This window comes from bacterium (assembly GCA_021372515.1).
Classification (GTDB): domain Bacteria; phylum Gemmatimonadota; class Glassbacteria; order GWA2-58-10; family GWA2-58-10; genus JAJFUG01.
In genome coordinates, this window is record JAJFUG010000180.1 from 1 (window position 1) to 57,671 (window position 57,671).

General features: G+C 61.4%; 39 protein-coding genes (1 of these 39 running past the window's edge). 19 read left to right on the top strand and 20 right to left on the bottom strand.

The window, feature by feature from the left end; all coding sequences use genetic code 11:
• A partial coding sequence (locus tag LLH00_16460) for a hypothetical protein (protein MCE5272873.1) occupies positions 1-553 on the top strand: 553 nt, incomplete at its 5' end.
• A gap of 250 nt (positions 554-803) precedes the next feature.
• On the opposite strand, the gene LLH00_16465 is transcribed toward LLH00_16460, so the two are convergent.
• The 5 genes from LLH00_16465 to LLH00_16485 form a co-directional block, all read right to left on the bottom strand.
• Positions 804-2,237, bottom strand: a complete 1,434-nt coding sequence (locus LLH00_16465; GenBank protein ID MCE5272874.1) for an efflux transporter outer membrane subunit — start codon at positions 2,235-2,237, stop codon at positions 804-806.
• Positions 2,238-2,239: 2 nt separating this feature from the next.
• Positions 2,240-5,413: an efflux RND transporter permease subunit gene (locus tag LLH00_16470; GenBank protein MCE5272875.1), complete on the bottom strand. Its 3,174-nt coding sequence runs from the start codon at positions 5,411-5,413 to the stop codon at positions 2,240-2,242.
• Positions 5,414-5,425: 12 nt separating this feature from the next.
• On the bottom strand, positions 5,426-6,616 hold the full coding sequence (locus LLH00_16475) for an efflux RND transporter periplasmic adaptor subunit (GenBank protein ID MCE5272876.1): 1,191 nt from the start codon (positions 6,614-6,616) through the stop codon (positions 5,426-5,428).
• Positions 6,617-6,970: 354 nt separating this feature from the next.
• Positions 6,971-7,594: a TetR/AcrR family transcriptional regulator gene (locus LLH00_16480; protein ID MCE5272877.1), complete on the bottom strand. Its 624-nt coding sequence runs from the start codon at positions 7,592-7,594 to the stop codon at positions 6,971-6,973.
• A gap of 317 nt (positions 7,595-7,911) precedes the next feature.
• A complete protein-coding gene (locus LLH00_16485) occupies positions 7,912-9,582 on the bottom strand; it encodes a Gfo/Idh/MocA family oxidoreductase (protein ID MCE5272878.1) in 1,671 nt (556 codons plus the stop codon).
• Positions 9,583-10,066: 484 nt separating this feature from the next.
• Between LLH00_16485 and LLH00_16490 the strand changes: the two genes are divergently transcribed.
• From LLH00_16490 to LLH00_16525, 8 genes are all read left to right on the top strand, one after another.
• Entirely contained in the window at positions 10,067-13,729 is a 3,663-nt protein-coding gene (locus tag LLH00_16490; GenBank protein ID MCE5272879.1) for a GHKL domain-containing protein, read from the top strand.
• 12 nt (positions 13,730-13,741) lie between these two features.
• On the top strand, positions 13,742-15,193 hold the full coding sequence (locus LLH00_16495) for a sigma-54 dependent transcriptional regulator (GenBank protein MCE5272880.1): 1,452 nt from the start codon (positions 13,742-13,744) through the stop codon (positions 15,191-15,193).
• 317 nt (positions 15,194-15,510) lie between these two features.
• Entirely contained in the window at positions 15,511-15,939 is a 429-nt protein-coding gene (locus tag LLH00_16500) for a response regulator (GenBank protein MCE5272881.1), read from the top strand.
• 83 nt (positions 15,940-16,022) lie between these two features.
• Positions 16,023-19,217 carry a carboxypeptidase regulatory-like domain-containing protein gene (locus LLH00_16505; protein ID MCE5272882.1) on the top strand — a complete coding sequence of 1,065 codons (3,195 nt, stop codon included), beginning with the start codon at positions 16,023-16,025 and terminating at the stop codon, positions 19,215-19,217.
• A gap of 57 nt (positions 19,218-19,274) precedes the next feature.
• Positions 19,275-22,538, top strand: a complete 3,264-nt coding sequence (locus LLH00_16510) for a hypothetical protein (GenBank protein MCE5272883.1) — start codon at positions 19,275-19,277, stop codon at positions 22,536-22,538.
• Between the two features lie 71 nt (positions 22,539-22,609).
• Entirely contained in the window at positions 22,610-23,821 is a 1,212-nt protein-coding gene (locus LLH00_16515) for a PorV/PorQ family protein (GenBank protein ID MCE5272884.1), read from the top strand.
• Between the two features lie 380 nt (positions 23,822-24,201).
• A complete protein-coding gene (locus LLH00_16520) occupies positions 24,202-24,504 on the top strand; it encodes a glycosyltransferase family 2 protein (GenBank protein ID MCE5272885.1) in 303 nt (100 codons plus the stop codon).
• A gap of 479 nt (positions 24,505-24,983) precedes the next feature.
• Positions 24,984-25,286: a hypothetical protein gene (locus tag LLH00_16525; GenBank protein MCE5272886.1), complete on the top strand. Its 303-nt coding sequence runs from the start codon at positions 24,984-24,986 to the stop codon at positions 25,284-25,286.
• A 96-nt stretch (positions 25,287-25,382) separates the two neighbouring features.
• On the opposite strand, the gene LLH00_16530 is transcribed toward LLH00_16525, so the two are convergent.
• Complete coding sequence (locus tag LLH00_16530; protein ID MCE5272887.1) at positions 25,383-25,994, bottom strand: hypothetical protein; 612 nt, start codon at positions 25,992-25,994, stop codon at positions 25,383-25,385.
• A gap of 545 nt (positions 25,995-26,539) precedes the next feature.
• Here LLH00_16530 and LLH00_16535 point away from each other — a divergent pair.
• From LLH00_16535 to LLH00_16555, 5 genes are all read left to right on the top strand, one after another.
• Entirely contained in the window at positions 26,540-27,943 is a 1,404-nt protein-coding gene (locus LLH00_16535) for a sigma-54 dependent transcriptional regulator (protein ID MCE5272888.1), read from the top strand.
• 431 nt (positions 27,944-28,374) lie between these two features.
• Positions 28,375-28,644: a hypothetical protein gene (locus LLH00_16540; GenBank protein ID MCE5272889.1), complete on the top strand. Its 270-nt coding sequence runs from the start codon at positions 28,375-28,377 to the stop codon at positions 28,642-28,644.
• Between the two features lie 142 nt (positions 28,645-28,786).
• Positions 28,787-29,308: a chemotaxis protein CheW gene (locus LLH00_16545; GenBank protein MCE5272890.1), complete on the top strand. Its 522-nt coding sequence runs from the start codon at positions 28,787-28,789 to the stop codon at positions 29,306-29,308.
• Between the two features lie 57 nt (positions 29,309-29,365).
• Complete coding sequence (locus tag LLH00_16550; GenBank protein MCE5272891.1) at positions 29,366-31,459, top strand: methyl-accepting chemotaxis protein; 2,094 nt, start codon at positions 29,366-29,368, stop codon at positions 31,457-31,459.
• A gap of 491 nt (positions 31,460-31,950) precedes the next feature.
• Positions 31,951-34,575 carry a PAS domain S-box protein gene (locus tag LLH00_16555; GenBank protein MCE5272892.1) on the top strand — a complete coding sequence of 875 codons (2,625 nt, stop codon included), beginning with the start codon at positions 31,951-31,953 and terminating at the stop codon, positions 34,573-34,575.
• A gap of 145 nt (positions 34,576-34,720) precedes the next feature.
• Here the strand turns inward: LLH00_16555 and LLH00_16560 are convergent, their stop codons facing one another.
• The 5 genes from LLH00_16560 to uvrA all read right to left on the bottom strand — a co-directional run bounded on the left by LLH00_16560 (position 34,721) and on the right by uvrA (position 41,857).
• Positions 34,721-36,256, bottom strand: coding sequence for a YifB family Mg chelatase-like AAA ATPase (locus tag LLH00_16560; GenBank protein ID MCE5272893.1), 1,536 nt, complete (start codon positions 36,254-36,256; stop codon positions 34,721-34,723).
• A gap of 88 nt (positions 36,257-36,344) precedes the next feature.
• Positions 36,345-37,424: a ParM/StbA family protein gene (locus tag LLH00_16565; GenBank protein ID MCE5272894.1), complete on the bottom strand. Its 1,080-nt coding sequence runs from the start codon at positions 37,422-37,424 to the stop codon at positions 36,345-36,347.
• Between the two features lie 37 nt (positions 37,425-37,461).
• Positions 37,462-37,833 (bottom strand): YraN family protein, encoded by a 372-nt coding sequence (locus LLH00_16570; GenBank protein MCE5272895.1) that lies wholly within the window; start codon positions 37,831-37,833, stop codon positions 37,462-37,464.
• A gap of 119 nt (positions 37,834-37,952) precedes the next feature.
• Positions 37,953-38,954 carry a hypothetical protein gene (locus LLH00_16575; GenBank protein MCE5272896.1) on the bottom strand — a complete coding sequence of 334 codons (1,002 nt, stop codon included), beginning with the start codon at positions 38,952-38,954 and terminating at the stop codon, positions 37,953-37,955.
• Between the two features lie 35 nt (positions 38,955-38,989).
• Positions 38,990-41,857 carry an excinuclease ABC subunit UvrA gene (uvrA, locus tag LLH00_16580; protein MCE5272897.1) on the bottom strand — a complete coding sequence of 956 codons (2,868 nt, stop codon included), beginning with the start codon at positions 41,855-41,857 and terminating at the stop codon, positions 38,990-38,992.
• A gap of 193 nt (positions 41,858-42,050) precedes the next feature.
• Between uvrA and LLH00_16585 the strand changes: the two genes are divergently transcribed.
• Positions 42,051-44,987 (top strand): hypothetical protein, encoded by a 2,937-nt coding sequence (locus LLH00_16585; GenBank protein ID MCE5272898.1) that lies wholly within the window; start codon positions 42,051-42,053, stop codon positions 44,985-44,987.
• 76 nt (positions 44,988-45,063) lie between these two features.
• On the opposite strand, the gene LLH00_16590 is transcribed toward LLH00_16585, so the two are convergent.
• On the bottom strand, positions 45,064-46,059 hold the full coding sequence (locus LLH00_16590; protein ID MCE5272899.1) for an inorganic phosphate transporter: 996 nt from the start codon (positions 46,057-46,059) through the stop codon (positions 45,064-45,066).
• 3 nt (positions 46,060-46,062) lie between these two features.
• A complete protein-coding gene (locus LLH00_16595) occupies positions 46,063-46,707 on the bottom strand; it encodes a DUF47 family protein (GenBank protein MCE5272900.1) in 645 nt (214 codons plus the stop codon).
• Between the two features lie 546 nt (positions 46,708-47,253).
• Here LLH00_16595 and LLH00_16600 point away from each other — a divergent pair.
• Together LLH00_16600 and LLH00_16605 are read left to right on the top strand one after the other, a co-directional pair.
• A complete protein-coding gene (locus LLH00_16600) occupies positions 47,254-47,940 on the top strand; it encodes a PhoU domain-containing protein (protein MCE5272901.1) in 687 nt (228 codons plus the stop codon).
• A gap of 125 nt (positions 47,941-48,065) precedes the next feature.
• Positions 48,066-49,166 (top strand): Na/Pi symporter, encoded by a 1,101-nt coding sequence (locus tag LLH00_16605; protein MCE5272902.1) that lies wholly within the window; start codon positions 48,066-48,068, stop codon positions 49,164-49,166.
• A gap of 145 nt (positions 49,167-49,311) precedes the next feature.
• On the opposite strand, the gene LLH00_16610 is transcribed toward LLH00_16605, so the two are convergent.
• From LLH00_16610 to LLH00_16640, 7 genes are all read right to left on the bottom strand, one after another.
• On the bottom strand, positions 49,312-50,703 hold the full coding sequence (locus LLH00_16610; protein ID MCE5272903.1) for a HAMP domain-containing histidine kinase: 1,392 nt from the start codon (positions 50,701-50,703) through the stop codon (positions 49,312-49,314).
• 100 nt (positions 50,704-50,803) lie between these two features.
• Positions 50,804-51,187 carry a response regulator gene (locus LLH00_16615; GenBank protein ID MCE5272904.1) on the bottom strand — a complete coding sequence of 128 codons (384 nt, stop codon included), beginning with the start codon at positions 51,185-51,187 and terminating at the stop codon, positions 50,804-50,806.
• A 147-nt stretch (positions 51,188-51,334) separates the two neighbouring features.
• A complete protein-coding gene (locus LLH00_16620; GenBank protein ID MCE5272905.1) occupies positions 51,335-51,799 on the bottom strand; it encodes a hydrogenase maturation protease in 465 nt (154 codons plus the stop codon).
• A gap of 13 nt (positions 51,800-51,812) precedes the next feature.
• Complete coding sequence (locus tag LLH00_16625; protein ID MCE5272906.1) at positions 51,813-53,249, bottom strand: Ni/Fe hydrogenase subunit alpha; 1,437 nt, start codon at positions 53,247-53,249, stop codon at positions 51,813-51,815.
• Between the two features lie 49 nt (positions 53,250-53,298).
• Entirely contained in the window at positions 53,299-53,838 is a 540-nt protein-coding gene (locus tag LLH00_16630) for an NADP oxidoreductase (GenBank protein MCE5272907.1), read from the bottom strand.
• Between the two features lie 57 nt (positions 53,839-53,895).
• Complete coding sequence (locus LLH00_16635; GenBank protein ID MCE5272908.1) at positions 53,896-54,603, bottom strand: 2Fe-2S iron-sulfur cluster-binding protein; 708 nt, start codon at positions 54,601-54,603, stop codon at positions 53,896-53,898.
• A gap of 8 nt (positions 54,604-54,611) precedes the next feature.
• The gene (locus tag LLH00_16640) at positions 54,612-56,435 is read right to left on the bottom strand and encodes an NAD(P)H-dependent oxidoreductase subunit E (GenBank protein ID MCE5272909.1); all 1,824 of its coding nucleotides are present in this window, start codon (positions 56,433-56,435) and stop codon (positions 54,612-54,614) included.
• 492 nt (positions 56,436-56,927) lie between these two features.
• On the opposite strand from LLH00_16640, the gene LLH00_16645 reads away from it, so the two are divergent.
• Together LLH00_16645 and LLH00_16650 are read left to right on the top strand one after the other, a co-directional pair.
• Complete coding sequence (locus LLH00_16645; protein MCE5272910.1) at positions 56,928-57,389, top strand: hypothetical protein; 462 nt, start codon at positions 56,928-56,930, stop codon at positions 57,387-57,389.
• Positions 57,390-57,400: 11 nt separating this feature from the next.
• Positions 57,401-57,671 carry the 5' end (the start) of a hypothetical protein gene (locus tag LLH00_16650; protein ID MCE5272911.1) on the top strand. 1,601 nt of this gene lie beyond the right edge of the window, so only the first 271 of its 1,872 coding nucleotides appear in the window; the start codon lies at positions 57,401-57,403; its stop codon lies off the right edge, out of view.

A 57,671-nucleotide genomic window follows, 5' to 3' on the forward strand; every position in this document is an offset into this window, starting at 1 on the left:
CTGGGCCTCGGACCACGAGTCGATCATGGCCAAGTCTCTTTTCTGCGCCGGGACCACCTGGCCGGGGGTGTATTTCGCCGAGGACCGTGTGGCGCTGGACATCCTGTGCGCCCGTCCGGAGGTGGACCCGGAGCGTGTCGGCTGCGGCGGGCTGTCGGGCGGCGGGATGCGCACGGTGTTCCTGGGCGGGCTGGAGCCACGGATCAAGTGCGCGTTCTGCGCCGGGTTCATGACCACGTGGCGGGATTTTCTGCTGAACAAGTCGTTCACGCACACCTGGATGACCTACGTGCCGCTTCTGCCGCACGAGCTGGATTTTCCGGAGATACTGGGGCTGCGGGTCCCGCTGCCCACCCTGGTGCTGGATGACCTGGATGACGAGCTGTACACCGTGCCCGAGATGAAGCGCGCCGAGAGCATCCTGGCCGAGGTTTACGCCAAGGCGGGAGCGGCCGGGAATTTCAAGTGCTCCTACTATCCCGGGCCGCACAAGCTGGACGTGCCGATGCAGGAGGAGGCGTTCGACTGGTTCGACCGCTGGCTCAAAGCCTGAGCGGTGTTCTTGCTTGGGTTGCGTGTTTTGGCCGGGGCAGACTTTGAGAGGCCTGTTGAAGCTTCGGTCCTCTGTAGGGCCCGGCGCGCCGTGCCCCTGCGTCAGGCGCAACCGAAGGCACACCGGAAATAGTAAAAACTCTGCATCCCTGTAAGTTCTCAGTGTATGCACCCAGAAACAAAAAGGCCGGGAACCGGCTTTCCCCTCAATCCAGTGGGAGAGCCAGGTTCCCGGCTTCTTTTGTTCAGGTCTATTGTTTCTGCGCCGTCTCGGCCTGGTCGCCGCCGCCGCCCAGCACTGCATAGAGCCGCACGTTGCTGCCAACCTTGGCCAGCTGAAGGGAGACCAGCCCCTGCTGCGCGGCGAACAGCGAACGCTGGGCATCCAGCACGCTCAGGTAGCTGTCGATCCCCTTTTCGTAGCGGACGCTCGCCAGGCGGTAGGTCTCCTGCAAGGCCTCGACCAGCGCCTGCTGGGCTGTCACCTGGCTGTCCACTGTGCCGCGCAGGGCCAGGGCATCCGCCACGTCCCGGAATGCACTCTGGATCGTTTTCTCGTACTGGGTCAGCACGATCTTGCGCTGCACGTTGCTGGCCTTGAGCGCGCTCCAGATACGGGGGTCGAACACCGGCAGCGTCGCCGCCCCGCTGTAGTTCCAGGTGTCGTTCCCGGACTTGAACAGGTTCGACAGCTCGTTGCTGGCCGTGCCCAGGGCCGTGGTCAGGGAGATGCGCGGGAACAGCGCCGCGCGCGCCGCCCCGACATCGGCGTAGGCCGCCTTGAGCATGTCCTCGGCCTGCATGACATCCGGACGGCTGAGCAGGACCTCCGAGCCCAGCCCGGCCGAGATATCCTGGGGCGGGCTTATCCGGCTCAGCCCGGCGGGGAGCAGCCCCTCCGGCACCTCGGCGCCAGCCAGCAGGTTCAGGGCGTTGAGGTCCTGCGCCACCAGTTGCGTGTAGTGGGCGATGTCGCGCCGCGCCGACTCCACCGGGGTCTGGGCCTGACGGAGGGTGAGGCGGTTCGCCAGGCCGACCTCGTAGCGTTTCTGCACCAGTTCGTAAGCCTTGCTCTGGGCTTCGAGCGTACTCTGCGCCAGGGCCAGGTTCTCACGGTCGGCGGCCAGGGCCAGATAGGTGTTGGCCACGGACGAGACCAGCAGGGTCTGGGAACTGCGGCGGGCCTGCTCCGAGGCCATGTACTCCTGCAGGGCGCGGTTCTTCAGGCTGCGGATGCGGCCGAAGAAATCGAGCTCCCAGGAGGTGATGCCCAGGTTGACATCGTAGCGCTCGGTGGTCCGCGGCTGGCCGGGCTGGGTCAGGTCGGCGGAGGCGTTCTGCTTGCCGGCTCCGGCCGAGGCGTTGAGCGACGGGAACAGCTCGTTGCGCTGGATGCCATACAGCGAGCGCGCCAGCTCCACGTTGAGCGCCGCCAGGCGCAGGTCGCGGTTGTTGTCCAGGGCCAGACTGATCACCTGCTGCAGGCTCTGGTCGGTGAAAAATTCCCGCCAGCGCAGGTCCTGGGCCGAGGGCGCACCCGCGGCTGCCCCGACCGCCCCGTAGGCGTCGCCGCTGGGCCATTCGGCCGGCACGGGCGCCGCGGGGCGGGAGTACTTGGGGGCCAGCGTGCAGCCGACTGCACCGAACGCCAGCCCGATTGCCAGAAGAAGCACCTTCTTATTCATGATCACTCAGCTCCCGGATGAAAGGAACCAGCGTTCTCATCCGCTGGGTGTGAATTGCCTTTGCCGAAGACTTTCTCGATCAGCACGTAGAACAGCGGCGCGAACAGGATGACCAGGACCGTGCCGGTGATCATCCCTCCCAGCACCGAGGTGCCGATGGCGTTCATCGCGCCGGCGCCCGCGCCGCTGGTGATGGTCAGGGGCAGCACGCCGAAGCCGAAGGCGAGCGAGGTCATCACGATGGGCCGCAGCCGCAGCTTGGTGGCTTCCAGGGTCGCCTCGATCAGGCCGAGGCCCTGCTCCCGCCGCGCCTTGGCGAACTGGACGATCAGGATCGCGTTCTTGGTGGTCAGCCCCAGCGTGGTCAACAGCCCGATCTGGAAATATACATCATTGGGCATCCCCCGCAGCATCGAGAAGACCACCCCACCCAGGGCCCCCAGTGGCAGGGCCAGCAGGATCGCGATCGGGATGGGCCAGCTTTCGTACAGCGCCGCCAGGCAGAGGAATATCACCAGGATCGAAAAGGCGTAGAGCATGCCGGTCTGGGACGAGGCCTGGCGTTCCTGGTAGGAAAGCCCGTTCCAGTCGTAGCCGATCCCCTGGGGGAGCTTGGAGGCTATCTCCTCCATGGCCTGCATCGCCTCGCCGGAGCTGCGTCCGGGCGCCGGCTCAGCCCAGATGTTCAGCGAGGGGAAGCCGTTGAACCGCTCCAGGCGCGGCGAGCCGGAACTCCAGTGCGTGGTGGCGAAAGAGTTGAAAGGCACCATCGCCCCGGCGGTGTTGCGCACGTATAGTTTCTCCAGGTCGGAGGGCAGACGGCGGTACTGCGAGTCCGCCTGGACGTACACGCGCTTGACCCGCCCGGCCTGGATGAAGTTGTTCACATAGGCGCTGCCGAAAGCCGCGGACAGCGTGTTGTGGATCGAGCTGACCGGCAGGCCAAGGGCTCCGGCCCGGTCCCAGTCCACATCCACCCGGAACTGCGGCACGTCCTCCAGACCGTTGGGCCGGATACTCGCCAGCCGCGGGTCCTGCATCGCCATGCCCAGGAGCTGGTTACGCGCGCCCATCAGGGCGGCGTGACCCAGTCCGCTGCGGTCCACGAGCTGGAAATCCACGCCCCGCGCGTTACCCATCTCGACCACGGCCGGGGGTGGGAAAGTGAAGACCATGGCCTCGCGCATACCGGATAGGGCGATCATGGCCCGCTGGGCCACAGCCGAGGCGCGCAGGTTCTTGTGACGGCGCTCGTGCCAGTCCCTCAGCTTGACGAAAACCATGGCGTTGTTCTGGCCGCGGCCGGAATAGCCGTAACCCACGATATTCATGCAGGAGGTCACGGCCTCTTTTTCGTTCTGCTCGAAATAACGTTGGACCTTGTCCGCCACATTCTTGGTCTGCTCCAGGGTCGAACCGGTGGGCATGATGATCTGTGTCAGCAGCATCCCCTGGTCCTCATCCGGCAGGAAGCCGGTGGGCATTCGCATGAACAGGAAGCCCAGTCCCACCACCAGCACCACGAACGCCAGCAGGTAGCGCAGTTTCCTGGAGAGGGCATGCCCCACCAGACGGATGTAGCTGTCCCGGAAGCGGAAGAAGCCCCGGTCGAACCAGAGGAAGAACGGCCGCAGGAACGATATGGCGCCCTCGGCGGCCTCGTGTCCCTTGGCCACCGGCTTGAGCAGCGTGGCGCACAGCACCGGGGTCAGGATCAGGGCCACCAGCACGGACAGCAGCATCGAGGCGGCGATGGTCACCGAGAACTGGCGGTAGATCACGCCGGTGGAGCCGGAGAAGAAAGCCATCGGGCCGAACACCGCGGCCAGCACCAGACCGATGCCGATCAGGGCGCCGGTGATCTGCTCCATGGACTTGGCCGTGGCCTCCCGCGGCGAAAGGCCTTCCTCGCCCATTATTCGCTCCACGTTCTCCACCACTACAATCGCGTCATCGACCAGTAATCCGATTGCCAATACCATGGCGAACATGGTCAGCATGTTGATCGAAAATCCGAACAGCCCGAGCACGGCGAAAGTTCCCAGTAGCACCACCGGCACGGCAATGGTGGGGATCAGGGTCGCCCGGATGTTGCCCATGAACAGCCACATCACCAGGAACACCAGGATGATGGCTTCGATCAGGGTCTTGACCACCTCGTCGATCGCCACCCGCACGAACGGGGTGGTATCGTAGGGGTAAACCACTTTCATGCCCTGCGGGAAGTAGCGGCTCATCTCCACCATCTTGGCTTTGACCGCGTCCGCCGTTTCCAGTGCGTTGGCGCCGGGCGCCTGACGGATGGCCAGGCCGGAGGAGGGTTTCCCGTTGTAGAACGACTTGACGTCGGCGGACTCGCTGCCCAGCTCGGTGCGCCCCACATCCTTGACCCGCACCACCGAGCCGTCCGGATTGTTGCGCACTGGGATATCGGCGAACTCCTCCGGGGTCTGGAGCAGGTTCTGTATGATGATCGAAGCGTTCAGCCGTTGGCCGGTCACCGAGGGCTGGCCGCCGAACTGGCCCGCCGAGACCTCGACATTGTAGGTCTTGAGCGCCGCGACCACATCCTCCACGGTCAGGTGGTAGTCGGTCAGCTTGTCGGGATCGAGCCAGACACGCATCGAGTACTGCGAGCCGAATATCATCACCTCGCCCACACCCGGCACGCGGGAGAGGACCTTTTCCAGGTTCGACTGGGCGTAGTCCTGAAGGTCGGCGCTCTGCATGCTCCCGTCCTCGGAGACCAGGCCGACGATGATCAGGAAGTTGCGGGTGGATTTGCTCACCGACACGCCGGTGCGCTGGACCACCTCGGGCAGGCTGGACATGGCCAGTTGCAGCTTGTTCTGCACCTTGGCCCAGGCCAGGTCGGGATCGGTGCCGGGCTTGAAAGTCAGCTCGACGCGGGCTGATCCGGCGGCATCGCTCGACCCGGACAGGTAGAGCATGTCATCGAACCCGGTCATTTTCTGTTCGATGATCTGGGTGACACTGTTTTCCACGGTCTGAGCCGAGGCCCCGGGGTAGAACGCGTCGATGGCGATCGACGGCGGAGCGATCGGCGGGTACTGCGAGATAGGCAGATTGTGGATGGCCAGCGCGCCCGCCACCATCATCACGATGGCGACGACCCAGGCGAAGACCGGCCGCTCCAGGAAGAATTTCGATAACATCGCACGCCTCCGTCAGTGAGCTTGAGGCGCGCTCTGGGCGCCGGTTTCGTTATTGGCCGCGTACGGCGTCGCGGTGACTTTCATCCCCGGCCGCACGCGCTGGAGACCATCGACCACCAGGCGTTCCCCCGGGGCCAGCCCGTCTATCAGCAGCCACTTGTCGCCGATGGCGCGGTCCAGGGTGAGGGGATGGATCTGGATCTGGTCCTGCTCGTCCAGCACGTAGGCGAACGGGTTGCCTTTCGCGTCACGCATCACCGCGGGTTGCGGGGCCAGCACCGCGGCCGGGTTGTCGCCCTCCTTGATCAACGCCCGTACGAACATGCCCGGCAGCAGGATGCCGTCCGGGTTGGAGAACACCGCCCGCAGGGTGACCGAGCCGGTGCTGGGTTCCACGCTGATATCGCGGAACTGGAGCGTCCCGTCCAGAGGGTACTGGCCGTCATCGGACAGGAACAGCTTCACGTTCTGCTGGCCGTCGCCGTTCTGGTTGAGACGGCCTGCGGCCAGACGGCTGCGCAGACGGGCCAACTCGGCCGTGGACTGCTGGACATCCACGTAGATCGGGTCGAGCTGCTGGATCGTGGTCAGGGCCAGGGGCTGATAGGCTGTGACAATTGCGCCCTCGGTCACGCTGGATTTGCCGATGCGTCCCGAGATCGGGGCCGTGACCCGGGTGTAGGCCAGGTTGATGCTGGCGGTCTGCAGCATGGCTTTCCAGTACTGGATGTCGGCCTCGTTCTGGGTCAGGGCCGCCGCGGCGTCATCAACGTCCTGCTGGCTCACCGCCCTGTCGGCCAGAAGCTCCTTGTAGCGTTCGGCCCGGGCCCGGGTGGCGGAAAGGTTGGCCTCGGAACGTCCGAGGGCCGCCTTGGCGTTGTTCAGGGCCGCCTGGAACGGGGCCGGGTCGATCTGGTAGAGCACCTCGCCCGCCTTTACATCCGCGCCCTCGGTGAACAGCCGTTTCTGGATCAGGCCGCTGACCTGGGGACGGATCTCCGCGATGCGGAAAGGAGTCGTCCGGCCGGGAAGCTCGGTGGTCAGGGTCACCGGCTCGGTACCCACGGTGATGAAAGAGACTTCCGGCAGGTGCGCCGGACCGGACTGTGTCTTTTTGCACCCGGCCCAAGCGAGTAAGGACAGCAGAACCGCTGCCGTCGAAATCCATTTCATGGATTGTTTGAAAAACCCATCGAACTGCATCAGAAACCCTCCGCTGAATGTGACTTACCGACTTTGGTGCACAGGACCGCCGGGCGTCTGCCCTGGCCGGTCGAATTTTCCATCCGGCGCTTTTTTCTGCCGGTGCTGATAGCTGATCCGGTAGCTGATCCGGTCCCCCCTTCATCCCAGGATGAGAGCGATGTTGCAAGGAATAAAATCGAGCTTGTCCTGCCGCCCGATTCAAAAAAACGTGCCCGAAATAAATACACTCCAGTCCGGACGGCCTTGGCCTGCTGCGGCTCCGGGCAGGAGTCTGAACTCTGTTGTCGGCGCGCGGGGGAAGTCCTTCTCGATTGAAGATATGACCGGCTTTCCAGGCTGCGCGGCAATTGCTCAGGAGACTTTTATTCTTTCAAGGAACAGGTTGAAAACGGCCTCGATATTTTTCGAAAACGGGTGCTGCTCCGGGTTTTCCAGCCAGAGGAACAGGAACGCGTTGGTCAGGCTGTCCAGGGCCACGGCCATGTAATAGGGATCGAGCAGGCCCTTGATTTTGTTTTTGGCGATGGCGTTTTCGAACACCGCGGCCAGCTTATGCAGGAAATGCTCGTAGTTCCCTTTCATTTCACAGTCCAGCCCGGCCTTGACATTGACCTTGGCGCCCTGGGTCTCGGTGAAATACAGGCGGATCAAGGCGGCGTTTTCGGAAAACACCTTTTCCTTGGCTTTGATATAACTCTTGATTTTTACTAACTCGTCCTCATCCGAATCGAGGGCCCGGTTCAGCTCGATATGGAATTTCTCGGCCTGCTCGGACACCAGGGCCTGGTACAGGGACTCTTTGTCCTTGAAGAAATTGTACAGGGTGCCCACCGCGAACTCGGCTTTCTGTGCGATCTCCTGCATCGAGACGTTGTGGAAGCCTTTCTGCGAGAACAGCTCGAGGGCCGTTTTGATGATCTCGCCGCGATGGGCCAGTCTCTTGCTCTCGCGAAAGGTGCATCGGGCACTGCACATTGTCGCCCGCCTTTGCTTTCCGGAGTGGATTTACAAACAATGAACGACTCGTCATAAAGTGAATGCAAATTCAAGATATGGGCCGGACGGTCTTTTGTCAAGAGGGAGGGCCTGTTTTCCGCCGACAGCACTCAGGCTCGCGCCCGAGGCAAACAGGGGCGCAACCCCGCACTGAACGTGGATTCCAGCGCCAGGCGACCGACAGGATATGGCGGCGAAACAACCGCGTGTATTGCCGGGAGGGGTATAATCGAAGCGGCTTGAGCTGTCCTCCGGGCGGCGGACCTCGGCCCGCCGCCCGGAGGACACAAAGGCGCTCAGGCCATGAGGGATTGCATAGCGGCCGGGTTGGAGTCGCAGACCAGGCTTTCGCTGCCGCTGTCCCAGCGCACGCGGCTGCCGGTGCGGTAGCTCAGAGTGGCCATATGGGCCGTGATCGCCTCCTGGAACCCGTCCTCGATGTTGCAGAGCGTGTCCTGATCGTTCGCCCGGATATGCTCCAGCCAGTTCTTGTGGTGCAGGTAGGTTATGTCCACCCGCTTGCCGTTCTGGAAATCGTACAGCAGGCCCAGCGACTGGTAGAAACTGGAGGTGGCGGAGGTGAGCGCGTCCAGGCCTTTGCCTGCCGCGCCCGTGAACGAGAGCATCGGCTCGGTCGGCTTTACCTCGCCGTCCTTGAGCAACTGGGCGAATTTCTTGCTTTCCGGGTCGGCGAAGACCTGGACCCCGTTGGTCAGGTCCATGGTCGCCTCGTTGCCCATGTAGATCTGTCCGCGCTGGCGGCCGCAGGCCAGGGTGGCGTTGTAGACCACGGTCAGGCCGCGGTCGGACCACTCGTAGACCACCTGGAACACATCCGGCACCTCGCGGAGGATCCGCGGGACATCCGGGCGTGGGACAGCTCCGGTCGGCAGGGGCGCGTTCGTGTCCAGCGGCTGGCCGTCCGCGGTCTGCATGGCCTGGTATTCCCTGAAATGGTAGATTCCGCCCGAGGCGCTGGCGCTGGCCGGGATGCCGAGCTGGAGGATCATGTTGATCACGTCCATCTCGTGGGTCAAAAGCTGGCCCGACAGCCCGGTGCTGTAGTCCCAATAGCAGGACCAGTTGAAAAAGCGGTTGGGGTCGTAGGGCAGTTTTTCGGTGTTGGCCACATAGCGGTCCCAGTCCAGGTTGCGCGGCCCGGAGGCGGCGCTTTTCGGGCCGTGGGCGGCCGGGACGTTCCTGAACCAGGCCCCGTTGTTGTTGTTCCGGTTCGTGTAGCACTGCACCAGGGTGACATGCCCCAGGATACCGCTGTCGATCACCCGGATCGCATCCTCGTAGCGGGAGCTGTTGCGGTTCTGGTGGCCCAACTGCAGGACAGTGCCCTTGCGGCGCACGGCCTCGCGCAGGTCGTAGGCCTCGCGCACGGAGTGGGTCATGCACTTTTCGACATACACGTGCTTGCCGGCCTCGGCCGCGGCCCGGGCGATGGGGGCGTGCCAGTGGTCGGTGGTGGCGACCACCACGGCATCCACATCCGGCGATGCGAGCAGCTCCTCGTAGTCGGTGTAGGTCTTGGCCTCGCCGCCGGTCACGCTTTTCGCGTACTCCAGGTTCGGCTCGTAGAGGTCGCAGACCGCGCTGCAGCGGATGTTCAGCTCCTTGCGCACCTGTTCGCCGGGAGTCGCACCCGGTTCGAGGTCTTTGTCCAGGACGTATCCGAGCGCGCGCATGTGGTCCTTGCCGCGGCTGCCCACCCCGATGAAAGCGATACCCAGCGTGTCGTTGCGGCTGGGCGTGACCGCGGGTTTCTTTTTCCGGGTGTTCTGGGCTGTGCTCTGGGCCAGTCCCTTCTCGAACTCTTCCATCACCCGCTGACGTTTCTCTTTGTCGTCTTTCTGCTTTTGGGCCACGGACAGGGCGAACGCCCCCAGCACCGGGGTGGTGGCTGCTGCTTTCAGAAAATCCTTGCGGCTCAAGCCTTTGCCGTTTTTCTTCGAGCTCATTTTCTGCTCCGTTTTTGATTGGCTGACCAGAACGACGAGTTGCGGGTGTCCGGCGCGGCCCCGGGGGGGATTCCAGGGGCGGTCCTCGGCGCTGCGGGACCGTGGGCGTTGGGTTTTCCGGACTATACCTCGTGATAATTCAACTAAGTTAGCCTTGATTGGCCGCAGGATCAACAATTTTCTGGGGTTGGGCGGCGGCAACAGCAGCGGGGCCGCGAGTCGGTGGCTCGATGTCGCAGGCTGCGGTCGAGGCCGGGGCTTCCCGGGCGGCTTTGCAGCGCCGTTGCTGCGTAAGACATCATATGTTGGGCATTGGCCCGGTTTTCTTTTATATCTTGACATTTCATATGTCGTAGTATATTCAATCATACCTTGATACCCACAGCGTTATTTATTCAATTAGTTCGCAATGTGGACTTTTTGAAGGTCGCCCAGCATGCGGCTCCCAGCCCCCAGACTCCGTGTCTCCGTCGGCCGGGTTTTAATGATTGTCGGCCTGTGTTGTCTTTTCGCCGGCGAGGCCGCTGGCGAGGGGCTGACCTCGTGGCGTTTTTTCGAGGCCTCGGAGGGCCTGGGGGACACCTGGACAAGCTTCATCACAGTCGGCCCCAGCGGCCGGGTCTGGGTCTCGCACGAGTCCGAGGACAAGCTGAGCTGCCTGGACGGCTGGCCGGTGCCGGACAGCGGGATCGCACATATCTATCCGAGCCCGGGCAGCGATCTGAAAGTCTGCGAAAGCGATTCCGGCCAGCTCTGGTCGGTCTACTCCAAGGGTGTCCAGCTTTTCCGGGACGGCCGCTGGGTGCGCTACCAGATCGACGAGATCACCAACTTCCTTCCACCCAGCGGTCTGCGCGCCCTGATCCCGTTCCTGCCCGATGGCCCTGACCGGGTCTACTACCTGCTGCCCAACCGCCTGATGCTGTTCGATGCCGGCACGGGCCGGCGCATCGTGGTGAAATCGGCCCGGGAGGCCGGCCTCGGCCGTTTCATCGACATGATCTCCGCCCGTCAGGGGGGCATCTGGGTGAGCGGAGAGAGGGGAGTGGCCCGCTTCGAACCCGGCCGTGCGGGCCAGGCGGACCTCTGGCGGGAGTACCTTCTGGGCGCCCTGCCGGTCCAGGATGTGCGCAGCCCGGTCGAGGGCCGTCCCGGCGAGCTGTTCGCCGTGGCCGGCAGCCGCGGGAACTGCCGCCAGGAGATCGTGAGGTTCGACGGCGAGCGCTGGCGTATCATTCCGGGCGGCGGAAGCAACATCCGGAAAGTCTGGCCCGGCCTGGACGGCAGCTACTGGACGCTGCGGGACAAGAACACCCTGGCGCAGGTGGTGGACGGCCGGGTCATGCTGCAGGAGAAAGCGGGCATCCTGTCCGGCAACCTTCACGAGGTGGCGGTGGAGCCGAACGGCGTGTTCTGGCTGAGCACCTCCCACGGCCTGGCCCGCTGCGCGCCCTCGATCTGGAGGACACCCGGCGAGGTGAAAAACATCGACGCCCGGGTGCACGCCATCCACGAGGATGCGGGCGGCAAGGTCTGGTTCGCCGCAGTGGACAGGCTGCTCGTATTTGACGGGAGAGCGTGGAAAAAGTACGCCCTGCCCAGGAACACGGAGACCTATTCCTACCTGACCCAGGCCATCGCCTCGCTGCCGGACGGGCGCCTGGCTATCTGCACCTACCACTATTCACCGTTCCTCCTGCTGTTCGATCCGGGCAAGGAGCGCTTCGAGTATGTCGTTCCCTCCCTTGACGATTCCTCCTCCGCACAATCGAACCGGGTGGTGGGCCTGATCGCTCCGCGCCGGGACGGGAAAATCTGGGTCCAGACCCTGGACTACTGGAATCCCGCCAATTTCCGGCTGGAGCTGTTCGACGGGAAAAATTTCCAGAGTTTCCTGGACCTGGGTGAGGGCTGGAAGATCGGCCGGCCACAGTTCCTCTACGAGACCGAAAGCGGAGACCTCTGGATCGGGGGCTCGGGGCAGGATGGGCTGGGGCTGTACAAGGACGGGCGCTACGAGACTTTCGGGCCGGACAAGGGGTTCCCAGGCGGCTGCGCCTACTGTATCTGCGAGATCGAGCCGGGCCGTATCTGGGTCGGCTGCAAGAACGAAATCTACCAATACGACGGGCAGCAGTGGACGGTCATCCATTCCGGCTTCAACGTGGTCAACTCCATAGTCAAGGGCCGGGACGGGATCATCTGGGTCGCCTCCGGCACCGGGGTCCACCGCTGCCGGGAGGGGGCCTGGGTCACCAACACGGTGGAGGACGGGCTGCCCAACACGGCCGCATACACCATCGCCCAGGACCGGCACGGCCGGGTCTGGGCCGGAACGATCAGCGGCCTGGGCCTGTTCCATCCGGAGGCCGACTCCGACCCGCCCCGGACCATCATCTCCGGGAAAGACAACCTGAAAGAGACCCCGCCCGACAGGGAGGTCCATCTGCTTTTTTCCGGGATCGAAAAATGGAAGCAGACCCGCGCCGAACGCCTGCTGTTTTCCTACCGTCTGGACCAGGGCCCCTGGTCGACTTTCCAGACCGGCAACCTGGCCGTGTTCCAGAATCTGCCCTACGGACGGCATAATTTCGAGGTCCGGGCCATGGACGTGAATTTCAACTACGACCCCGAGCCGGCCGGCTTCGAGTTCCGGGTGCTGCTGCCCTGGTACCGGGAGACCGGTTTCCTGGTCGTGATGGGGGCCAGCGGGACGATCATCCTGTTCCTCCTGGGCTTCGCCCTGCGCCGCCATTTCTTCCTCGAAAAGCTGGTCAAGGAGCGTACCCGCGACCTCCGCGAGGCGAACGTCCAGCTCCAGGACAACTATTCCGAGCTCCAGCGGGCCGAGGCCGAGCTGAAGAAGGAACATCAGCTCCAGGAGGTCATGCTGCAGAACGAGCGCCTTCTGGCCCGGATCGCCTCCAGGCTGAATTCGGCCGCGGCTTTCCACGAGATATTGAACGAGCTGCTGAACATTATCGCCGAGGCCACGAGCGTCAACCATATCGGCCTCTACCGTCTGAACCGCAAGGAAAGGAAAGCCAGCCGGCTGGCCGCCTGGATCGCGCCCGCCAGCAACGGGCGTCTCGATGGGTTGCCGGCCCTGTTTTTCCCCGGCCTGCCCAGCCTGGTCGAGCGCCTGTTTCAGGGCGAGACTTTCAACCCGGCCAGCCTGGAGCGACTGGAACCCGGGGAGCGGGAACAGCTCGAAGGCTGCGGGATCGGCCCGCTGTTCATCCTGCCGCTGCCCATCGCCGAGGGGGTGATCGGCTGCTTCTTTTTCTCGCGCGGCGCGGGCTGTCCCTGGAAACCGGAGGAGGAGGAACTGTTCGGCACCATCGCCGACATCCTGGCCAACGGCTGGCAGCGCTACGAGCACCTTCAGGCCCGCCTGGAGGCGGACCGCAAGAAGACCGAAGCCGTGCAGATGGCCGAGAAATCGGCGCGCATGGCTTCGATCGGCGTGATGGCTTCCGGCATCACCCACGAGATCAACCAGCCGCTCAACTCCCTGCGCATAATCACCGAGGGTGTGCTCCAGGACATGGACCGTAACCTGTCGGTCTCGCAGGAGGAGTACGCCAAGATGTTCCACCGCATGTTCCGGCAGATCAACCGTATCGATGATATCATCAAGCACATGCGGGCGTTCTGGGTCTCCCCGGTGCACATCGCCCAGGAAAGCTTCGACCTGAACAAGGCGGTGAAAAACGCCCTCTCCCTGATCGACAGCCAGATCCGCGCCCACGGGATAGAGCTGACCCTGGGGCTGGTGCGCCAGTCCTCCCTGATCCGCGGCAACCAGGTGCACCTGGAGCAGGTGGTGATCAACCTGGTGGTCAACGCCATGCACGCACTGAACGAGATGCCCAGCGGGGACAAGCTGATCCGGGTGCTGACCCGCAGGCGGGCCGGGTACGCCGTGATCCGGGTCGAGGACAACGGCGGCGGCTTCCCGGAAGGGGAGGAGGAGAACCTGTTCGATCCCTTCTATTCAACGCGCCAGCCGGGCGAGGGGATGGGGCTGGGCCTGGCCATCGTGAACCGTTTCGTCGAGGGCATGGGCGGCACGGTGACGGCCCGGAACAGGAAAACGGGCGGAGCCGAATTCATCGTCGAGTTGCCCGTGCTCTCCGGGCAGTGAAGGAGGAAGCGGATGCGGATACTTCTGGTGGATGACGATGTGGTGGCCCGGGAACTGCTGACCGAGCACCTGGAGAAACGGCTGGGCCATCAGGTGACTCCCTGCGCCAACGGCCTTCAGGCGCTGGAGCTTTTCCGGGAGAGCCCCTTTCCAATGGTCCTCAGCGACATCCGCATGCCCAGGATGAGCGGGATCGCCCTGCTGCAGGGCATCAAGGCTCTGGAAGAGGGCAAGACCGCGGACACCGTGCTGTTGACCGGCTACGGGAACATGAACACGGCCATCCAGGCCCTGCGGGCCGGGGCCTACGATTATCTGCTCAAGCCGGTGAACCTGGTCGAGCTGGAGGCCGTGGTCCTGCGAATTGCGGAGCACCAGGCGCTGCTGAGGAGCAACGACGAGCTGACTCACCACTTCGAGTGCCGGCTGGCCGAGGCCACCTCCGAGACGCAGTCACGGTTCGAGCAGTTGCGCAAAGCCTACGCCGAGGTGATGGGCATCGGCCGGCTGTGTGTCTGCTCCAGGCAGATGCATGAGGTGATGGCCCTGGCCGAGCGGCTGCACGAGGACCGCTCGGTCCCGGTGCTGGTCGAGGGCGAGACCGGCACCGGCAAGGAGTTGGTGGCCAGGTTCGTCCACTATGGCCGGGAGGCCGCCACTACCCCCTTCGTCTCCATCAACTGTTCGGCCATCGCCCCGAACCTGTTCGAGAGCGAGCTGTTCGGCTACGAGGGCGGCGCCTTTTCGGGGGCCAAGCGGATGGGGCAGATGGGCAAGCTGGAGCTGGCCCAGGGCGGCACCCTGCTGCTGGACGAGATCGGCGACCTGCCGCTGGAGATGCAGCCCAAGCTGCTGCGGGTGGTCCAGGAACGCGAGTTCTACCGTGTCGGGGGGCTGAGGAAGATCAACCTCGACGTGCGGATAGTCTGTGTCACCAACCGCAACCTGGCCCGTCTGGTCCGGGAGAACGGCTTCCGCCAGGACCTGTTCTTCCGCCTGAACACGGGCCGGATCTTCATCCCCCCGCTGCGGGAGCGGAGGGATGACATCGCGCCCCTGGCCGAGCTGTTCCTGGAGCAGTATGCCGCGCAGAAGAAGCGCCGCTTCAAGGCGTTCCAGGAGGAGACGCTCAAGGTCCTCCACGGCTTCGACTGGCCGGGCAACGTGCGCCAGCTCCAGAACGCCGTGGAGCGGATCGTGCTGCTCAACGACGAGGAACAGGTCCGTCCCGAGCACCTGGCTTTCCTGTCCTCGGTCGACGGAGAGGAAAACCCGGCGCAGTTCTGCCGGGAGGAACTGGACTGCCTCACCATCACTTTCCCCCCGGAGGGCCTGGAGCTGAAGGAGATCGAGATGCGGGTCATCCACAAGGTTCTGTCCATTTTCGGGGGCAACAAGACCCGGGCCGCGGCCTATCTGGGCATGGCGCGCAATTCCATCCGCAGTTGGATCGACAAGGGTTGATCCGGCCCGGGCGAGGCTTTTTCATCACCGCTTCTTTCCTTCTGCACTGAGCCTGCTGCGCAGGATTTGAGCGCTCAGTTTCTTGTCGCCGCTCAGAAACCTACCGGCGGTCAAGTCCTTTATCTGATTCCGTATATCAATAATTTACAATGGATAACGCTATTACGGGCGTCCAGGGCCGGTCTGGCACCGTTTTTGTCTATACCGGTTCCGAGGGATGGTCTGACATCCCGACAAGCGGATCGGCACAGCCACATACCAAATTCCAGGCTTGGATCGGAGCCGTGTTTCTACCTGCCATTCCACTCGAGAACATTATGAAGATACTTCTGGTGGACGACGATCAGGACGGGCTGGAAGACTTGGACAACCTGCTGAGAAACAACGGATTCAACACCACGACCTTTGCCGATCCCAGGCAGGCGCTGCGGGCTTTCCTGGCCGGAGGGTACGATGTCGTGCTCACGGACCTGAAAATGCCGCGCCTGAACGGGGTCGAGCTACTCAAGGCGGTGAGGGTGCAAGACCCGGAGGCCTATGTGATCGTGATCACCGCTTTCGACGATCCGGAAAACCGCAAGTCGGCCCTGGACGGCGGGGCCTACGATTTCTTCGGTAAGCCGCTGAACACCAAGAGGCTTCTGAACGTTCTGGCCGAGATTTCAGAGCGGCTGAGGCTGAGGCCGAGGCCGGAGTTGCACAAGCCCGGACCATCCATCCTGCACCGGCTTGGGCCACCAGACTGAACCGCATGAATGAAGGGAGGTTGATGCGCCACTATCCTGTCTGTCGCTGTTTCGGGTCCCATGATTCCTTTTTGGAGGAAGATATGCAGCGAAAACCAGTCAGACGTCTCTTGACGGTGGCCTGCGCCTGTTTTGTGCTGCTGGCGCCGGCAAGCCTTCTTTCCCAGCTTTCGACCGCCAAGGTGGAAGGCATAGTGCGCGACAAGGAGACCGGCCAGCCCCTGACCGGGGCCCAGGTTGTAGTGGAGGGCACGCGCCTGGGCAACGTGACCAACTCGGACGGTTACTATTTCGTGCTGGACGTGTCCCCGGGCCGCCGTTCGATAACTTTCTCCTATACCGGCTACCAGAAAGTCACCATCGCGGACCAGTTGATCCTGGCCGGCCAGACCACTACTGTGGACGCCTACCTCAGTTCGACCGTGGTCGAGTTGAGTGGCATCACGGTGGAGGGCGAATCCGAAGTCCTGGTCCCCCGCGACAATACTGTGACCAAGCAGCGCATGACCGCCGAGAAGATCGCCGAGTCCCCCACCACCAAGCTGGATGACCTGCTGGTCCTGGAGGCAGGCGTGCAGATCGGCGGGGAGGGCGGGATGTCGCGCGGGGTCCGTATCCGCGGCGGCCGCCTGGGCGAGGAGGCCGTGGTGGTGGACGGGGTGACCGTGCGCAACTACACGGTCGATCCGTTCCGCTCAGGCGACGGCTGGGTCTACGAGCAGGAACAGGGCTCCATGGGCGGCGACGCCTCACCGCTCGAGTTCTCCACCAACGCGGTCGAGCAGGTCGACATCATCACCGGCGGTTTCCAGGCCGAGTTCGGTAACGCCCAGTCCGGCATCATCAACATCGTGACCAAAGAGGGCAGCCCGGACCTGCGCGGCAGCGTGCGCATGACCACCGACGAAATGAACCCGCGGACCGCGGACTACGGCTACAACCAGCTCCAGACCACGGTCGGCGGCCCGGTGCCGTTCATCTCAAATTTCTTCTTCCAGGGATCGGCCGAGATCCAGGGTGCGGCGGATCGCACTCCGACCCACGCTGATGAGGGCTTCCGAGGGATCAACCAGGACTTCGTCGACCGGCTCAACAACGCCGTGCGCAACGACCCTGTGCTTGGGTTGCAGACTTCGCCGTTCAGCCTGGAGGATTTCCGCAAGGGCCGCGAGTTCTACGCCGGCAAGACCGGTGTCAGCGCCGCTTTGTGGAGCCCCGAAAACCCAGTGCGCCAGCCAGGTAACTGGGGCGACCGCACCCTGGCCTCGGGCAAGCTGACCTACTCCCCGATCAAGGGGCTCAAGCTTCTGGCCAGCAGCAATTTCTCGCGCAACCAGCACTCCTACCCCTGGCGTGACACCGGGAACTATTTCCGCTCCGGAATTATCACCAAGTCGGAGTTCCCGAACCGGGACTGGTCACAGGGCAGCGACACCACGATCTACATCCCGCAGGCCTACGGCGCGCGGACACGCACCAGTAATCTGCTGTTCGGAGCCGACTGGTCGTTCCTTCAGACCTCGCAGCGCAACGCCTCGCTGGCGATCCGTTTCAACAACCTGCGCAACCAGGATATAAACGGTTCGAGCCTGCGGACCAACTACAAGCACGACAACACGTTCATGAGCTGGACGGCGCACGATATCCCGTTCGAGGTGGAGGCATACCCGAACCAGCAATTCCCGAGCGATCCGGCGGATTATCATTACCTCCCGGATGGTGCGACCTGGTGGAACCATGATGGAGCCTACGAGACTCCCTTCGCCATGGTGCGGACCGGCCGTGAGGACTGGCTCTACTGGCTCAACTACATGCACATGTTCGAGAACCAGTACAACTGGAAAGCCGATCTCGATTTCCAGGTCAACCGCGCCAACCGCGCCAAGCTGGGATTGCAGGCCACCTTCTTCGAGAACCGCAAGTTCTGGATTTGCAACGATTACCGGACGCGGGACAAGAACAACGAGTTTCATTTCAAACCCGAGATGTACGCTTTCTACATCCAGAACCGGACCGACCTGGGCGACCTGGTCTTCGACTACGGCCTGCGCTACGATTCTTTTAACCCCAAGACCAACTGGGGTGGAGTCTACTGGGGTTGGGAGCGTGGCGACGATCCTTGGGGCGAGGACCATTTCGTCAAGACGATCAAAGAGTTTTCACCCCGCTTCGACGTGGCTTTCCCGGTCACCGACCGCTCGCAGCTCAGGTTCGCCTACGGGGTGTTCACCCAGTTGCCGCCCATGACCTATATCTACAGCGGGAGCAATTTCGGGGACCTGGACTACAGCCGCACGGACGCGTTCGAGGCCGGTCTGAGCCGGCTGCTCTCCAGCGACTATGTCCTGGATCTGGTGGCCTACTACCGGGATGTGACCGGCAACGTGGCCCAGAAAGACTATTTCGTGGATTACTGGCAGTACCACAGCGAGAAGCGGATACGTGAAGTCAAAAGCGGCTACACCAACCGTGACAACGGCAATATCAAGGGTGTGGACATCACCCTGAGGAAGAACTTCTCCAGTAATTTCGCCTTCAACCTCATGTACACCCTGCAGTTCTCCCGGACCACGGGCAGCGATTTCCTCTCCAGCTCCAACCTGTCCCAGTTCATCGACGCCTCGACCGGCGAGTCCTTTACCCCGCCGGATGAGCTGACCCCGATCACCGGGGATGTGACTCACAAGATGTCGTTCTTCTTCAATTATCTGTTCCCCGAGGATTTCCAGACCGGCAGTCTCGCCGGCGCCATTCTGCGCAACACCGGGATCTACGCGGTCTACTCACTGCAGAGCGGCGCGGCGCTCTGGGACCGGATCGGCGGCTTCTCCAACGCGAGCGAGGATTACTCCTGGTTCACCCGCCGGGGTGACCGGCCGATCGGCGGCATAAACTATTTCCGCGGCCGCTGGACACAGAACCTCGACCTGCGCATGAACAAGGCCGTATCCCTCGGAGTGAAAAGACGCATCAACCTGTTCTGCGAGGTGTTCAACCTGCTCAACCGTAAGATCAACACCCCATACCCCAAGGGCGACACTTACTCCTACGAGACCAACAGCCATGTCACCGGGGGAGTGGACTGGTATTGGAACGACCCCAACCTGACCAGCGACGACCGGATCCGGTTCAACGCCGATTTCAACCAGGACGGCATGCTGAGCGTGATGGAAGCCACCAAGGGCGAGATCGCCAACCTCTTCATGCTCGACACCATGGATAAGCAGACCTGGGGCACCGCCCGTCAGGTCCGTCTCGGCTTCGAGTTCACGTACTGAAAAGGAGCCGTTCCCTTGCCGTATCGAGTTACCGGAGATTCCTCAGGAGACTAAGCTATGCTCAGACACAAACGCTGTCTTCTTGGTATATCACTGTTGGCCCTGCTGCTGCTTGCGACAGGTTCCGTCCGGGCCGAGAAGAAATCGGTCCGGATGTCGCAGGGCAACAACCTGGGTCTGGTTTTCGGACTTGACCGCAATATCCTGTACGGGGGCGGTGACAATCTTCACCAGTTCCCGCGCGGTTCGGGCAACATGATCTTCAGCTATGACTTAAGTTGGGGCCCTTCGGTGGCCCACGACCTGAACGGCGACGGGGTGACGGATGACACGACCCAAAGCTGCCAGCGAGGAATGTGCTGGCGCAGCAATGTCGCCACTCTGGAAGCCCACGACCAGATCGAGGCGCTCTGGAACGCCGGAGAGAACCTGCAGATTGCCACCAGCCGCATCGAGGTCAACCGCATCTGGTCCTCGCTGGATGCCGACGACATCGCTGACTGGCCGGTGGAGTTCCGCGAGGGCCGCAGTGAGGGCGGCGCCCCGATTATACACGGCGCCGAGACGATAGTAGGACGTTTCACCGACACCTACGAGCCCTGGATCCCCTTCCCCTCGGGCGCCTCCCTCGAGTACAGCTTCTATTTCCTGAATTTTGCCGAAAGCAACAACATGGTCTACGGGCATCTGTTCATCCGGAACATGTCCGAGTACATCAAGTGGACTCCGCTGGCCTCGTTCCGGGACCGGGTGGCAAACACCCCCAACGGACAGACCTGGGAAACCTGGACCATGACCTACCAGACGCACTCCCTCACGCTCGGATCCGACCTGATGGGCTGGATCTATAACCCGGCCAAGGCTATCACCGGGAACATCGACGCGGACGGGCTGGTGAGCGCCTTTTCCCCGCCCGAGGCCCCGATCATCGCCCAGAAAGTGCTGCGCCAGCCCTCGTTCAACGGCGAGACCATGGAGCTGACCAATACGAACATGCGCGGGACATCCGCCTATGGGTTCGACGGGCAGAGGGACATCATGGAAACGGGCTTTCCGGTCGGGCTGGCTTTCCGCGCCCAGCTCGGCGAACCCTACGACCCCGACCTGTATCCCGGGCAGATCAGCCCCTGGACCGGCAAGCAGCTTTTCGGTTGGCCGGGACGGATCGTACCGGACGATCCCAACGACCTCTACCACAAGTGGCTCTGGGGCAGAAACTGCGGTCTTGGCACGACCTGCTACGGGGCTTTGCATAATTTTGCGCCCCGCGACAGCACGAGCATGGACTTCGTCCTGATGTTCGTCCCGGTGCCGGCCGGCCAGGCCTACCAGCTCAAGACCACGGATATCGGAAACATCCTCGACCCGGGGATACAGGAACACCTGAAGCGGGTGGAGAGCTACGCCGATGTGGCGGCGACCGTGTTCAGCGGCGGATACATCCTGCCCGAGACCCCCGTGCCGCCCCAGTTGACCATCATCCCCGGCGACCGTCAGGTCACCGTCACCTGGAGCGATGTCAACGTCCAGACCCCGGACGCCTATTACTTCTTCCTCCAGGCCAATCCGGAGCTCGATCCCGAGCATGTCTACCGCGAGTACGACCTGGAGGGCTACCGTCTTTACCGCAGCTTCGTGGGGCCCTCCGACTCCCACTCCGAGCTGATCGACGAGTGCAGCATGTCGGCCGGCAACCTGCATTTCTATTTCGTCGACCGGATGGATGACGACACCGGCCTCTACCGCATGCGCAACGGGGCGCGGGTCTGGTACGCCCTGGTGCCTTTCGACCGCAACATCGATCCGGTCAGCGGCCAGGAGTTCAGCCTGCCCGGACCGGGCACGGGCAAAGTCTGGAACCGGCCGGGCGAGGGCCTGTTCAACGTCATTCCGCGCAGCGAGGCCAGCAATTTCAAGCCCGCCTCGATCAACAGCCTCACTTTCACCCACGGGCCGGGCACCGCGGTGGACGGACTGCCGGTCTCCTCGGTCAAGCTGGCCGGGGACGGTAACGGCAGGCTGCTGGAGGCGCCCAAGTTCCTGATGCCGCCGTTGCGCGAGATCGCCCTGATCCCGGTGAACAACGAGCGGATCACCGCCGACCTGAACCTGACCCTGCTCTGCTCCCGCGAGGACCAGGACTGGGGTTGCCGCAACAAGGCCCTGCGGTATTTCGACGTGACCGAAAGCACCGGGAAACAGGGCGTGGAATCGCCGGCGCTCAAGGCTTTCGGCGACGACCTCCAGATTATCGACGTGCCGGGGCCCATGGCCCAGGACGGGATGGTCTACACCCTGCGGATGACTTTCGAGAACATGTCCAAGGTCATCAACGACCTCAACCGGCTCAACACTATGGATGCCGGCGGCTACACCGGCGGATCGGTCTCCGAGATCGAGGGCGGCTGCGGTTACCGTGAACCGGCCTACGCGCCCAACAACCTGGCCTACATGCAGACCGGGCGGTTCAAGATCACCTGGAAGGACGCCGGCGGCGGCTACCTGACCGTGGAAGTGCAGGACGAGACGCGTTCCCGGACCGTGTCCTACTCTCCATACCTCGGAGATCCGGAACGCGGCTGGGGTTTCTGGACTGTCGAGGGCTACGGCGGCCGGATGGACCTTTTCGACTCGAACAACGGCAATTACTGGAGCGAATGGCATGACAACGTCCCGCTGGATCAGCGCACGGTCAGGATGGAACAGCGGCTCCCGGCCGACAACACCGAGCAGTTCGCCCTGTGGGTGAACGGCCAGGCCTGGCTGGTCAACGGCGAGGGCGGGATCACGATGCCCCAGGCCGGAACGGTCTGGACCCTGGATAACGCCTACGGTGAATGGAACAACACGCAGACAGAATTCACCCAGTACCCGGACCTGCCAGCCGTTGGCGACAAGTGGCAGATCCAGGTCAAGGCGATGTCCCTCGACCCGAACGATGCCGACCTGGGCAAAATCAAGGTGGTGCCGAACCCCTACCTGGCCAGCTCGTTCCTCGACCTGTCGCCCAGCTCGCGCCGGATCGAGTTCGTCAACCTCCCTGACCGCTGCACTATCCGTATCTACACGCTCAGCGGCAACCTGGTGAACGTGTTGAACCATGTCGGCGCCAACCGCAACGGGTGGGGCACCTACACGGACTGGGACAGGCTGAGCGACAGCCAGCCCCGTGAGTTCACCGGATGGGACAACCACGGGGGGACGGAACCCTGGAACCTGAGGAACCGTTTCGGCGCTACCGTGGCCAGCGGGCTCTATATCTTTCACGTGACCGACAGCCGGGGCAAGTCGCAGATGGGTAAGTTCTACATTATCGAATGAGCCCGGTCAGACTTATCGGCACAGACAAACGCGCTTGCTGTCCTTACTTCGTGAATATATGGAGGTCCGATATGTTATGGAAAACTGCATTCAGAGCCTGGTCCAAAGCCTGCGTGCTGCTGCTGCTGGTCACGCTGCCTTTGCTGGGCCAGGGCGTTTCGCGTCAGGAATACTCCGGCCTGGACAAGTACCTTACCCAGGGGCGGCCGTCCGATTACTCCTTCGCGGGAGTGCGGGCCGCGGAGTTCCTGACCATCCCGATCGGGGCGCGGGGCATCGGCCTGGGTGAATCCTACTCGGCGCTGGCCGATGATATCAGCGCAATCTGGTGGAACCCCGCCGGCCTGGGTTTCCTGAAGAACAAAGAGGTGATGGCGACCGTGGTGGACTATACCCTGGACATCACCTACAGCTACGCCGCTTTCGCCACGCCGGTGTCTGACGGGAAGGTGGTGGTCGGAGGGTTTTTCGGCTATCTGAACATCCCAGACATGGAAATCACCACCGTCGTCAACCCCGAGGGCACGGGCCACAATTTCGACGCTTTCGATTTCCAGATGGGCGGCTCCCTGGCTTACAACTTTTCGGACCGCTTTGTCGGTGGGATCAATCTGAAGTACGTGCACCAGGACGTTTTCAGCAACATCGGCGGCGACGCTTTCGCTATCGACGCCGGAGCGATCTACTACACGGAGTTCATGGAGCGGGAGATAAGGTTCGCTTTCTCGGTGCAGAACCTGGGGACCAACATCACCATGCAGGGGCCGAACCTGATCTACGATGTGGGGCCCGAGACCCGCGACGGCCTGATCCCGGACGGATACAGCGACTATTCCACCGACAAGAACGCCATGGCCCGCCGGGGGGCCCGCCAGATGTTTTTCAAGACCCACACCTACCGCCTGCCCACGGTGGTCAAGCTGGCCCTGGCCTACAACGTGCTTACCACGGAGAAGGCCAACTGGCTTGTTTCGGGCGAAATCTGGCGCAACAGCAACATCCCGATCAGCTATGCCACCGGCACCGAGTTCAACTACAACTTCAACCCCTTCTATTCCGGGGCGCTCCGTCTGGGCTGGAAAATCCAGACCGACGAGTTCACCGGGGACCGGGACCAGTTCGGTTACGAGTACCTGGGGGATGACCCGACTTTCCGGGGCCTGAGCTTCGGCGGCGGCTTCCAGCGCAACATGGGCGGCCGGGTGGTGAAGTTCGATTACGCCTATCAGAACAAGGGTCGGCTCACCGCGGATAACTATTTCACCATCAGCCTCGGGTTCTGAGCTGATCAGTTCCGCGCCCGCAATCCAATGATCTCGAAAGCGCCCCTCCGGCCCGGTGGTCCACGGGTCGGAGGGGCTTGATTTTGGCTGCGCGGATGTCCGGCGGAGGGCTCTATTTTCTCAGGCTGTGCCATTGCTCCGGGCAGAAGCTGGCGCGGGCTGGGGATTGAATATATTCTTTCCCATGTAATATTTCAGCGAAAGCTTCCGGCAAGGTTCGTTCACAAGGTAAAGGCACATGGCAAAGCCACCTTTGGTGTCGGTGATCATTCCGGTCTACAATCAGGTTTCCTTTGCAGACGAAGCCATCCAGTCCCCGTGTTTCAGCAAAGCTACGGTAATATCCAGCTGATCCTTATCGACGATGCTTCCACCGATGGATCGGACGTAATACTGCAGAAACACGCGGGCAAGGACAATGTGCCGATTCTTCGCACCCGGCCAACCTCGACTGCGCCAGGACTTTCAACCGCGGCCTCGAGCTGGCCTGCGGGAAGTACTGTGGAATTCTGGCTGCGGATGACACCTGGGAGCCGGATTTTGTGGCGAAATGTGTTGCGGCGCTCGAAAAATATCCCGAGGTCGCGTTCTGTTACTGCCGTATCAATCTCTTGAACCGCGACGGCGCAAAACATCCCCGCGGCCGGGACAGAATACCCCATCGAGAAATTATACGGACTTGAATTCGAGAGTATAGTCAGAAACCTCAATCCCATACCGCATCACGCCACTGTTGTCCGCAAGAAATGCGTCGATGCTGTGGGCGGGTGCGACCCCGGAGCTGACAACCACACACGACTGGGACCTGTGGTTGCGGCTGTCGGGAAAGCACCCGGTCGCATTCATCGATGAGCACCATGCAAACTGCAGGGTGAACGAATCGAACATCTCAAAGACAAGAAGCCGCACCGGAGATAAAGAGAGGCTGATAATCGCTCTGCTCGACCGTGTTTTTTAAGCTGGAGATTTGCCGGAGAGGTTGATCCGTGATAAAAGGGAGATATATGCGCGTGCTTATCTGGATATCGCCGAGGGTTACCGGGTGATAGCAGACAGAGTCAGGATGCGGCAATCCTTGCTCCATGCGTTGCGGTTAAGCCGGAAACCAGGCTTATTCATTCAGTATCGCAGGCTTCTAATCTCGCTGGTCGTCCCCTGAGCCATGCAGGAACTTATTCCGCCTGATTTTCCCCTGAGCCAGATACCATTCGACTGTTTCTTCAACCCCTTTCCTCAAGGGATAAGAAGATTCGAACCCGAAGTATTTTTTGGCCCGCGAGACATCCAGACACCTTCGCGGCTGGCCGCCGGGCATACGGCTGTCCCAGACTATCCTGCCGCTGAAACCGGTGACCTCGGCGATCAGTCCGGCAGCATCGGAAAACCATCTCTTGGTTTGTGGGCTGAAAGTGTCCAACTTGTTCTGAAGGGGGACATCACCGGCATGCAAACATCTGTTTTTTAACCTTCGTCGTTGTACGGGCTTTCAACGGCCGGCCGAAAGGCAGTGGACGATATCGCGCTGGCCATATCGGGGTATCTACACCGGACCAGCCATTTTTCAGGTCCTGTAATTTTCTATCTTCTGCAATATGTATTCCCGTACGTATTTCGACTGTAGAGAGCACAACAGCAGGGTGGTGCAGAACGTGAGGGCGATGAAAAATAGCATTCCGGGAAGATGCATCTCCGCCGGAGCTGCCCACCGGATTAGAAGTCCGGCCAGCGCGGCGCAACTGAAAGGCTTACCTATATCCTGGATGAACCAGCGCCGTGTTTCGCCCTTAAGAAGCTGTCGATGCATAAGCGGGACGTTGAAAACCAGGTAACCAAGATTGAGCAGTATCAAGGCCGCGGCCGCTCCGACGCCCCCGTAGAATTTCGCCAGGACATAAATCAACGGCGCGAGCAGGCTTGTAGCCGCCAGGTTCGTGTACATCATCAACTGCGGCCAGCCCGCGGCGAACTGAAGGTAGCCCGACACACTGGACAGTCCATTCAGAGCAGTTCCAATCACGAGAAGCGAAACGACTAAGTGTGTGTTGTCCGCCACGAGCGGATTGTGCGTCCAGGCAAGCATGACCTCACGCGAAAAAAAAACCAGGGTTACAGCCGCAGGGCAGGGGTTCATTGCCATGTTGCATGATCGGCTTGAATGTTCCCCGCGTTCCATCGAACGCTTATCCACTCCAATTGGTTAGCTGGGGTGACCATCTCAGAAAGATGCGTCTCGATCTTGGACTTGTTCAACGAGAGGTCGCCCGGATTATTCAGGTCAATGAAACCACAATATGTAACTGGGAGAACACTCACACATGCCCGGTGTCAGTTCACCCGGCGACGAAAAACAATTTCCTTGAATATGCACCTTATTGAGGACTGTGCAGGAGCCTTGGGGAGAAGATAGTAAGATACAGGGAATTAAGAGTGTTGAGTCATAAATCGCTGGCGAAGAACATCGATGTTGATTCCAGTACAGTAGAACGATGGGAAAACGGTTGAACCTTGCTGAAAGGGCTGATATTTACAGAGGTTAAATCCATTCTTAAGGAATTAACTTGACCTTCATTTGCACTACACTAAAAAATGCCTGACTCTTTCAGAAGTCCAAGATAGATTAGCCTCCTCAGCTATAGCGATACTAACTTCCCTTATAAAGTGCCCCGATGTATTATACATGTAAATAATTTTCAAACTTTTCCAACGAAAGAGTAGGAAATGTCAAAAATATTGATCATCGACGATGACGTGAAATTCACCGTTCTGTTACGTCTATGTATTGAGAGGCTGGGTCACGAGGTTGAATCGGCGCTGACTCTCAGGGAAGGCCTCAAGGCCGCCCAAACCGGGAGGTTCGATATCGTGTATCTTGATGTCAAACTGCCGGATGGAAACGGTCTGGCTTTCATTCCTGAGATACATCAAACACAGTCTTGTCCGGAAGTGGTGATTATAACTGGAGACGGCAGTGAGTGCGGGGCTGAACTGGCTATTCGCAGCGGCGCCTGGGATTATATCGTAAAAACTTCCACGAACGATGCGAAAATCCTCCCGCTGGTGCGTGCCCTGCAGTACCGCGAGCAAAAAATCAATGCGAACAGAAAGATAGTGTTGGACATGCAGGGCTTGATCGGTAGCAGTCCTCAGATAAAGGTCTGTTTTGATCTGTTGGCGGATGCTTCCACCACAGATGTTCCGGTGCTTATTACGGGTGAGACAGGAACCGGCAAGGAGCGATTCGCCCGCGTGATACACTCCAACAGCACCCGTGCCGGAGGGAATTTCGTGGTTGTGGATTGTGCGGCCCTGCCCGAAACCCTGGTGGCGAGCCTTTTGTTCGGGCATCGCAAGGGGGCGTTCACCGGGGCCGATCAGGACCGGGAGGGCCTGATCCGTCAAGCCAACGGAGGGACTCTGTTTTTGGACGAGGTCGGTGAGATGCACCTCGACTTGCAAAAAAGTTTCCTGCGGGTTATTCAGGAACGGCGGTTCCGGCCGCTCGGAAGCGGCCAGGAGGTGAGCAGCGATTTCAGGCTTATCGCCGCCACCAACCGGAATCTGGAATCGGAGGTCGAGCAGGGCCAGTTCCGGAGAGACCTTTACTATCGTCTCAAGACCTTGAACATCGAGATACCGCCTTTAAGAAACAGGCCCAAGGATATAAAAGAGTTGATGCTTGGGTACGTCTCAAAAACGTGTGAAAAGATGAAGATAGAGATGAAAGGAATTTCGCCGGAGTTTCTCGAAGCCATGATCCATTACGAATGGCCCGGGAATGTCAGGGAATTGATAAATGCTGTTGAGAAGGCTGTTGTTTCGGCGCATGGAGAATGCGTGCTCCACCGGGTGCATCTTCCGATGGAGATACGGCTCAAATCCGTAAAGGAGAGCCTGTCCGGCCTCGGTTCCCTGAAAGAAAACAACAGCGCTCTCATCGTTTTTTCGGAGCAGCTCCCGGAGTGGGTCGAGTTTCACAAAAAAGCCAGAAATGATGCTGAACTCAAATATCTGCAAGACCTTATCCGCCTTTCCGGGGGGCGGGTGAAAGATGCCTGCCGCATTTCCGGGCTGTCGCAATCCCACCTGTATTCGGTCCTGAATCAGCACGGGCTTAAGCTTTAGCCGGCCCTCCCCCGGACAGCGGCGGCCTTCTGTCCAGGGGGCACGGGGGATTATGCGGTAAGAATTCGAAAGACACCATCCTGATTTTGTCTTTTCTGCACGGCTACTCTCCTGCCGCGACTGTCCTCTGCTTTCATCCGAAAGACTCCGGTCCGACCGGAGTACTCCGGTCCGGCCGGAGCATATACCTGCTTTAAACTCCCTATTGTTTTCACTCTCCAGTGGATAACTCGTTGTCAATCAATCTGATGCCTTATCGTAAAATTTCTGGTACGCCGGTTGCCTAAGGAGAACCTGCCTCGGCGAAGACCAATCTCGACCAGAAAGACCGGAAAGTGAAACTGATCGCATTTATACCAGGAATATCCAGAACAGGCCAACGTCTGAGCCAGGCGGTCGAGGAGGCCCTGCCGGGCAGGGGGGTTGAGATCTTGAAAAGCCGCGCGGAGCTGCTCGGCAGGCTGAGCGAACCGCTGCAGGAAAGGCTCTGTGTCCTGCTGTACGCGGAGAACGAAGCGGACCTTTCCTTTTTTGTCGCACACGCGGGCAGGCTGATGGATTTCAAGCTGGTCCTGATTCTTCCGCGGCCCGGACGCGAAATCCTCTCGCGCGGACTGAAACTGTGCCCCCGCTACATCGGATACGCGGATGACGATTTCAGCGAAGTGACGGCTGTATTGCGAAAGATACTGCACCACTGATCGTATGGCCGGGTTCGAGAAGGAGCGGCGGACCAGGGAAGGATCGAGAACGGAGCATCGGATGAGGGAAAATGGAGCTTTCGGAGAGACGGTTGAGCGATCGAACCCGGCCAGGAATTTAACAACAACCCAAGGAGGCAGTATGTCGGAAAGCAATATCGAATCCTCTCTCTCCCGTGCGGGGCAGTCACTTGCAGAACAGACCCACCTGTCCGGCAAGTACCTGACTTTCCGCCTGGGTGGCGAGGAGTACGGCCTGCAGATTCTGAAAGTCAAGGAGATCATCGGCCTGATGGATATCACGCAAATGCCGCGGACGCCCGATTACATCCGGGGGGTGATCAACCTCCGGGGAAAGGTGATCCCCGTGATGGGCCTGCGGGACAAGTTCAACATGCCACACGTGGAGGACGATGAAAAGACCTGCATCATCGTAGTCGAAACCCGGTCGGAGGGCAGGGCGATACTGATGGGGGCCCTGGTGGACGGTGTCTCGGAAGTGCTCAACATCCAGGAAGATCAGATCGAGAACGCCCCGGAGTTCGGGGCGGATGTGAAGACGGACTTCGTTCTGGGGATCGGCAAGACCCGGGAAAAGGTCATTCTGCTTCTCGATATCGACCAGGTGATATCCGGTGAGGAAAAAAAGGTCATATTCGCGTGAGTTATGATTCACTCGGGCATTTACACTTTGAACGGGGAACGGGAAATGTTCAAGAACATGCGTCTTGCTCTGAAACTCGCCGTCGGCTTTGCCGTTGTCCTCATCCTCTCCGCGGTCGTGGGTTGGAGAGGGATCGAAAGCATGAGCGCTCTGAACAAAGCAATAACCGATCTCAACAACAACCAGTTCCAACCCGCAACCACTGTGGCCAACGCCAACATCGCCCTGATCAGTTGGAACAGAGCCATGATAAATCATATCATCACCACTGATCAGGAGGGAATGGCAGCCCATGAAGCCAAGATGATGGAGTTCAGGAAGGAAGTGCTCAAGCAGTTGGATAACCTGGGAGAGATGAAACTCACGGATAAAGGCAAGGAATATTTGCAAACTCTGAGGGAGGAATTCAACAGCGCGATCCCGATTCGCGATAAAATAGTCGAGCTTTCAAAAGCCGGCAATCAGGCCGAAGCCCAGAGTGTTCAGGTCAAAGAATTCCGACCCATTATCAATAAAATGGACGAAGATATGACCATGTTCCTCAATCTCCAGCAGGAACTGGTGGATTCCACTGTTACGGCTACGGACATTCTGTACGCCTCCAGTTTCAAGCTGATCTTGTTTATCCTCGGGCTGGCGACCCTTCTGGGAATCGGGGTGGCCTATATCATCACGGGCGCTATTGTCAAGCCGGTGAGACAGGTGACCAAGGTAGCGAAGGAGATTGCCAAGGGGGACCTCGAACAACAGGTCGGCATAGTCCAGAAAGACGAGATCGGGACACTGGCCGACGCTTTCCGCGACATGATCAAGGCCCAGAAATCGAAGGTCCAGGCGGCGGATGAGATTTCGAAGGACAATCTGAATATTACGGTGGAGATCGCTTCGGAAAAAGACACGCTGGGGCACGCTCTGCAGCGGATGCTGACCAGCCTGCGAGATAAGAATGACCGAATCAACAAGTCCATGGAGGAGGCCGCCGAGAACGCCAAGTTCCTGGAAGAGGCCTCACCGGTGCTGAAGGCCGCCTCCGGTAAGGACCTGACCAACACGATGACCGGGGAGTACAAAGGCAAGCTGGGCGAGCTCAAGGACAACATCAATACTACGATCACAGCGCTGGATGAGGCCCTGACCCAGGTCTCCGAGGCGGTGGAGCAGGTCTCCTCGGCCAGCGAACAGATCTCCAGCGGCAGCCAGAGCCTGGCCGAGGGCGCCAACGAACAGGCCAGCGCCCTGGAGGAGGTTTCCTCCAGCCTGGAGGAAATGGCCTCCATGACCCGCCAGAACGCCGACAACGCCAACCAGGCTAAAAACCTGGCCGGGACTTCCCGCGACTCGGCGACCAAGGGCGCCGAAGCCATGAACCGCATGACCGATGCGATCAACCGGATCAAGACCTCCAGCGATCAGACGGCCAAGATCGTGAAGACCATCGACGAGATCGCGTTCCAGACCAACCTCCTGGCCCTGAACGCCGCGGTGGAGGCGGCCCGCGCCGGCGAGGCGGGCAAAGGCTTCGCCGTGGTGGCCGAGGAAGTGCGCAACCTGGCCCAGCGCAGCGCCGCCGCGGCCAAGGACACGGCAAGCATGATCGAGGAGGCGGTCAAGAACGCCGAGGGCGGAGTGGAGATCACCGATGAGGTCGTGATGATCCTGAACGAGATCACGGAAGGAATCTCGAAGGTGAGCGACCTGGTAAACGAAATCGCCGCCGCGGCCAGGGAACAGGCCCAGGGTATCGACCAGGTGAACAACGCCGTGGCCCAGATGGACAAGGTGACGCAGCAGAACGCCTCCAACTCGGAGGAGTCGGCCAGCGCGGCCGAGGAGCTGAACAGCCAGGCCGAGGAGCTCCAGAACATGGTCGGAGAATTCCAGCTCAGCGTCAGCAACGCAAAAGCACAGGTGCGTTCGGCCGCCTCGGCCCCGGAGGTGAAAAACGCCGGCGTACTGAAGCCATCGCCGGCACACGTGGCCCGTCCGTCCAACGGAAAAGTCAAGATCAACCGTCTGGCGGCTGTCGCCTCCAAGTCCAATGGGAGCAAGGTCGAGGTGAGAAAGATGAAGGAGAAACCCTCGAACGGGCACGGCAAGGCTGCGCCGTCCAGTCTTATCCCGCTGGAAGACAAGGATTTCAGTGACTTCTGATCCTGGCCGATCCTGCAGGGGAGGGACCACATGGAGGTGGTTTCTCCCCTTCCGTGTTTTTCCGGGTTGTCGCTGCCGGATCCGGCCCGGGTCCTTCAGGCTGGCGGCAGGCGGATCGCCCGGATCCAGCCCGGGAAAACAACTGAATAACTCGGCTGAATAATGATTCCTTGTCATGGGGCCGGTTTTCATGTTCTAATTATGATTTGTTACCGGTTTTCAACCCGAATGATCGTGCGGCCTCGAGCCGTTTCCATCTCTGCTCCGGGGGGCACAGCGTAGAAAGCTTTCCAAGACTTGAAAAATCAGCCGTTGCCTGGCGAGTGGTCGCGAGTTGTATCGGGAAAGTCCTGATCGGAGTAATTCCGGTGTTCAAAAAATGGCCGACTTGAGCGGAATCAGAGGACGAGTCGGGTCCTCCAGAAAACGAGATGCCAACGGGCGATGCGATCGAATCTCAGAGGACGACATTGACTATGCGGACTGATCGGATGCGGCTGCTGTTTGTCGGGGTGGTGGTGTTGTGGACAGGTATGTTGATATTCTCGTTCCTGATAACCTGGAGGCAGTCAGTCAACTGCCTGAAATCCCTCGCTCTGACCGAAGCCCGCTCCGACTGTAACAGTGACCTTGCCAGTCACGTCTGGGCTGCCTTGCAAGGCGGCGTTTATGTTGCGCTCACCGAGAAGACGCCGCCCAATCCCTACCTTTCCGGCCTTCCGGACCGGGATGTCACGACGACATCCGGCCTGAGGCTGACTCTGGTGAATCCGGAATCCCTGGTCCGCCAGGTGCATGAACTGGTGCGGGAGCGGTGCGGTGTGCAAGGCCATATCGCGAGCCTGGACCCGATCCGGCCGCAGAACGCGGCCGATGCCTGGGAACACCGGGCGCTGTGTGTGCTGGAATCCGGTTCGGAGGAAGTCAGTTCCCTGGAAATGATGGACGGCAAGCCTTTCCTGCGCATGATGAGGCCTTTGACAATACAAACCTCCTGCCTGAAGTGCCATGCAGCTCAAGGCTATAAAAAGGGTGATATCGGGGGCGGGATCAGCATCTCAATCCCCTTTGCGCCCTATTTGGCGGTAGCGGCTAAACAGCGGATGATTTCCGCTCGCGCTCATTTGCTGATTGGGTTGTTCGGATTATCGGGGCTGTTGCTGGGCATAAAAACTTACAACCGGTATCTTCATGACTTACGAGCCAACGAGGAGAAATACCGCCGGCTGTTCGAGGATGATTTGACGGGTAATTTCCTGGCTACGCCGGATGGCGCCGTCATCGACTGCAACCTTGCCTTTGTGCGGATGCTTGGGTACGGAAACAAATCCAGTGTCCAGAAAAGCAAAATCTCGGTTCTGTATTCCGGGCTTTCTGAATGGGGAATTATTGTCGATGCACTGGGTGCAAACGGAAAACTCAAAAACCTCGAAGCCGTTCTTAAGTGCAAAGACGGTAGAGAGATAAATGTTATCGAGAATCTGGTCGCAGTGTTCGACGAGGCTGGGGAAATATCAGGAATAAAAGGCTATATCTTTGACATCACCGAGCGCAAACAGTATGAGCAGGCGCTACGGGAAAGCGAGGAGAGGCTTGAATTCGCTCTTAAAAAGGTCCACACCGGAGGGTGGTATTTCGACCTTGTGAATCACACGGTTTTTCACACTTTGGAGCATGATCGCATTTTCGGCTATGAATCGAGGCTTCCGGTTTGGACTTACGAGATGTTTCTCGATCACATTATCCCAAAGGATCGGGACGAACTGGACCGGCGGTTCCGCGAAGCCGTTGAATCTTGTGGCGACTTGGAATACGAGTGCCGTTTCCGCCGCAGGGATGGCGAGGTGCGCTGGCTCTGGTTGACTGGTGAGTATCTGCACTATGATACTGCAGGGATCAAGCGTATGGCCGGGATTGTGCAGGACATCACCGAAAGAAAGCAAGCGGAGGCGGAGCGGGAAAAATTGCAGGCAAAGCTGAACCAAGCACAGAAGATGGAGTCCGTGGGGCGGCTGGCTGGCGGCGTGGCCCACGATTTCAACAACATGATTGGGGTGATCCTTGGTCATACCGAGCTGGCGCTTGAGCAAATGGACGCTGCCAACCCGATCCTTTTCAATCTGCTGGAAATCCAGGAAGCCGCGCAGCGTTCCGCCGACCTGAACCGGCAACTGCTGGCCTATGCCCGCAAACAGGTGATAGCACCCAGAGTGCTGGACCTGAATCAGACCGTGGAAGGTGTGCTCAAGATGCTGAAACGGCTTATCGGAGAAGATATCGAACTGGTTTGGCGACCCGGTGAGGGCCTCTGGCCGGTCAAGATAGACCCGTCCCAGATCGACCAGATTCTGGCCAACCTGTGTGTCAACGCCCGGGACGCTATCACCGATGTGGGCAAAGTCACCATTGAGACAGCCAACAGAGTTTTTGACGCGGAATACTGTTCCAGGCACACGGGTTTTGAGCCCGGCCAATACGTGATGTTGGTCGTGAGCGATAACGGCTCCGGTATAGAGAAGGATATATTATCGAAAATCTTCGATCCGTTTTTCACGACCAAGGAGATGGGCAAGGGAACCGGGCTGGGGCTGTCCATGGTCTATGGTGCGGTCAAGCAGAACAGAGGCTTTATCAATGTCTACAGCGAAACCGGTTATGGCACGACTTTCAAGATCTATCTTCCGCGCCATGATGGTCTGTCGGTACAGATATTGATAGAAGAGACGGCACTACTATCCCTGCGTGGCCAGGAGACTATTCTGCTGGTAGAGGATCATCCCGGTTTGTTGAGAATGATCAATGAGATGCTTGAGAGACAGGGTTACACTGTTCTGGTGGCAGGCACTCCGGGAGAGGCTCTTCGCCTGGCCAGCGAACACGCCGGGAAAATCCACCTGGTGATGACCGATGTGATTATGCCGGAAATGAACGGCAGGGAACTGGCCAGGAAACTGTTGCTTCTCCACCCTGATACCAAGTGTCTTTTCGCGTCCGGCTACACAGCCGATGTAATCACAAGTAAAGGTGTGTTGGACGAGGGAGTGAAGTTTATCCAGAAGCCTTTTTCATTGATCGATCTGGCGACCAAAGTGCGCGAGGCGCTGGATAATGATTGAACCGGACAGAAAGCCGCAGGCAATTCACGGCGCTGTAAACGGCGGTCATGTGAAGACTGTGCGGCTTTAATAATCGTTCTCCCGGGCCGCGGCGATGTGGCCGGTCGTTCGCTGTGTGGTATCCGGCTGGAGGCCCGGTTCGCGGCTATCGGCTCAGGTTGCGGTCGAGGCTGCGGTACTGGATCGCCTCGGCCAGGTGGGCCGGGTCGAGGCGTTCACTGCGTTCCAGGTCGGCGATGGTGCGGGCGACCTTGAGGATACGGTCGTGGGCGCGGGCGGACAGCCCGAAATGGTTCATCGCCTGGCGCAGAAGGGCCTCGGACTCAGGGCTCAGCTCGCAGAACTGGCGCAGGTGGGCGCGGCGCATGTGGGCGTTGCAGTGCACGCCGTGGTCGCTCTCGTATCGCGTCCTCTGCAGCTCGCGGCAGCGCTCGACCCGGGCGCGGATCGCCTCGCTCGGCTCCCCCGGCTTCTTGTCGGCCAGGTGCTCGAACGGCACGGCCGGCACCTCGACGTGGATATCGATCCGGTCGAGCAGGGGCCCGCTGATATGGCCCAGGTAGCGCTCCACCTGCACCGGGGTGCACTTGCAGGCGTGGTTGGGGTCGGTGCGGTAACCGCAGGGGCAGGGGTTCATGGCGCAGACCAGCATCAGGCGGGCCGGGTAGGTGAGCGAGCTCATCGAGCGGGTGATGTTGACCTCGCCGTCCTCCAGCGGCTGGCGCAGCACCTCCAGCACGTTGCGCCGAAACTCCGGCATCTCGTCCAGGAACAGCACGCCGTTGTGCGCCAGGCTGACCTCGCCCGGCTTGGGAATGCGCCCCCCGCCGATCAGCCCGGCGTCCGAGATCGTGTGGTGCGGGGCGCGGAACGGGCGGGTGGCCACCAGCGACTGCGACGCCCCGGTCAGGCCGGCCACGCTGTGGATGCGGGTGGTCTCGATCGCCTCGGCCAGGCTCATGCGGGGCAGGATCGTCACCAGCCGTCGGGTCAGCATGGTCTTGCCCGAGCCCGGTGGCCCGATCAGCATCAGGTTATGCCCACCGGCCGCGGCCACCTCCAGGGCGCGCTTGGCGTGCTCCTGGCCCTTGACCTCGGCGAAATCCACCGGGTAGCGGCTGTGGCTTTCGAACAGACTGTCCCGGTCCACGCGGGTGGGCGGGATGTCCCGCTGGCCGGACAGGTACTCGGCCGCCTCGCCCAGGCTGCGCACGCCGATCACGGTCAGGCCCTCCACCACCGCCGCCTCCTGGGCGTTCTCGGCCGGGAGGACAATGCCCCTGAGGCCGAGACGGCTGCAACTGGCGGCCATGGGAAGGGCGCCCCGCACGGGCTTGACCGCCCCGTCCAGGCTCAGCTCGCCCAGCACCAGGTGGTCCGCCAGGCGGGCGGCCTCGATCTGTCCGCTGGCAGTCAGCAGGCCCAGGGCGATGGGCAGGTCGAACGAGGCCCCCTCTTTCTTCACATCCGCGGGGGCGAGGTTGAGCGTCACCCGTTTCAGTGGGAACCTGAAACCGGTGTTGGCGAGGGCTGAGCTGACACGCTCGCGGCTTTCCCGGACAGCGTTGTCGGGCAGGCCGACCAGGGTGTAAGTGGGCAGTCCCGGGGCGATGTCGGTCTCGACCTCCACCAGGTAGGCCTCGATCCCGAGGATCGACCCGGAAAAAACTTTGCTGAGCAAGTGACGGTTCTCCCGTGACCGGGAGGGTGTCCCGGACAGGTTGAATCTGGCGGCTGGATAAACCTCGGCGCGTATCACAGCCCGGGGCTCAGGCCCCGGCGTCATCCGACATGGAGTCCCCGGCGTCGGCCTGCGGCCCCATCTCGCGCCGTTTTTCCATCAGGTCTATGTATTTGGCGTACTTGAGATAGCCGATCACGTTGCCCAGGCGCTGGTCGGTGTCCGTGGAGACCATCCTGCAGCGGCCCTCGATCAACTCCTCGAGCAGCGGGGCCAGGTCGGTGCTGCCGCCTCCGGCCAGGAGTATGAATTCCAGGTCCCAGTCCTCGGCCCAGAGCCGCTCCATGTCGCTCACGATGGCGGTGGCGAGCTGACGGAGCACCTGCTCGCGCAGCTCCACCAGCGACATCTCCTTGCCGCGGATACGTATCTGTCCCTTGCGCACCGGGTCGAACAGGCGGAACAGCTCCACGCTCACCCCGGTCTGCTCCAGGATTTTCCGGCTGATCAGGGCGAAGGCCTTGGAGATGCCGGTGTCGGTGGTGCGGCTGCCGCGCTCGATGTAGCGCAGGCGGTCCGTGAGGGTGTAGTCGGTGGTGCGGAACCCGATGTCGATCACACCGAATTTCTGGCGCGCCACGTCCCGGTCCACGATCCGGCCGTGGTCGTTCATCAGAAGGTTGAACACCGAGCCGAACGGCTGGGGCAGCACCCTCACGCGGCGGATGTCGAGGCTCTTCTCCTGGAACTCGTCCTCCCGGGCGTGCAGGGTCACGTTGTGCACACCCTCCAGCATCTGAACATAGCGGGCGCGCTGCTGCTTGAAATAACGGATGGGCAGCCCGGTGACCAGGCTGATCTCGCGGCCGGCGGCCCCGCTGAAACAGGCGGTGGCGGTCAGGGCCATCACCTTGGCGAAATTGGTCAGCAGGGTGTTCTGGTCGAGGGTGAACTCACGGACGTTCGACTGCTTTTCGGCCATGTCTCCCACGTAGTAATCCCTGCCGTCCACGGTCACATGCAGGTTTTCCAACAGGCCGCCCTCGGAGAACCCGGACTGGAACTGGATATCGGCGGCATCGCCCAGGATGGATTTGAAGATTATCGACCGCTCACCGTTGTAGGCTTTCGTATAGCCGAATCCGACATCCACTCCCAGGTAATCCATGGGCAACCCCTTGACATGTTGGAGTTACATTTGCCGGTCAGGGACGGAACGCGTCCTCGATATGTTCCAGCTCGACCCGGCCCTCGGCATCGGGCGGGTGCAGCAGTATGACATCGAACCTGTAGACACTCTGCGGACCGGCCCCGCCGTGCTCATGCAGCCAACCCTCGGCCGCGGCGGCCAGGTTGCGGCGCTTGCGGCTGTCCACTGTCAGGCGCACCGGCCCGAACTTGTCGTTCAGGCGGCGTTTCACCTCGACAAACACGGTCAGCGGCCCCCGCGCGGCCACCAGGTCGATCTCCTTGCGGCCGTGCCTCCAGCGTTGCCCGAGTATGCTGTACCCGCAGGCCACGAGGTAGCGCGCGGCGGTGTCCTCTCCCTCCAGGCCTTTTTTCAGGTTTGCACTCACAGGCGTCTTTGCCGGAGCGGCGACAGGGCTTTCTCTCATAATTTCGACTGCATCCGGAATTACTTTATCAAATTCCATCCGCTCTTACAACGGAAAAGCGCTTGACCGGGGCGCCGGGCTCAACCCCGCAGCTCGCTGATATCGAGCATCGCCGGCCGATTGCCGCGCAGGACATCGTAGCGCCACAGGCTGATATAGGCCGGCAGAGTCCCCTCGCGCAGATGCTTGATCATAAAATAGACATCCGCGGCCTGCTCGGGTTGCATCTTGTACTGCGTGCCCATCTGTTTCCAGATGTCTGGCAGCTTTTCCTGCCATTTATCCGCGCCCAGCTCGGTCTGGGCGGACATGATCTGTTCCTCGGTAATTCCGAACAGGTCTATGCTCATCGCGTCGTAGCTTTCCACGATGCGGTCCCACTGGAACTGCCTTTCGTAGACCTGACGTGTGTTCTTGCCCGACAGGAAACGCACGCGCTCCTCGGCCAGGGCGAAATCCTGCGGGTCGCGTTTGAACACCAGCAGGTAATGCTTGAGGGCCTGCTCCCACTCGGTCTCGGCGAACAGCTTTTCCGCCTTGAGGTACTGGAAACGGCTCATTTTGCGGAAACCTTCCATCAGGCCGGGGAAACGGAATTCCAGGCGGTTGTAGATATCGCCCTGGCTGGAGATCTGCCGCAGGTACTCATCGTAGCCGGCCTGCAGCAGGACCATCTTGTAGGTGGTCTGCGGCAAAGTGGAGATGTTGCCGCGGCTGAGGCTGTCGGCGCGGGCCCATTCCAGGTCGCCGGTGGCCCAGTCGCCGGCTTCGGCCGCCTGCATCGCCAGGCCGGCATGGTAGTCGAGCAGGAACACCTGCATGCCGCTCATTTTTTCGTGGTACTGGAGACGCTCGGCCTCGCTGACCAGGGTTTCCTTGCTGCGCTGGAAATCAAGGGTGTTGAGGAAGAAAGCCAGGCTCTCACGGGCGAATTTCACCTTGCGTTCGGTGTCACCTTCCTTGTTGCGCAAGCTTTCCCAGCGATCGAGGCGCTTGTTCAGGCGGTTGACGCTCAGTCGGCAGCCGGAGGCGCCCAAGCCCAGGGCCAGAAGAATCAGCAGAATCACGGTTCTTTTCAGCATCGTCCTGTCCTTGCTCATGCGGTTCGGTTGATGGCTCAATTCACGGCGGCCCGGCGCGCCGCGCCGGCCTCAAGCAGGGGTTTGAGAAAAAGACCAGTCCTGGACTGCTCCACCGCGGTCAGCTCCTCGGGAGTGCAGGCGGCCAGCACCCGGCCCCCCTCGTCTCCGCCTCCCGGCCCCAGGTCAACAATGTAATCGGCTGTCTTGATAACCTCAAGGTTATGCTCGATCACGATCACCGTATTGCCCAGGTCCACCAGGCGGTGCAGCACGCCCAGCAGCAGCTCGACATCGTGAAAGTGCAGCCCGGTGGTCGGCTCGTCAAGGATATAGACTGTCCGCCCGGTGCTGCGCTTGTTCAGCTCGCTGGCCAGCTTGACCCGCTGGGCCTCGCCGCCGGAAAGAGTGGTTGCGCTCTGGCCCAGGTGGATATAGCCCAGGCCCACCTGGCTGAGGGTTTCCAGCTTGGTCTGGATCGAGGGGATGTTACGGAAGAACTCCAGGGCCTCGTCCACTGTCATCTCCAGCACGTCCGCAATCGAGCGGCCCTTGTAGGTCACCTCCAGGGTCTCGCGGTTGTACCGCTTGCCCCGGCACTGCTCGCATACAACATAAACATCCGGTAGGAAATGCATTTCGATCTTCACCAGCCCATCGCCCTGGCAGGCCTCGCAGCGGCCGCCCCGTACGTTGAAACTGAACCGCCCCGGCTGGTAGCCGCGTATCTTGGCCTCGGGCAGCTCGCAGAACACCTCGCGGATCGGGCCGAACACGCCGGTGTAGGTGACCGGGTTGGAGCGCGGCGTGCGGCCTATCGGCCCCTGGTCCACGTCGATCACCTTGTCGATATGCTCCAGGCCCAGGATCCGGTCCACCTCGCCCAGGGCCAGCCGCGAGCCGTAGAGCGTGCGCGCCAGGTGGCTGTGCAGCACATCCTCCACCAGGCTGCTCTTGCCCGAGCCGGACACACCGGTCACGCAGATGAAAGTGCCCAGCGGGAAAACCACGTCTATATCTTTCAGGTTGTTGGCCCGCGCCCCGCGCACCTCTATTTTCGCCCCGTTGCCCTTGCGCCGCGCCGGGGGCACCCCGATAAAGCGCTCGCCGCGCATGAACGCCCCGGTCAGCGAGGTCTTCTCGTCCAGGATGTCCTGCAAATCTCCCTGGGCCACGATCAGCCCGCCATGCTTGCCCGCGCCGGGGCCCAGGTCGATCACATGGTCGGCGGCGCGGATCGTGTCCTCGTCGTGCTCCACCACGATCACCGTGTTGCCCTGGTCGCGCAGGCGGAACAGGGTCTCGATCAGGCGGCGGTTGTCGCACTGGTGCAGGCCGATGGACGGCTCATCCAGGATGTACAATACGCCCACCAGGTGCGAGCCGATCTGGGTGGCCAGACGGATACGCTGGGCCTCGCCGCCCGAGAGGGTTTCGCTCTGGCGCTCCAGTGTCAGGTATTCCAGGCCCACGTCCACCAGGAACGCCAGGCGCTCGCGCACCTCTTTGAGAACCTGGCGCGCGATCTCGTTCTGACGGCGGTTCAGCTTGAGCTGGTCGAATTCGCCCAGCAGACGCCCGATGGGGGTGCCGATCACCTCGCCGATGGTCCAGCGGTCCACCTTGACCGCCAGGGGCTGGGGCTTGAGGCGCTTGCCCTGGCAGAACGGGCAGGGGCGGGCGGTCATGAACTCCTCGATCTGGGTCTTGACCGCCGGGCTGGTGGTCTCGTGGTAGCGGCGGTTGAGGCTCTGGAGCACGCCCTCGAAACGGTTGGTGTACTCGCCCTTGAACTTGGCCGAGCTGTACTTGACCTTGATCTCGTCCAGGCCCGAGCCGTAGAGGATAATCCGGTGGGCGCTCTCGGGCAGCTCGCCCCAGGGGGCTTTGAGGTTGAACCCATAGTGCGCGGCCAGGGCCGGCAGCACCGAGGTGAGGATCGAGCCGGAGGGCTCGCCCCAGGGCTTTATGACCCCCTCCATGATCGACAGGCGGTGGTCGCCCACGATCAGCTCGGGGTCGGTCTCCATGCGGATGCCCAGCCCGCCGCAGGCCTCGCAGGCGCCGTAGGGGCTGTTGAAACTGAACATCCGGGGGCTCAGCTCCTCGTAGCTGATCCCGCACTCGTGGCAGGCCAGCTCCTCGCTGTACAGCTCCTCGCGCCCCTCGGGGAGGATCGCCTTGACCAGCCCGCCGGACAGTGAGGCCGCGGTCTCCACCGAGTCGGCCAGACGGTTGCGGCCGGGCTCGGACAGCTTCAGGCGGTCGACCACCACCTCGATGTCGTGCTTCTTGTTCTTGTCCAGGGACGGCACGTCCTCGATCCTGTACAGGGTTCCATCCACCCGCACCCGCACGAACCCTTTCTTGCGGCTCTGCTCGAATATTTCGCGGTACTCACCCTTGCGCCCGCGCACCAGGGGGGCGAGGATTGTCACCTGCGACTCCGGCGGGTTCTGCTCCAGCAGAAGCCCCACGATCTGGCTCGCGCTCTGGCGCTCGATTTTCCGCCCGCACTGGTGGCAGTGCTGCACCCCGACCCGGGCGAACAGAAGGCGCAGGTAGTCGTAGATTTCGGTGATCGTGCCCACGGTGGAGCGGGGGTTGCGGCTGGTGCTTTTCTGCTCGATTGAGATCGCGGGCGACAGGCCCTCGATGAAATCCACATCCGGCTTGTCCATCAGGCCGAGGAATTGGCGGGCGTAGGCCGAGAGGCTCTCGACGTAGCGGCGCTGGCCCTCGGCGTAGATCGTGTCGAACGCCAGCGAGCTTTTGCCGCTGCCGGACAGGCCGGTCAGCACCGTGAGCCGCCCCCGCGGGATACGCACGTCGATGTTCTGCAGGTTGTGCTCGCGGGCGCCCTTGACCACCAGCCAGCCGTCGTTTCTATCTTCAGGAGTGTCCATCTTGCCGTCCGTTCAAGTTTATTCTCGTCTTCTGCGGGTCAAACCCATAAATTTACATGCGGCACCTGGTTTTGTCAAAGCTCATAGTGTATCATAAACGGTTAAAAACAATATAATTAGGTGCGGAGAAAGCATTATGCGCCCCGGGCGGGCGCGCTTTCCCGCTGGCCATCCCTCCAACCCGGGAGAAACAATGCGACACTTCGCTGGCAAGCTTCGGCTAATTCCGCTCTTTCTGCTGGCCCTGGCCCTGAGCGCGGGTTGCGGCGGCTCCAAGCTCAAACTGCCGGTCAGCCGCGACACGGTGATCTGGATGTACCGGGGCGAGCCGACTTTCAATTTCGGGGCGGTGGAGCCGCTCTGGGCCGAGGGGGCGCATTATGCCGCCCTGATCGATTTCGACATGTCCGCCCTGCGCGGCCGGCGGGTGAGCCAGGCGCGTCTCTGGCTGCACAAGGCCGGGGACACGCCTCTATATGCGGTGGCGCTTTCGACTATCGCCGCGGACTGGATCGAGGGCGCGGGGGATGGCTCCGCGCCGCAGCCGGATGCGAGCTGCGCGGCCTGGGTGCGGCAGGACCCGCAGAGCGGCCGTCCGGTGCGCTGGGCCGGGCCGGGAAGCGATTTCACGGACGTGATCATGGGTGAGGGCGGCAGCTTGCGCTCGGGCGAGCTGACGGTGAAACAGGAATCCGGCGGCTGGCAGAGCGTGGAGGTCCCGAATGATTTCCTCCACGCCCTGGCCGTTGGCGCGGCCTACGGGATTGTGATAGTGGATGCCCGCGGCGAGTTGCGCACCCCGGATGGAAATTTCATCCGCAAGATGTTCAACAGCCGCGGCTCGGGCGAGACCTCTCCGTACCTGGAGGTCGAGCTGGAGAAAGCTCCGGAGGCCGCACCCGTGGCTCCCACCGAAGTGCGGGTGCTCCCGGAGCCGCTGGAGGCCGGAGTGACGAGCGGCGCAGCCCTGGTGGAGATTACCCCGCAGGGCGAGGGCGAAAGCCGCGGGTTTGTCTACGAGGTGCTCTGTTCCTCCTCCGCGCTCGATACCGCCACAGCCGACAGCGCCGCGCGCCTGCCGCGCTGGCAGGTGCCGCCCGTTTCCGCCCAGGGGCGCGACACTGTCCGCCTGAGCGACCTCACTCCCGGCGCGCCACTCAACGCGGCCGTACGCACGGTTGACCGCAGCGGCCGGGCAAGCGCATGGGTCCTGGCTTCGGGCGAGGCTTCCGCGGCCCTGGCCTGGCCTTCGCTTGTCCCGCCGCGCCGCCCCGACCTGGGCGGGCGGATACGGGTCTGGGCCTGCGGGCCGGATGAGAAAGTAAACCCGGTGACCGGACGCCTTTTCGAGGAGAACGCCGCCCTGTACGGCCTGGCCGGGGACGGCGACTACGACTACAAGTTCGCGGGGCCGCTCTGGGAGGCCGCCTCGAACGGGGGCACGGTGAGCCTGGACGCTCCGCGCGGGGGCACTGCGGCTTTCCAGGTGCTCGTGGAGCCGGAGGAAGCCGCGCTGGAGGGCCTCTCCCTCCGTGCCGACTGGATCGACAACCCGGCCGGGGTGCGTTCGCGCTTTCCAGCAAAAGTGTTCCGCCTCTGGAGCCTCAGGGACCGCGCCAGCGGCCAGTGGTTCCCCGAAGTGGCAGTCCCGCAGACTGCCGAGTTCAACCTGCCCGACACGGCCAACGGCATCCCCGGCCAGCGAAACCAGGCTTTCCTGGTGGAATACTATATTCCGCGGGATGCCGCTCCCGGGCGCTACCGGGCCGCCGTGGTGGTGGGCGCGCGCGGGCTGCTGGCCCGTTCGCTGGAGGTTGAGATAACCGTGCACCGGGCCGTGCTGCCGGATGTGCTGCCCTTTATCGCCGAGATGAATGTATACAGCCCGGTGGCCGCGCAGTGGGGCCTCGACCCGGAGTCGGACGAGTACTATTCCATGGAGGAGAAATACTACCGTCTGGCCCACGAGCACCTGGCCGCGATCAACCAGCTGCCCTACAGCCAGAACGGCTCGATCAAGGCCGTGGGCGCGCCGAAAGTGGAGGGCGAGGGCGAGAACATCCAGGTGAGCGACTGGTCCGCCTGGGACAATCGCTGGGGCCGCTACCTTGACGGCAGCGCGTTCGATGGCACGGACCGCCGCGCCGCGGTTCCGGTGATGTACCTGCCGTTTTTCGAGAACTGGCCCTCCGGCCTCAACCGTCATTTCCGTTTCACCCCGCGGGATACGACCTATCCGGAGATAATCAACGAGCGCGCCCTGGACACTCCGGCCGAGATGGCCGACTGTTTCGACCCGGCCTACGCCGCCGAGTGGACCGGGGCGCTGCGGCAATTCGCCCGGCATTTCCGCGAGAAAGGCTGGACCGGCACCGAGTTCCAGCTTTACCTGAACAACAAGTACTACTGGAAAGACCCCAAGATGGGCGATCTGGGCGGCAGCGGCATCTCGTGGTGGCTGCTGGATGAGCCCTACCACTGGGATGATTTCAAGGCCATCGCTTATTACGGGAATTTGTTCATGCAGGCGGTGGGGGAGGTCCACGACGTGAACATGGTGTTCCGTCTGGATGTAAGCCGTCCGCAGCTCCAGTTTGGGTTGTGGGACGGTATCCGCAGCGTGAGCTACGTGAGCGGCGCGTTCTACGAGAAGAATGCCTTCCTGCTGCGCCGTCAGCGCGAGTTTGGCGAAAAGACCCGCAACTACGGCGCGTTCAACAATCTGGATGAGACCAACCTCACCGCCACGGCCTGGCCGCTCAAGGTCTGGCTCGCGGGCGGCTCGGGCCTTCTGCCCTGGCAGACCATCGGCGATGACAAGAACTTCGGGCAATTCCAGAACACGGCCATATTCTACCTCGGACGGCGTTTCGGGGTCGAGGGGCCCCTGGCCAGCCTGCGGCTCAAGGCCTGCCGCCTGGGGGTGGAGAACACCGTGCTGCTGGAGCTGCTGGCCCGCAGCCGGGGCTGGACCCGTGAGCAGGCTGCCCTGGCCGTGTCCCGCTACCTCGACCTGGGCGGCGGCACCCGCGAGCAGTATCTGGATGATGCCGGGCAGGTCAATTTCGCAGGCCTGGACCGCGCCGGCCTGACCGCTTTGCGGAGGGCCGTGCTGCGCAGCCTGGATTGAACGGACTGAATCCGGGAGAGATAGTCAATCGGGAGCGTAAGGGGGTGCGGACCAGGCTGTCCGCACCCCTTTTCCATTACATGAAGCAGGAAACGATATAGTAGCTCAGTGCGGCGATGAGCGCGGTGGCCGGTATGGTCAGAATCCAGGCCCAGAGGATTTTGCGGGCGATCCCCCAGCGGACGTTTCTGGCGTGCTCGATGCTGCCCACTCCCATTATCGAACCCGAGATCACATGTGTCGTGCTCACCGGAATCCCCATATGCGCTGTCCCCAGCAGCACGATCGCGGATGCGGTTTCGGCGCAGAACCCCTCCATCGCCCGGATCTTCGTTATCCGCGTGCCGATGGTTTTCACGATCCGCCAGCCTCCCAGAAAAGTGCCGAGAGAGATGGCGCTGTAGCAGCTGATTATCACCCAGTGTTCTATCACGAAAGAATCGGTGATACCCGCCGAAAAGAGCGTCAGCGCGATTACTCCCATCGTTTTCTGCGCGTCGTTCGTACCGTGGCCGAACGAGTAAAACGACGCCGATACCAACTGCAGAAGCTTGAATTGCTTGTTCGCGGTCGAGGGGTGGCGCTTGCGGAACAGCCAGATGATGAATACGGTGAATATCGCCGCTCCGATCATTCCCAGCAGGGGAGCCACGAAAATAAATAGGAACACTTTCAGCAGTCCCAGCAAATGGACTATTTTCAGCCCGACCGAGGCGATGCCGCTGCCGACCAGCCCTCCGATAAGCGCGTGGCTGCTCGATGTGGGCAGGCCGAGGAGCCAGGTCAGGATGTTCCAGACTATGGCGCCGATCAGGGCCGCGAAAATCAGGGGCAGGGTGACGTGGGTTATGTCAATTATCCCTTTCCCGACAGTCTGGGCGACCGCGGTGCCGTAAAAGAAATAGCCCGAAAAATTCGCGATGCCCGCCAGTATCACGGCCTGAAGCGGTGTCAGGGTGCGCGTGACCACCACCGTGGCGATGGCGTTGGCGGAATCGTGAAAACCGTTGATAAAATCAAAAATAATTGCAAAGGAGATGATTATGATCACCGCAGTCGTCGGATCCACCATCTTTCAGCCCCGTTTCACGACAATGCCGCGGATCAGTTTCGCGATGCGGTCGATTGAATTGATTAAGTCTTCGAGGTTCTCGTAAAGGTCTTTGAACTTGATCATATAGACGAGGTTGTTCTTGCTGTTGATAAGGTCGGCCATAGCGGTATGGAAGAGGAAATCGGCCTCGGTCTCCAGGGTGTGGATTTTGGAGACAATAATGGTGATGTCCTTTTTACCTTCCAGGTTGAAAATCAGCTTTTTCATTTCGATTGACATGTCCACGATGAGATTGGCAAAGTTCATCACCGCGGGCGGCGCATCCTTGATCTGGAAGATTTCTATTTTCTGGGCCAGGTTGTTGATCCTGTCGAGCGAATTGTCGAGGCCGACCGCGATGGAATGGATGTCCTCCCGGTCGAGCGGGGTGAGGAAAGTGCGGTCGAGTTGATCGATGATCATGCGCTCGATCGCGTCGCCTTTCAATTCCAGGTCCTTGATCTTCGAAACCTCGGAGTGAATCTCCTCATCGCTCAACTGCTTGAGTCTGGACAAAAAAGTCCTGAAAACTGTACAGCCTTCGGAAAAGAGGTCGACCTGGTCGTTCATGTACTTGAAGAACTTGATCTCCCTCGGCAACAGCAGGTCGAGAATGTTGAAATTCATGTCGTTCTCCTGATGGACAAAGCAATAACGGACAACTGTAATTGGCTCAAGAGGATAAAGACGGATGCCATCTGTCGCTCAAGCGAAGGGCGACAGCCGGGCGCTGTCATATTCTCTGGCGGCAGCGGCGGCGCGGTTTTCTCGCCGGTGCCGGCGGTGAGCAGGAAGACGTCTCTCCCCTGCCGTGGCTAATCAAAAACTTGCAGAAAACTAACAAAACGCTAAAATATAATTCGAGCTTCGATTTCAGGCCAAAAAAAAGGAGAGCTTCTGTCCCTCCGGCCAGGAATTTTCAAATTTCGGTGGCGAACCGGGTTAGGATTTGAGGGAAAGCGATTTGAGCGTTGCATTGCCCTGAGTATTGCGTCTGCGGGAAGCGGCCAGGCACTGGCTCGGTTTTCAGGAAACGGATGGGAAAGCCCCCCGCGGGACTACCGTGTCCAATCGCGCGACAGCCGCACGTAACCGGAACCGGGCTGTGATCTGCGTCCTGGTTCTGTTCTTCGCCTTGCCATTGTTCTTTATCTATCTCCTGGAGTAGGCCAGATGTTCAAATCACTGCTGCAGTGGTTCAGGAACGAAAACCTGCTGGTACAGGCAAAAGAGTCCGTAATCCTCATGCTGGACGAGGACTTGAAGATGTTCGATGACTCGGTCGGGCTGCTGTGGACCAACAGCGGGGTGACGCTGGAGGAGATACGCGAGCGCGACCAGCAGATCAACCGCCGGATGCGCCAGGTGCGCAAGAAAGTGCTGACCCATCTGGTTTTCAGCGGCCAGAGCGGCCTGGACACGGCCCTGGTGCTTATCAGCATCGTGATCGATGTCGAGCGGATCGGCGACCATACCAAGGACATCACCGTGCTGGCCAGCGAGTACCGCGGACGGTTCAACCCCGGACCATTCGAGCAGGATGTGCGGCGTTTCGAGCAATCGATCCGAGAACGTCTGATGACCCTGCGAGACATCATCGACCAGGAGGACGAGGAGAAGGCCAAAGGGATAGCCGACACACACAAGGCGATCAGCGCCAGCTACACCGCCATGCTCACCCGTCTGGTCAACGAGAACGGCGCCGGGCTGGAGGCCGGGATGGCCGTGCTGCTGGCCCTCTACCTGCGCTATCTGCGCCGGATCGAGGGGCACATTTTCAACGTCGCCTCGGCCGAGGTCAACCCGTTCCACCGGATCGGGTTCAAATCCAAGAAAAAGAATCGCTCCGGCGAGGCCTGACCCGTTTCAGGGTTATGTCGCGCGGGGCTGAGACAGTATCTCAAGGAACTTTTTGTGCCACTGGAGTCTATCCCTGCCCCCAGGGAGGCGTCTCCGCCTGAACCATATAAGAAGAAAAACACTCTATGAAATCGGACACCACCCAGCCGGGCATAGCCAGGAAAATGCTGGCCGCCGCGCTATTCATGCTCTTCCTGTACCTGTTCCTGCTCAGTATCCAGACAATGGGCCTGGGTTTCAGTCACCTGGGCAAGGGCTTTTCCGAGGGCCTGATCCGAAGCACCACCAACCCGGTGCTGGGGCTTTTCATCGGGCTGCTATCCACGGCCATCGTGCAGAGTTCCTCCAGCACCACCTCGATCGTGGTCGGGCTGGTGGCGAGCGGTGCGCTCACCCTGCACAACGCCATCCCGATCATCATGGGCGCCAATATCGGCACCACGGTGACCAACCTGATCGTCTCGCTGGGCCACATCTCGCACCGCGAGGATTTCCGCCGCGCCTACGCCTCCAGCGTGATCCACGACATGTTCAACATGCTTTCGGTGCTGATTTTCCTGCCCCTGCAGTACTATTTCCAGTACCTGGAAAGGGTGGCCCTGTTTTTGTCCAGCCTGTTCGATTCCAGCGGCGGGATGCAGTTCGCCAGCCCGCTCAAGATGGTCCTCGACCCGGTCTCGCGCGGGGCGGCCGACCTGATGGGCGGCCACGGCATAGTAATCCTGGTGGTTTCACTGGCCGCGCTGTTCTTGTCGCTGACCTACATGGTCAAGAACATGAAGCTGCTCATCATGTCGCGGGCCGAGGTGGTTTTCGAGAAGGCTATTTTCCGGACCAAGTACCACGGGTTCCTGTTCGGGATGCTGTTCACCGCCCTGGTGCAGTCGAGCTCGGTGACCACCAGCCTGGTGGTGCCGCTGGCCGGGGCCGGGATGCTCTCGATCGACCGGATTTTCCCCTACACCCTGGGGGCGAATATCGGCACCACCATCACGGCGATGCTGGCCGCGGTGGCCACGGGCAGCCCGGCGGCGGTGAGCGTGGCGCTGGCCCACCTGATGTTCAACGTGTCCGGCACGCTGGTGTTCTGGTGGATGCCGTTCGTGCCGATCCGCCTGGCCGAGTGGATTGCCATGTTCGCCGCGCGCAACCGCATTATCGCCATAGTCTACATCCTGGTGGTGTTCTTCCTCGTGCCGCTGGGGATGATCTGGCTGATGGAGTGAGGGGGGGTAAGCGGAACTCCAGGTTCGGCTCGAAGCCGTGATGGGTTGCCGTAGGGGCGGCCCCCTGTGGCCGCCCGAAACGAAAATGGCAGGCACAGTGGCCTGCCACTACGAAAGCCGGTTCCGCGGTACATTCTGGCATGGATCACTGCTCCAGCGGCAACCTTACCGTGAAGGTGCTTCCCACCCCGGCCTCGCTCTCCACCGTGATCGTGCCGCCGTGCGCCTCCACGATCTCCTTGACTATCGCCAGGCCCAGCCCGGTGCCCTCGCCCAGGCCCTTGGCCCGGCTGCCCCGGAAGAACTCCTCGAACACCTGTCCCTTCTCCTCCTCGTTCAGCCCGATCCCAGTGTCGATCACCGCCAGCACCAGCATGTCGTTCTCCACCGCGGCGCGCAGACGCACCCGCCCCTGCTCCGTGTACTTGACCGCGTTGCTCAGCAGGTTGATCAACACCTGGCCCAGGGCCTCCGGATCGACACTGATTTCGGGCAGAGCGGGCGCAAGCTCCACCTCCAGGGCCAGAGCGCGCGCCTCGGCCTGGGGCCGCACCAGCTCAAGCTGGCGCTCGATCAGGGCGGTGGGGTTCAGGCGCTGACGGTTGAAACGGTGGGCCGCCATTTTCATGCGGGAGAGCTCCAGCAGCTCGCGGATCATCTCCAGAAGGTTCATCACGCGCCGCTCGGAGCGGCGCAGAAGGTCCTTCACCCGAGGCTCCAGCCCGGCCTCGAACGAGGTGAGGATCACGGTGATCAGGCTGTGGATCGCCGCCAGGGGCGCCTTGAGCTCGTGCTCCACCCGCAGGATGAAGCGCGTGCGGTACTCGTGGACCTCCTGCAGCTGCTCGTTGGCCAGCTCCAGCGAATCTTTCACCCGGAACAGCTCCTGCTCGCGCGAACGCAGCCGCCGCGTGATCGAGGTGGCCATGTAGACCGAGATGAACAGCGTGGTGCTGAACACCGCCGCGCTGCCCAGCAGGTAGAGCGGGTTGTCGTAGATGCCAGGGTCGAAGAACGGGAACAGACGGTGGTGCGGGATCAGGCGCAGGTACTCGGAGGCGAGGATCAGGTTGAACACCCCCACGGCCAGGCTGGCCTGGAGGTAGCTGGCCAACGTGGAGAGCAGGATGCTGGCGATGATGATGTGGAAGATGAAATAGAAGCAGAACGGGTTTTCCACCCCGCCCGAAAAATAGATCAGCACGTTGAGCAGCAGAAGGTCGAACGAGATCTGCACGTTGGCCAGGCGCGAAACCATTCTGTGCCAGCCGGGAAGGTCGCGGCGGCGCTGCAGCCAGCGGAAATAGAGCAGGTAGACTGCATTGACCAGGAAAATGGAGGAGGAAAGGACGAGCAGCAGGTCGCGGTTTACCAGCAGGGGGAACACGGAGGTGGACACGAGGATAGTGCTGCTGACCCCCAGGCCGGCCAACCAGCGCACCCGGATCAGCCAGCCGATCCGGTCGACCAGCTCATCCTCGAAGGTCAGCACGAAATGACTGATACCCTTGCGTCTTTTCCGCGGCTCGGATGGCATCGTTCCCGTTCGGCTTGACCGTCACGGAGCGGCCGGGCCGGTCAAGCCCCACGTGGCAGGGCAGCCGGCCCGGCTTCGATTCTCGCGGCGACGGTGCGCGCTATTTCAGGTTCAGTTTCCTTTTTATCAACGAGATCAGCACCGAGGGGATAACCGGTTTCTGAAGCGCGCCCTCGAACCCCAGCCCGCTTATGTCCAGGTTGTAGCTGGTGGTGTCGCCGATGGAGCTGAGCAGGATCACCGGGGCCTTGCAGCCGGCCTCCTTGATCCGGGTGGCCACTTTCGCCCCGGCGTCCACGGTTTCCATCATCATGTCCGCCAGAATCAGGTCGGGGTTGACGCTCTTGGCCTTTTCCAGTCCCTGCTGACCGTCGATCGCAGTCTCGACCGTGAACCCCTCGGTCTCGAGCATGATCTTCATCGCCTCGAGGATGTCCCTGTCGTCGTCGATCACCAGGATGGTCTTGTTGATCGCTTCAGCCATCGCTGAGTCTCCTGATTAAAATTATCTCCTGAATATGAAATTGCAATCATTCGGCGGACTGCAAAAGCCAGTTTCCATACCGGGTGCAATATAATGTCCCGTACAGAGCCAGGGCTTAAAAAGCGCTCTTTCAGCGGGTGCGCCGGTTCAACCGCCGGCGCGTTTTTCCAGCTCGGCCCGCGGTTCGGGGTGTTGCAGCACCCCGCGCAGGAAACTCAGAGCCGCCTCCAGCCTGCGTTCGGCCGCCTGGCTCAGGCCCTCGCCCATCTCGAAACTGTCGCCCCGCAGGGCCAGCAGGAACGACGGGGGCGTGCGGCCGTAGACCGCGCGGCAGGTTTCGAGCACCGCGGCCGGTGGCATCGCGTGGGTCGAGAAATGAGCGGCGTCCGAGGGCGCGAGCCGGCTCAACCCGAACGGCTCCGGGGCCTCCAGGGCTGCGTCCACGAACAGCGCCAGGTCCGCCCCGGCCAGGTCGGCCGCGTGCTCGATGTTGAGCTGGTAGTCCCAGAGCGTTTCCAGGCCCTCCAGACCCCATTCGCTCACCGCCTCGGCCAGTTGCGGCCCCAGGCCGTCATCGCTGCGGCCCGGGTTGCCGTATCCGATAAGGAGCATTTTCACAGCGGCCTCAGACCCCACGGGTCAGACGGCTGATCCTGCGGCCCGCCGCATCCACCAGCTCCACGTCCAGCGCCATCTGGCCCAGGGCGTGCGTGGCGCAGCTCAGGCACGGGTCATAGGCCCGGATCGCCACCTCGATGTGGTTCAGCAGGCCCTCGGTCACCTCGCGCCCTTCCAGGAACTGCTTCGCCGTCACCTCGACCGCCTTGTTCATCGGGTCGTTGTTGTTGGTGGTGGAGACGATCAGGTTGCACATGGTGATCTGGTCCTGCTCGTTGATCCGGTAATGGTGGAACAGGGTGCCGCGCGGCGCCTCGATCAGGCCCACACCCTCGTTCACTTTCTTACCCGTGCGCACCAGTTCGCCGGCCATCAGGTCCGGGTCGTTCAGCAGCGACTTGATCACCTCGGCGCTGTGCAGCATCTCGATCATGCGGGCCCAGTGGTAGTGCAGGCTGAAATTGTTGGGCTTGCCGCCGGTGTAGGCGCGGAAGATTTCGAACTCTTTCTGCGCCAGCTCGCTGGGGATGAAATCGCAGGTGTTGAGCCGGGCCAGCGGTCCCACGCGGTACCAGCCGTTGGCCTTGCCCAGGCTCTTGATGAACGGGAATTTCATGTAGCTCCAGGAGCGGACCGCCTCACCGATGTAGTCGAGGTAGTTCGCATAATCCACCTGGTCGAGGATCTTGTTCCCGTCCTTGTCCACGGCCACGATGTTGCCGTGGTAGAAGTCCAGCGCCCCGTCCTTGCGGACCAGGCTCAGGTGGTTGGAGGGGAAGGAGCCGAAGCTGTCGAAGAAAGCCGGGTTCTTGGAATGGACTTTCTTGACCAGCTCGACCGAGGCCACCGACCAGGCGATCATCTGGTCGATGTCCTTGAGGAAATGGTCACGCTCGGTTACGGTCAGGTGCTTGTTGATCCCGCCGGGGATCGCGCCTGTGCCGTGGATTTTCTTGCCTGCGGTGGCCTGGATCAGCTCCTGGCCATACTTGCGCAGCAGGACTCCCCGCACGGCCAGCTCGGGATACTCGGCGGCCACGGCCAGCACACTGCGCTTGGTCACGTCGCTGTCGAAACCGAACAGCAGGTCGGGCGAGCAGAGGTGGTAGAAATGCAGGGCGTGGCTCTGCAGCATCTGGCCGTAGTGCATCAGACGGCGCATTTTCTCGGCCGTGGGGCTCAGGCCGTCCGGACCCACGCCCACGATCACGTCACAGGCCTTGGCCGCGGCCAGATGGTGGCTCACCGGGCAGATGCCGCACAGGCGCTGCACCACCACCGGGGCCTCCCAATACGGGCGTCCCTGCACGAAACGCTCGAAGCCACGGAACTCCACGATATGCAGCCGGGTGCGCTCGACATGCCCGTCCTCGTCGATGGCGATCGTCACCTTGCCGTGCCCCTCGACCCGGGTCACGGGGTGGATCGTCACTTTCTTCATCATCTTTTCGCTGTGCATGGAGGTCGTACTCATCTATCCGTCTCCCAAGTAATCAGTCGTACTTGATAACCTCGTAGGGCAGGTCGGCCGGCTGGCCGGTCAGCAGAGCGACCAGGGCGTTCCAGATCAGGTCGGCCCGGGGCGGGCAGCCCGGCAGGAAGTAGTCGATCTTGACCACCTCGTGGCAGGGGTAGACCCGGTCCAGGATCAGCGGCAGCTCGGGGTCGTTCGGTATCTGCCCGTCCACCACGCTGGGGCCGTTCAGGTAGGCCTCGTCCAGGCATTCCTTGAGCGGGATGCCGTTGCGCATCGAGGGCAGGCCGCCCATGATTGCACACTCTCCCACCGAGATAAGAATCTTGCAGTTCTTGCGGAAAGAACGCAGCACTTCCACGTTCTCGGAGTTGCAGCAACCGCCCTCGATCAGTCCGACAAGGCATTCGCCGGTGAAATTCTTGATGTCGTTGATCGGGCTTTTGTCGAACTCGACCAGCTCGGCGAGCTTGAGGATGCGCTCATCGATGTCGAGCACCGACATGTGGCAGCCGAAGCAGCCGGCAAGCGAACATGTGGCGATTTTGGGTTTAGGCATTGTTCCCTCGTTCTATGGTCCGGTTCCTTGTTCTCCCGATGACTGTGCCGGCGGGCCTCAGGCCTTGCCGGACTCGACATCCGCTCCGATCGGCGTGGCGTCGTACTGGCGCTGGCCGATGGGAACGCGGTAGGCGGTTTCCTTGACGATGATCGACCCGACCGGGCAGGCCTTGACACACTCGTCGTTCGGCGAGATGTCCACGCCGGCCAGGCCCCTGGTGCTGCTGGCCTTGACCCGCACCTTGCCACCACGGCCGATGAAGCCCAGGATTTCCTTGCCGTCCAGCTCGCTGGCCGCGCGCACGCAGCGTCCGCACTGGATGCAGCGGTTCCCGTCGATGAATATCGACTTGTGCGTGGCGTCCAGCTTACGCAGCGGGAACATGTAGGGGAAACGCGGGGCCATGATGTTCAGGCGGTAGGCCAGGGCCTGAAGCTCACAGGAGCCGCTGCGCTCGCAGGAGGGGCAGAAATGGTTGCCCTCGGCGAAAAGCATCTCGATGATCGCCCGGCGCAGGTCGTTCAGCTCGTCGGTGTTGTTCTCGATCACCATGCCATCGGCCAGGGGGGTGGTGCAGGCGGCGGCGTTGCGGCCGTTGGCCTTGATCGTGCAGACCCGGCAGCTCCCGACCGGACGCAGCTTTTTCATGAAGCAGAGGTGGGGGATGTAGACCCCGTTGTCCGCGGCCGCCTCGAGGATCGAGCGGCCCTTGTCGGCCTCGCACTCTTTGCCGTCTATGGTGAATCCCAGTTTATCGCTCATGTTCTCCTCTACGCCAGGTTAAGGGTTCGGCCGGTGGCGTCGCAGGCGTCGGCTACGGCGGCTTCCAGGTCGAAGCCGGTCAGATATTCGTCTTCCTTGATCAACTCCTCATAGCGGCTGCGGAAATTGGTCAGGGTGGTCAGGATCGGGTTGGGCGAGGTCTGGCCCAGTCCGCAACGGCTGGCGCTCTTGATTATCCTGCCCCAGTCGGCCAGGTCGTCCAGGTCCTTGCGCGTGCCGTGGCCCTCGAAAATCTTGCGCAGCTTGGACTCCAGCATCTGGTTGCCCACCCGGCAGGGCACGCACCAGCCGCAGGACTCCTCGACGAAGAAGCGCATGAAATTGTGGACCACCTTCAGCAGGTCACGCTGCGGGCCGATGATCATCAGCGCGCCGCCGGTGGGCATGTCGTCGAAACATATCTTGCGGTCGAAATCCTTGTCCCCGATACAGGAGCCGCTGGGTCCGCCTACCTGCACGGCCAGCGCGTCATCGGCGCCCACGATCGAGAGGATCATGCGGATCGTGATGCCCATGGGCAACTCGTACACGCCCGGGCGCTTGCAGTCGCCCGATATCGAGAGCAGCTTGGTGCCGGAGGAAACGTTCGTCCCCTGGTCTATGAACCACTGCGGCCCCATCTCGACAATCCGGGCGCAGGCGGCCAGGGTCTCCACATTGTTGACCAGGGTCGGCTGGCCCTTGTAGCCCTCCTGGACCGGGAACGGCGGCCGGTCGCGGGGTTCGCCGCGCTTGCCCTCGGTGGAGTTGATCAGGGCGGATTCCTCGCCGCAGATGTAGGCCCCGGCTCCGATCTGGATACGGATCTCGAAATCGAACCCGGCCTTTCCGGCCACGTCCTTGCCCAGCAGACCCTCTTTGCGGCGCTGCGCGAGCACGTCCTCCAGGAAAGGCTGCAAGTACTGATATTCTTGGCGCAGGTAGAGGATGCCCTTGGGCGAGCCGATGGCGTAGCCGGCCAGGGTCATGCCCTCGAACACCAGATCGGGGTTCTCGGTCAGGAGCACCCGGTCGGTGAACGTGCCGGGCTCACCCTCGTCCGCATTGCAGAACACGTAGCGGCGCGAGCCCTTGGAGCGCGAGCAGAATTCCCATTTCATGCCGGTGGGGAACCCGGCGCCGCCGCGGCCGCGCAGCTTGGCGGCCTTGACCTGCTCGATCACCTCCTGCGGGGTCATGGCGACCGCTTTGCGCAGGGCCGCGCCCTTGGCCATGGCGCCGAACAGGACCGGGCCTTTTTTGCGCAGGTTGTTGTTCACCATGGAGCGGATCAGCGGGTGGGCGTTGTTCCCGTCGCCCAGGCCCATCTCGTCCACCAGCGCCTGCACGCTCTTGCCGGCCTTGATCCCGGCCACGATCTTGCGGGCCTTGGCGGCGTTCAGGTTGACAAAGGGCTTGCCGGCGATCAGGGCGGCCGGTTCCTGGTCGCTCATCCCGATACAGGAGGTCTCGCTCAGCGAGATCAGGCCGTCCGCGGTCACCTGGCCGAAAGCGATCCCGGCCGATTCCTCGAACGCCTTCTTCACCTCCTCGAAACCCATCATTTCCGAGACCGCGCTGTTGTTCAGGTAGATCGGCACGCGTCCGGTGCTTTTTTCGCTCAGGAAATGGTAGAATGACACCACGCCTTCCACTTCAATCCGCGAGATTTCGAGCGTCTGGGCGATCATGTCGATCATCTGTTCCGAGACCCGGCCGTAGGCGGACTGCACTTTGCGCACCACGTTGATCAGGCGCGTCCGCTTGTTGTCCTCGGTCTCGGCGATCGCCTTTATCTCGCCGGCCAGTACTTTGGGGTCCAGGTCCTGCATACTCTCCCTCCCGGTTGGTCTGCTTGCGAGGTTAGGGTTAGGCGTTGTCGGAACATGTCATGTGAAAAGTCTCACGCTTATGGTATGGGTCATGTGAATAAAATCACAAACCGGCGCTTTTAAATCGAACGGGCCTGGGGGGGTGATTTGATGTATCAGGCGGCGTTCGTTTGCAGAGAGCAAGCTGGAACAGCCCGCTTGCGAGGTGACTTGATTCGGAATTAACAATCTATTGAACGCGCACCGGACTGTCAACAAAATATTTATTTGCTTATTTGAATATATATAATGACTTATGTAAATATCTCTGTAAAAATGCAACGATAACACGAAATATTAAAACATCACACCCTGCAGGGCCCGAAAGCCTTGACACTTGTTTTAAACGTGTGCTATGATAGATTGTCGCACAAATGGAGATTCAGCGGCTCGAAACAACGCGCAGCCGCTGGATCGTTGGCAGTCTGACCGTATTTGCGAAAGTGGTGGGGGATGATTTCCTATCCCGGACAGAACCGCGGAGAGAGCGAGCCCGGGGGCGACAAGCTGGTGCCCCTGCTGGAGGAGCGCACCCGTCTCGAGGAGCGCCTGCGCCAGATCGACCTGCGGGGCAAGGCGATGGAGCCGGAGGTGGTGCGTCGGGTGAGCGCCGATTACCGCACGCGCCTGGAATACCTGAGCAGTGAGATCACGCGCCAGGCCCGTCTGCTCGAGACCACTCTGTCCAGCTACCGAGAGCTGATCGGTCTGCTGGAGCGCGGGATCGAGCTGGGTGAGCGCTCGCTGGATGAGCTCAAGGTGCGCAGCGCCCTGGGTGAGTACAGCGGCGAGGACCTGGAGCAGATCGGGCGCGAAAAGAAAGAGAAAGTGGAATACTACCGTGGCAAGGCCCGCAGCTACCGCGCCAACGTGGAGCGGATCGAGGGTGTGCTGGGCCAGATTGCCAAGAACTGAGGTCGATAGAGATGCCGGACGGGACTGAAAAGAACAGCATCGCCGGGGACAGCCGCCTGACACCGGGGTTCCGGTTCATGGGCAAGAGCCTGGGCGAACTGCTCGAACTCAAGGCCAGCCTGCGCAAACGCCTGGCTTTCCTGGAGGAGAACCGCGCCCGGATCAGCCCGTTCGTGCTGCACAAGCTGAGCCAGGAATACAAGTCCTACCTCGACACCGTGGACAGCGAGCTGGCGCTCAACCTCTGCGAGTACGAGATAAAGCTCTCGGAGCTGCGCCTGT

Excerpts from the sequence above, each read along its gene's own strand:
- LLH00_16465 (MCE5272874.1), bottom strand. The coding sequence starts at position 2,237 with ATGAATAAGAAGGTGCTTCTTCTGGCAATCGGGCTGGCGTTCGGTGCA.
- LLH00_16470 (MCE5272875.1), bottom strand. The coding sequence starts at position 5,413 with ATGTTATCGAAATTCTTCCTGGAGCGGCCGGTCTTCGCCTGGGTCGTC.
- LLH00_16475 (MCE5272876.1), bottom strand. The coding sequence starts at position 6,616 with ATGCAGTTCGATGGGTTTTTCAAACAATCCATGAAATGGATTTCGACG.
- LLH00_16480 (MCE5272877.1), bottom strand. The coding sequence starts at position 7,594 with ATGTGCAGTGCCCGATGCACCTTTCGCGAGAGCAAGAGACTGGCCCAT.
- LLH00_16485 (MCE5272878.1), bottom strand. The coding sequence starts at position 9,582 with ATGAGCTCGAAGAAAAACGGCAAAGGCTTGAGCCGCAAGGATTTTCTG.
- LLH00_16490 (MCE5272879.1), top strand. The coding sequence starts at position 10,067 with ATGATTGTCGGCCTGTGTTGTCTTTTCGCCGGCGAGGCCGCTGGCGAG.
- LLH00_16495 (MCE5272880.1), top strand. The coding sequence starts at position 13,742 with ATGCGGATACTTCTGGTGGATGACGATGTGGTGGCCCGGGAACTGCTG.
- LLH00_16500 (MCE5272881.1), top strand. The coding sequence starts at position 15,511 with ATGAAGATACTTCTGGTGGACGACGATCAGGACGGGCTGGAAGACTTG.
- LLH00_16505 (MCE5272882.1), top strand. The coding sequence starts at position 16,023 with ATGCAGCGAAAACCAGTCAGACGTCTCTTGACGGTGGCCTGCGCCTGT.
- LLH00_16510 (MCE5272883.1), top strand. The coding sequence starts at position 19,275 with ATGCTCAGACACAAACGCTGTCTTCTTGGTATATCACTGTTGGCCCTG.
- LLH00_16515 (MCE5272884.1), top strand. The coding sequence starts at position 22,610 with ATGTTATGGAAAACTGCATTCAGAGCCTGGTCCAAAGCCTGCGTGCTG.
- LLH00_16525 (MCE5272886.1), top strand. The coding sequence starts at position 24,984 with ATGCAGGAACTTATTCCGCCTGATTTTCCCCTGAGCCAGATACCATTC.
- LLH00_16530 (MCE5272887.1), bottom strand. The coding sequence starts at position 25,994 with ATGGAACGCGGGGAACATTCAAGCCGATCATGCAACATGGCAATGAAC.
- LLH00_16535 (MCE5272888.1), top strand. The coding sequence starts at position 26,540 with ATGTCAAAAATATTGATCATCGACGATGACGTGAAATTCACCGTTCTG.
- LLH00_16545 (MCE5272890.1), top strand. The coding sequence starts at position 28,787 with ATGTCGGAAAGCAATATCGAATCCTCTCTCTCCCGTGCGGGGCAGTCA.
- LLH00_16550 (MCE5272891.1), top strand. The coding sequence starts at position 29,366 with ATGCGTCTTGCTCTGAAACTCGCCGTCGGCTTTGCCGTTGTCCTCATC.
- LLH00_16555 (MCE5272892.1), top strand. The coding sequence starts at position 31,951 with ATGCGGCTGCTGTTTGTCGGGGTGGTGGTGTTGTGGACAGGTATGTTG.
- LLH00_16565 (MCE5272894.1), bottom strand. The coding sequence starts at position 37,424 with ATGGATTACCTGGGAGTGGATGTCGGATTCGGCTATACGAAAGCCTAC.
- LLH00_16575 (MCE5272896.1), bottom strand. The coding sequence starts at position 38,954 with ATGCTGAAAAGAACCGTGATTCTGCTGATTCTTCTGGCCCTGGGCTTG.
- uvrA (MCE5272897.1), bottom strand. The coding sequence starts at position 41,857 with ATGGACACTCCTGAAGATAGAAACGACGGCTGGCTGGTGGTCAAGGGC.
- LLH00_16585 (MCE5272898.1), top strand. The coding sequence starts at position 42,051 with ATGCGACACTTCGCTGGCAAGCTTCGGCTAATTCCGCTCTTTCTGCTG.
- LLH00_16590 (MCE5272899.1), bottom strand. The coding sequence starts at position 46,059 with ATGGTGGATCCGACGACTGCGGTGATCATAATCATCTCCTTTGCAATT.
- LLH00_16595 (MCE5272900.1), bottom strand. The coding sequence starts at position 46,707 with ATGAATTTCAACATTCTCGACCTGCTGTTGCCGAGGGAGATCAAGTTC.
- LLH00_16600 (MCE5272901.1), top strand. The coding sequence starts at position 47,254 with ATGTTCAAATCACTGCTGCAGTGGTTCAGGAACGAAAACCTGCTGGTA.
- LLH00_16605 (MCE5272902.1), top strand. The coding sequence starts at position 48,066 with ATGAAATCGGACACCACCCAGCCGGGCATAGCCAGGAAAATGCTGGCC.
- LLH00_16610 (MCE5272903.1), bottom strand. The coding sequence starts at position 50,703 with ATGCCATCCGAGCCGCGGAAAAGACGCAAGGGTATCAGTCATTTCGTG.
- LLH00_16615 (MCE5272904.1), bottom strand. The coding sequence starts at position 51,187 with ATGGCTGAAGCGATCAACAAGACCATCCTGGTGATCGACGACGACAGG.
- LLH00_16620 (MCE5272905.1), bottom strand. The coding sequence starts at position 51,799 with ATGCTCCTTATCGGATACGGCAACCCGGGCCGCAGCGATGACGGCCTG.
- LLH00_16625 (MCE5272906.1), bottom strand. The coding sequence starts at position 53,249 with ATGATGAAGAAAGTGACGATCCACCCCGTGACCCGGGTCGAGGGGCAC.
- LLH00_16630 (MCE5272907.1), bottom strand. The coding sequence starts at position 53,838 with ATGCCTAAACCCAAAATCGCCACATGTTCGCTTGCCGGCTGCTTCGGC.
- LLH00_16635 (MCE5272908.1), bottom strand. The coding sequence starts at position 54,603 with ATGAGCGATAAACTGGGATTCACCATAGACGGCAAAGAGTGCGAGGCC.
- LLH00_16640 (MCE5272909.1), bottom strand. The coding sequence starts at position 56,435 with ATGCAGGACCTGGACCCCAAAGTACTGGCCGGCGAGATAAAGGCGATC.
- LLH00_16645 (MCE5272910.1), top strand. The coding sequence starts at position 56,928 with ATGATTTCCTATCCCGGACAGAACCGCGGAGAGAGCGAGCCCGGGGGC.